At 67.7% G+C, this 54517-nt stretch carries 57 protein-coding genes, 1 tRNA gene and 1 pseudogene (2 of these 59 cut by a window edge); 31 read left to right on the forward strand and 28 right to left on the reverse strand.

Annotated features, from left to right (window positions below):
- A protein-coding gene (locus HHUB_RS06495) for a PIN domain-containing protein (RefSeq protein ID WP_059056771.1) crosses the window boundary here: on the forward strand, nt 1–206 show its 3' portion. The gene continues 178 nt to the left of window position 1, outside the view; only the last 206 of its 384 coding nucleotides appear in the window; its start codon lies beyond the left edge, outside the window; it ends in the stop codon at nt 204–206.
- A gap of 123 nt (nt 207–329) precedes the next feature.
- Here the strand turns inward: HHUB_RS06495 and HHUB_RS06500 are convergent, their stop codons facing one another.
- Nucleotides 330–1496 (reverse strand): MFS transporter, encoded by a 1167-nt coding sequence (locus HHUB_RS06500; protein WP_082687187.1) that lies wholly within the window; start codon nt 1494–1496, stop codon nt 330–332.
- A gap of 152 nt (nt 1497–1648) precedes the next feature.
- Here HHUB_RS06500 and sod point away from each other — a divergent pair, with 152 nt between their 5' ends.
- Complete coding sequence (sod, locus tag HHUB_RS06505) at nt 1649–2251, forward strand: superoxide dismutase (protein WP_059056773.1); 603 nt, start codon at nt 1649–1651, stop codon at nt 2249–2251.
- A gap of 29 nt (nt 2252–2280) precedes the next feature.
- Here the strand turns inward: sod and HHUB_RS06510 are convergent, their stop codons facing one another.
- A complete protein-coding gene (locus HHUB_RS06510) occupies nt 2281–2736 on the reverse strand; it encodes a DUF7522 family protein (protein ID WP_059056774.1) in 456 nt (151 codons plus the stop codon).
- 103 nt (nt 2737–2839) lie between these two features.
- Between HHUB_RS06510 and HHUB_RS06515 the strand changes: the two genes are divergently transcribed.
- The gene (locus HHUB_RS06515) at nt 2840–3115 is read left to right on the forward strand and encodes a DUF5827 family protein (protein WP_059056775.1); all 276 of its coding nucleotides are present in this window, start codon (nt 2840–2842) and stop codon (nt 3113–3115) included.
- Between the two features lie 45 nt (nt 3116–3160).
- Here the strand turns inward: HHUB_RS06515 and HHUB_RS06520 are convergent, their stop codons facing one another.
- Together HHUB_RS06520 and HHUB_RS06525 are read right to left on the reverse strand one after the other, a co-directional pair.
- Nucleotides 3161–3733 (reverse strand): MBL fold metallo-hydrolase, encoded by a 573-nt coding sequence (locus HHUB_RS06520; protein ID WP_059056776.1) that lies wholly within the window; start codon nt 3731–3733, stop codon nt 3161–3163.
- 60 nt (nt 3734–3793) lie between these two features.
- Nucleotides 3794–4132: a cupin domain-containing protein gene (locus HHUB_RS06525; protein WP_059056777.1), complete on the reverse strand. Its 339-nt coding sequence runs from the start codon at nt 4130–4132 to the stop codon at nt 3794–3796.
- An 88-nt stretch (nt 4133–4220) separates the two neighbouring features.
- On the opposite strand from HHUB_RS06525, the gene thyX reads away from it, so the two are divergent.
- On the forward strand, nt 4221–4964 hold the full coding sequence (gene thyX, locus HHUB_RS06530) for an FAD-dependent thymidylate synthase (RefSeq protein WP_059056778.1): 744 nt from the start codon (nt 4221–4223) through the stop codon (nt 4962–4964).
- On the opposite strand, the gene HHUB_RS06535 is transcribed toward thyX, so the two are convergent.
- Nucleotides 4961–5518 carry a fibronectin type III-like domain-contianing protein gene (locus HHUB_RS06535; protein WP_256943853.1) on the reverse strand — a complete coding sequence of 186 codons (558 nt, stop codon included), beginning with the start codon at nt 5516–5518 and terminating at the stop codon, nt 4961–4963. The two genes, thyX and HHUB_RS06535, sit on opposite strands and share 4 nt — an antisense overlap.
- A pseudogene (locus HHUB_RS17505) lies at nt 5492–5818 on the reverse strand (glycoside hydrolase family 3 protein); the annotation flags it as partial. The pseudogene HHUB_RS17505 and the gene HHUB_RS06535, both read right to left, overlap by 27 nt.
- A gap of 189 nt (nt 5819–6007) precedes the next feature.
- Here HHUB_RS17505 and HHUB_RS06540 point away from each other — a divergent pair.
- Nucleotides 6008–6082 (forward strand) — tRNA-Glu (locus HHUB_RS06540).
- A gap of 252 nt (nt 6083–6334) precedes the next feature.
- The gene (locus HHUB_RS06545; protein WP_059056780.1) at nt 6335–6997 is read left to right on the forward strand and encodes a helix-turn-helix domain-containing protein; all 663 of its coding nucleotides are present in this window, start codon (nt 6335–6337) and stop codon (nt 6995–6997) included.
- Between the two features lie 72 nt (nt 6998–7069).
- Here HHUB_RS06545 and HHUB_RS06550 read toward each other — a convergent pair whose 3' ends face one another.
- From HHUB_RS06550 to HHUB_RS06560, 3 genes are all read right to left on the reverse strand, one after another.
- Complete coding sequence (locus tag HHUB_RS06550; protein ID WP_059056781.1) at nt 7070–7561, reverse strand: redoxin domain-containing protein; 492 nt, start codon at nt 7559–7561, stop codon at nt 7070–7072.
- A gap of 151 nt (nt 7562–7712) precedes the next feature.
- Nucleotides 7713–8765 (reverse strand): two-component system sensor histidine kinase NtrB, encoded by a 1053-nt coding sequence (locus tag HHUB_RS06555; protein ID WP_059056782.1) that lies wholly within the window; start codon nt 8763–8765, stop codon nt 7713–7715.
- Nucleotides 8766–8855: 90 nt separating this feature from the next.
- Entirely contained in the window at nt 8856–9035 is a 180-nt protein-coding gene (locus HHUB_RS06560; protein ID WP_059056783.1) for a hypothetical protein, read from the reverse strand.
- Nucleotides 9036–9257: 222 nt separating this feature from the next.
- Here HHUB_RS06560 and HHUB_RS06565 point away from each other — a divergent pair, with 222 nt between their 5' ends.
- From HHUB_RS06565 to HHUB_RS06580, 4 genes are all read left to right on the forward strand, one after another.
- Nucleotides 9258–9911 (forward strand): helix-turn-helix domain-containing protein, encoded by a 654-nt coding sequence (locus HHUB_RS06565; RefSeq protein WP_059056784.1) that lies wholly within the window; start codon nt 9258–9260, stop codon nt 9909–9911.
- Between the two features lie 176 nt (nt 9912–10087).
- The gene (locus HHUB_RS06570) at nt 10088–10288 is read left to right on the forward strand and encodes a DUF7835 family putative zinc beta-ribbon protein (RefSeq protein ID WP_059056785.1); all 201 of its coding nucleotides are present in this window, start codon (nt 10088–10090) and stop codon (nt 10286–10288) included.
- Between the two features lie 269 nt (nt 10289–10557).
- Nucleotides 10558–11181, forward strand: a complete 624-nt coding sequence (locus HHUB_RS06575) for a PH domain-containing protein (RefSeq protein WP_082687189.1) — start codon at nt 10558–10560, stop codon at nt 11179–11181.
- Nucleotides 11178–11774, forward strand: coding sequence for a PH domain-containing protein (locus tag HHUB_RS06580; protein ID WP_059056786.1), 597 nt, complete (start codon nt 11178–11180; stop codon nt 11772–11774). The genes HHUB_RS06575 and HHUB_RS06580 overlap by 4 nt, the downstream gene beginning before the upstream one ends.
- A gap of 18 nt (nt 11775–11792) precedes the next feature.
- On the opposite strand, the gene HHUB_RS06585 is transcribed toward HHUB_RS06580, so the two are convergent.
- Complete coding sequence (locus tag HHUB_RS06585; RefSeq protein WP_059056787.1) at nt 11793–14300, reverse strand: PAS domain S-box protein; 2508 nt, start codon at nt 14298–14300, stop codon at nt 11793–11795.
- A 273-nt stretch (nt 14301–14573) separates the two neighbouring features.
- On the opposite strand from HHUB_RS06585, the gene HHUB_RS06590 reads away from it, so the two are divergent.
- The 4 genes from HHUB_RS06590 to HHUB_RS06605 are packed head-to-tail and all read left to right on the forward strand — an operon-like array spanning nt 14574 to nt 18880.
- Nucleotides 14574–15968, forward strand: coding sequence for an ABC transporter substrate-binding protein (locus tag HHUB_RS06590; RefSeq protein ID WP_059056788.1), 1395 nt, complete (start codon nt 14574–14576; stop codon nt 15966–15968).
- 7 nt (nt 15969–15975) lie between these two features.
- Nucleotides 15976–16869: a carbohydrate ABC transporter permease gene (locus tag HHUB_RS06595; RefSeq protein WP_059056790.1), complete on the forward strand. Its 894-nt coding sequence runs from the start codon at nt 15976–15978 to the stop codon at nt 16867–16869.
- 5 nt (nt 16870–16874) lie between these two features.
- Nucleotides 16875–17741, forward strand: a complete 867-nt coding sequence (locus HHUB_RS06600; protein ID WP_059056792.1) for a carbohydrate ABC transporter permease — start codon at nt 16875–16877, stop codon at nt 17739–17741.
- Nucleotides 17742–17746: 5 nt separating this feature from the next.
- Entirely contained in the window at nt 17747–18880 is a 1134-nt protein-coding gene (locus tag HHUB_RS06605) for an ABC transporter ATP-binding protein (RefSeq protein ID WP_059058220.1), read from the forward strand.
- Between the two features lie 280 nt (nt 18881–19160).
- On the opposite strand, the gene HHUB_RS06610 is transcribed toward HHUB_RS06605, so the two are convergent.
- On the reverse strand, nt 19161–19673 hold the full coding sequence (locus HHUB_RS06610; protein WP_059056793.1) for an HTH domain-containing protein: 513 nt from the start codon (nt 19671–19673) through the stop codon (nt 19161–19163).
- A gap of 308 nt (nt 19674–19981) precedes the next feature.
- A complete protein-coding gene (locus tag HHUB_RS06615) occupies nt 19982–20386 on the reverse strand; it encodes a helix-turn-helix domain-containing protein (RefSeq protein WP_059056794.1) in 405 nt (134 codons plus the stop codon).
- Nucleotides 20387–20702: 316 nt separating this feature from the next.
- Here HHUB_RS06615 and HHUB_RS06620 point away from each other — a divergent pair, with 316 nt between their 5' ends.
- The 4 genes from HHUB_RS06620 to HHUB_RS06635 all read left to right on the forward strand — a co-directional run bounded on the left by HHUB_RS06620 (nt 20703) and on the right by HHUB_RS06635 (nt 24938).
- Nucleotides 20703–21140: a DUF302 domain-containing protein gene (locus HHUB_RS06620; RefSeq protein ID WP_059056796.1), complete on the forward strand. Its 438-nt coding sequence runs from the start codon at nt 20703–20705 to the stop codon at nt 21138–21140.
- Nucleotides 21140–21700, forward strand: a complete 561-nt coding sequence (locus tag HHUB_RS06625; protein WP_059056797.1) for a class I SAM-dependent methyltransferase — start codon at nt 21140–21142, stop codon at nt 21698–21700. The genes HHUB_RS06620 and HHUB_RS06625 overlap by 1 nt, the downstream gene beginning before the upstream one ends.
- 637 nt (nt 21701–22337) lie before the next feature.
- On the forward strand, nt 22338–22940 hold the full coding sequence (gene rdfA / locus HHUB_RS06630; RefSeq protein WP_059056798.1) for a rod-determining factor RdfA: 603 nt from the start codon (nt 22338–22340) through the stop codon (nt 22938–22940).
- A gap of 51 nt (nt 22941–22991) precedes the next feature.
- A complete protein-coding gene (locus HHUB_RS06635) occupies nt 22992–24938 on the forward strand; it encodes an archaea-specific SMC-related protein (RefSeq protein ID WP_059056800.1) in 1947 nt (648 codons plus the stop codon).
- A gap of 456 nt (nt 24939–25394) precedes the next feature.
- Here HHUB_RS06635 and HHUB_RS06640 read toward each other — a convergent pair whose 3' ends face one another.
- On the reverse strand, nt 25395–26075 hold the full coding sequence (locus tag HHUB_RS06640) for a hypothetical protein (protein WP_059056802.1): 681 nt from the start codon (nt 26073–26075) through the stop codon (nt 25395–25397).
- Nucleotides 26076–26177: 102 nt separating this feature from the next.
- Between HHUB_RS06640 and HHUB_RS06645 the strand changes: the two genes are divergently transcribed.
- Nucleotides 26178–26927 (forward strand): pirin family protein, encoded by a 750-nt coding sequence (locus HHUB_RS06645; RefSeq protein WP_059056804.1) that lies wholly within the window; start codon nt 26178–26180, stop codon nt 26925–26927.
- 33 nt (nt 26928–26960) lie between these two features.
- Here the strand turns inward: HHUB_RS06645 and HHUB_RS06650 are convergent, their stop codons facing one another.
- Nucleotides 26961–27431 carry an FKBP-type peptidyl-prolyl cis-trans isomerase gene (locus HHUB_RS06650; RefSeq protein ID WP_082687190.1) on the reverse strand — a complete coding sequence of 157 codons (471 nt, stop codon included), beginning with the start codon at nt 27429–27431 and terminating at the stop codon, nt 26961–26963.
- A 158-nt stretch (nt 27432–27589) separates the two neighbouring features.
- Here HHUB_RS06650 and HHUB_RS06655 point away from each other — a divergent pair, with 158 nt between their 5' ends.
- Nucleotides 27590–28390, forward strand: coding sequence for a hypothetical protein (locus HHUB_RS06655; RefSeq protein ID WP_059056806.1), 801 nt, complete (start codon nt 27590–27592; stop codon nt 28388–28390).
- On the opposite strand, the gene HHUB_RS06660 is transcribed toward HHUB_RS06655, so the two are convergent.
- Nucleotides 28384–29541 carry a pyridoxal phosphate-dependent aminotransferase gene (locus HHUB_RS06660; RefSeq protein WP_059056808.1) on the reverse strand — a complete coding sequence of 386 codons (1158 nt, stop codon included), beginning with the start codon at nt 29539–29541 and terminating at the stop codon, nt 28384–28386. The two genes, HHUB_RS06655 and HHUB_RS06660, sit on opposite strands and share 7 nt — an antisense overlap.
- A 190-nt stretch (nt 29542–29731) precedes the next feature.
- On the opposite strand from HHUB_RS06660, the gene HHUB_RS06665 reads away from it, so the two are divergent.
- Entirely contained in the window at nt 29732–30748 is a 1017-nt protein-coding gene (locus HHUB_RS06665; protein WP_059056809.1) for an NADP-dependent oxidoreductase, read from the forward strand.
- Nucleotides 30749–30767: 19 nt separating this feature from the next.
- Here HHUB_RS06665 and HHUB_RS06670 read toward each other — a convergent pair whose 3' ends face one another.
- Both HHUB_RS06670 and HHUB_RS06675 read right to left on the reverse strand, forming a co-directional pair.
- On the reverse strand, nt 30768–31913 hold the full coding sequence (locus tag HHUB_RS06670; RefSeq protein WP_059056811.1) for a pyridoxal phosphate-dependent aminotransferase: 1146 nt from the start codon (nt 31911–31913) through the stop codon (nt 30768–30770).
- Nucleotides 31910–32398, reverse strand: a complete 489-nt coding sequence (locus tag HHUB_RS06675) for an Lrp/AsnC family transcriptional regulator (protein ID WP_059056813.1) — start codon at nt 32396–32398, stop codon at nt 31910–31912. Before HHUB_RS06675 ends, HHUB_RS06670 begins: the two co-directional genes overlap by 4 nt.
- Before the next feature lie 114 nt (nt 32399–32512).
- Here HHUB_RS06675 and HHUB_RS06680 point away from each other — a divergent pair, with 114 nt between their 5' ends.
- Together HHUB_RS06680 and HHUB_RS06685 are read left to right on the forward strand one after the other, a co-directional pair.
- Nucleotides 32513–34900 carry a hybrid sensor histidine kinase/response regulator gene (locus tag HHUB_RS06680; protein WP_059056814.1) on the forward strand — a complete coding sequence of 796 codons (2388 nt, stop codon included), beginning with the start codon at nt 32513–32515 and terminating at the stop codon, nt 34898–34900.
- A gap of 96 nt (nt 34901–34996) precedes the next feature.
- Nucleotides 34997–35470, forward strand: coding sequence for a redoxin domain-containing protein (locus HHUB_RS06685; protein ID WP_059056816.1), 474 nt, complete (start codon nt 34997–34999; stop codon nt 35468–35470).
- 81 nt (nt 35471–35551) lie between these two features.
- Here HHUB_RS06685 and HHUB_RS06690 read toward each other — a convergent pair whose 3' ends face one another.
- Genes HHUB_RS06690 through HHUB_RS06700 form a run of 3 tightly spaced genes read right to left on the reverse strand, consistent with a single transcriptional unit; the run spans nt 35552 to nt 39440 of the window.
- Nucleotides 35552–37957 (reverse strand): hypothetical protein, encoded by a 2406-nt coding sequence (locus tag HHUB_RS06690; protein ID WP_059056818.1) that lies wholly within the window; start codon nt 37955–37957, stop codon nt 35552–35554.
- A gap of 46 nt (nt 37958–38003) precedes the next feature.
- Nucleotides 38004–38969 (reverse strand): NADPH:quinone reductase, encoded by a 966-nt coding sequence (locus HHUB_RS06695; RefSeq protein WP_059056820.1) that lies wholly within the window; start codon nt 38967–38969, stop codon nt 38004–38006.
- Between the two features lie 57 nt (nt 38970–39026).
- A complete protein-coding gene (locus HHUB_RS06700) occupies nt 39027–39440 on the reverse strand; it encodes a DoxX family membrane protein (RefSeq protein ID WP_059056822.1) in 414 nt (137 codons plus the stop codon).
- Nucleotides 39441–39715: 275 nt separating this feature from the next.
- Between HHUB_RS06700 and HHUB_RS06705 the strand changes: the two genes are divergently transcribed.
- Together HHUB_RS06705 and HHUB_RS06710 are read left to right on the forward strand one after the other, a co-directional pair.
- Nucleotides 39716–40453 carry an SDR family oxidoreductase gene (locus HHUB_RS06705; protein ID WP_059056824.1) on the forward strand — a complete coding sequence of 246 codons (738 nt, stop codon included), beginning with the start codon at nt 39716–39718 and terminating at the stop codon, nt 40451–40453.
- A gap of 54 nt (nt 40454–40507) precedes the next feature.
- Nucleotides 40508–41569 (forward strand): zinc-dependent alcohol dehydrogenase family protein, encoded by a 1062-nt coding sequence (locus HHUB_RS06710; protein WP_059056826.1) that lies wholly within the window; start codon nt 40508–40510, stop codon nt 41567–41569.
- 75 nt (nt 41570–41644) lie between these two features.
- Here HHUB_RS06710 and HHUB_RS16595 read toward each other — a convergent pair whose 3' ends face one another.
- Complete coding sequence (locus HHUB_RS16595; protein ID WP_157533991.1) at nt 41645–41818, reverse strand: hypothetical protein; 174 nt, start codon at nt 41816–41818, stop codon at nt 41645–41647.
- 157 nt (nt 41819–41975) lie between these two features.
- Between HHUB_RS16595 and HHUB_RS06715 the strand changes: the two genes are divergently transcribed.
- Nucleotides 41976–42479, forward strand: a complete 504-nt coding sequence (locus tag HHUB_RS06715) for a hypothetical protein (RefSeq protein ID WP_059056828.1) — start codon at nt 41976–41978, stop codon at nt 42477–42479.
- A 130-nt stretch (nt 42480–42609) separates the two neighbouring features.
- Here the strand turns inward: HHUB_RS06715 and HHUB_RS06720 are convergent, their stop codons facing one another.
- Nucleotides 42610–42834, reverse strand: a complete 225-nt coding sequence (locus HHUB_RS06720; RefSeq protein ID WP_059056830.1) for a hypothetical protein — start codon at nt 42832–42834, stop codon at nt 42610–42612.
- Between the two features lie 130 nt (nt 42835–42964).
- Here HHUB_RS06720 and HHUB_RS06725 point away from each other — a divergent pair, with 130 nt between their 5' ends.
- Complete coding sequence (locus HHUB_RS06725) at nt 42965–43972, forward strand: aldo/keto reductase (RefSeq protein WP_059056831.1); 1008 nt, start codon at nt 42965–42967, stop codon at nt 43970–43972.
- 221 nt (nt 43973–44193) lie between these two features.
- A complete protein-coding gene (locus HHUB_RS06730) occupies nt 44194–44952 on the forward strand; it encodes a potassium channel family protein (protein WP_059056833.1) in 759 nt (252 codons plus the stop codon).
- On the opposite strand, the gene HHUB_RS06735 is transcribed toward HHUB_RS06730, so the two are convergent.
- From HHUB_RS06735 to HHUB_RS06750, 4 genes are all read right to left on the reverse strand, one after another.
- A complete protein-coding gene (locus HHUB_RS06735; protein ID WP_059056834.1) occupies nt 44949–45587 on the reverse strand; it encodes an NAD(P)-dependent oxidoreductase in 639 nt (212 codons plus the stop codon). The two genes, HHUB_RS06730 and HHUB_RS06735, sit on opposite strands and share 4 nt — an antisense overlap.
- A 104-nt stretch (nt 45588–45691) precedes the next feature.
- Nucleotides 45692–46039, reverse strand: a complete 348-nt coding sequence (locus tag HHUB_RS06740; RefSeq protein ID WP_059056836.1) for a hypothetical protein — start codon at nt 46037–46039, stop codon at nt 45692–45694.
- Nucleotides 46040–46080: 41 nt separating this feature from the next.
- Nucleotides 46081–46494, reverse strand: coding sequence for a hypothetical protein (locus HHUB_RS06745; RefSeq protein ID WP_059056838.1), 414 nt, complete (start codon nt 46492–46494; stop codon nt 46081–46083).
- Nucleotides 46494–47369, reverse strand: a complete 876-nt coding sequence (locus tag HHUB_RS06750; protein WP_059056840.1) for a ParA family protein — start codon at nt 47367–47369, stop codon at nt 46494–46496. Before HHUB_RS06750 ends, HHUB_RS06745 begins: the two co-directional genes overlap by 1 nt.
- Before the next feature lie 949 nt (nt 47370–48318).
- Here HHUB_RS06750 and HHUB_RS06755 point away from each other — a divergent pair.
- Both HHUB_RS06755 and HHUB_RS06760 read left to right on the forward strand, forming a co-directional pair.
- Complete coding sequence (locus HHUB_RS06755) at nt 48319–49809, forward strand: aldehyde dehydrogenase family protein (RefSeq protein ID WP_059056841.1); 1491 nt, start codon at nt 48319–48321, stop codon at nt 49807–49809.
- A gap of 48 nt (nt 49810–49857) precedes the next feature.
- Nucleotides 49858–50406, forward strand: a complete 549-nt coding sequence (locus HHUB_RS06760) for a hypothetical protein (RefSeq protein WP_059056843.1) — start codon at nt 49858–49860, stop codon at nt 50404–50406.
- Here HHUB_RS06760 and HHUB_RS06765 read toward each other — a convergent pair.
- Complete coding sequence (locus tag HHUB_RS06765) at nt 50403–53432, reverse strand: FAD-binding and (Fe-S)-binding domain-containing protein (RefSeq protein WP_059056844.1); 3030 nt, start codon at nt 53430–53432, stop codon at nt 50403–50405. The two genes, HHUB_RS06760 and HHUB_RS06765, sit on opposite strands and share 4 nt — an antisense overlap.
- Nucleotides 53433–53530: 98 nt before the next feature.
- Here HHUB_RS06765 and HHUB_RS06770 point away from each other — a divergent pair, with 98 nt between their 5' ends.
- Entirely contained in the window at nt 53531–54298 is a 768-nt protein-coding gene (locus tag HHUB_RS06770) for an IclR family transcriptional regulator (protein WP_059056846.1), read from the forward strand.
- Here the strand turns inward: HHUB_RS06770 and HHUB_RS06775 are convergent, their stop codons facing one another.
- Nucleotides 54299–54517, reverse strand: partial view of a UbiA family prenyltransferase gene (locus HHUB_RS06775; RefSeq protein WP_059056848.1) — the 3' end only. Its footprint extends 639 nt past the window's final position; 219 of the gene's 858 nt are visible here — the last part of the coding sequence; the start codon falls outside the window, past its right edge — the gene reads right to left on this strand; it ends in the stop codon at nt 54299–54301.

Raw genomic sequence — 54517 nt, forward strand, 5'->3', positions numbered from 1 at the left:
GCTTGGCGTGGCTGGACGCGCTGCCGTTGACCGAGCCGGCAGCGCGGGAGGCCGCGCTGATTGAGGCGTCACTGCTCGACGACGGTGCCTGCGTCAATCTCGGCGACACGCTGATTGCGGGCGTCTGCCGGCACCACGACGCGCGGATTGTCACGCGCGACGACCACTTCGACCGCGTCCCCGGCCTCGACGTCGAGACCTACTGACGAACCCCTGAACGAAATTCCAGTAGCCGAAGCGGAGTTGCTCGTTGCGACTGGATTGTGTCTCCTACCGATAGGCCACTGTCCGGTCGCAACCAGTCTGAGCGGGAAATCGCGCGGCGACGACTAAGCCCGCCGTGCGACCTGCGTCCAGACGACGACGGCGCCGACGGCGGTGACGGCGGCGGCGAGCGTCCACGCGATGTCGTAACTGAAGCCGTCCACGACGAATCCGAACAGCGGCGGCGCGGCGATGCCGCCGAGGTTCAGCGTGGTCTGGCCGCCGGCGGTGGCGGCGCCGACCTCGTCGTCGTCCACGATGGCGGTCATCGTGGCGTAGTAGACGCCGGGGAACCCAAGGATGAACAGGCCCAGTAGCGCGAACGCGACCGCGGACGTCCACGGCGTCTCCGCGACGGTGACGCCGAGGAAGCAGACGGCGGCGAGGACGCCCTGCGCGGTCAACACGAGCGCGGGGCCGCGTGACGGCGCGCCGCTCATCCGGTCGGAGAGCGCGCCGCCGACGAGGCGGCCGACGCTGCCCGAGACCTGCACGCCGGCGAGGACGGCGCCAGCGAAGCCCGCGGCGACCGCGACGGATTCGGTCATGTGGAGGACGACGTAGCCCGTGGTCGTGAACACCGCCGCGCCGAGGAACAGACCGGCGAGAACGAGCCCGCGGTACGCGGGGTCGTCGAGGAGGCCGCGGACGTCCGGCATCGAGAGCGTGCCGGAGCCGGTCGTCCCCTCGTAGCCGGCGGCGAACGCCGCGGCGACGACGACGGCCGCGCCGGCGACGACGAGGAAGCCGCCGCGCCAGCCGAAGCGGGTGGCAGCGACGGCGGTGACGAGGAGCGCGCCGAGACCGGAACCGGCGGTGACGCCGACTTGCTTGACGTTCATCGCGAGGTTCCGGCTGTCCCGCGGGGAGACGGCGACGATGGCGCGGTTGGTGGCGGGCATCGCGGTGGCGTACGCGAACCCGAGGACGACGAGCGCGGCGAGCAACAGCGGGAACGTCGGCGCGAACGCGACGCCGACGCAGCCGACCGCCATCCCGAGCAGTCCGACGACCATCACGGGACGCTCGCCGTAGCCGTCGACGGCGGCGCCCGTCCCGAACAGGAGGACGGTGTAGCCGAGCATGATGGCGGTGACGACGGTGCCGGTGAGCGCGCGGGAGATGCCGAAGTCCTCGCGCACGAACGCCGTCGACGCGAAGATGGCGTAGAACGCGAGGCTCGCCGTGAACTGCCACCCGGTCACGAGGCCGACGCCGCGCCACGAGCGCATACGCGTGGGTCGAAGCTCCCGACGTATGTGACTGACCATCCAAACCGCCGGCAAGCGGCGTCACTCGCCGGTTTTTCGTGTTGTGTGCTAGCATAGACGCCACAAACGTTTAACACGAACCGCTACGATGGTACTTCCCGGGAGACCGCACCATGAGTGACTACGAACTTCCACCGCTTCCGTACGACTACGACGCACTCGAACCGCACATCTCCGAGCAGGTGCTGACGTGGCATCACGACACTCACCACCAGGGCTACGTCAACGGCTGGAACAGCGCCGAGGAGACCCTCGAAGCCAACCGCGAGGAGGGTGACTTCTCCTCGTCGGCGGGCGCCATCGGCAACGTGACCCACAACGGCTCCGGGCACATCCTGCACTCCATCTTCTGGAACAACATGAGCCCGAACGGCGGCGGCGAACCCGCCGGCGCCCTCGCCGCGCGCATCGAGGAGGACTTCGGCTCCTACGAGGCGTGGAAGGGCGAGTTCGAGGCCGCCGCGTCCGCCGCGGGTGGCTGGGCGCTCCTCGTGTACGACAGCCACTCCGAGCAGCTCCGCAACGTCGTCGTCGACAAGCACGACCAGGGCGCTCTCTGGGGCTCCCATCCCATCCTCGCGCTGGACGTCTGGGAGCACTCCTACTACTACGACTACGGCCCCGACCGCGGCGACTTCGTCGACAACTTCTTCGAGGTCGTCGACTGGGACGACGTCGCGGACCGCTACGAAGAGGTCGCTGCGCGCTTCGAGTAGCGCCGCACATCCGCCGTTTTTCTTTCGCGCTACGCGTCGTCGGGAGCCACGGGTGCGAGCGCTTTTACGCCGTACTCGGCGGCGAGGTCGTGGACAGTGTCGGTGAGCGCGCCGAAGTCGTAGTTGGCGTCGTTTGCGTCCACGCCGACGACGACGCCGACCTGCGCGTCGTCCTCGGAGACGAACGTCCGGAACAGTTCCCACGTGTCAAACCCGCGGTGCGTGTACCGGAACTCCGAGTAGTGGAGGCGGTTGTACGTCTGTCGCGTGACGAAGCCGTAGCGCTCGTTGTCGAGGTGTTTCTCCACGTCGACGTCCTCGATTCGGTCGGCGACGTCCTCGCGGAGGTACAGCGACTGCTGGGTGTGTTGGTCGAGCACCCAGACGTCGCGGAGGTTGTCGCCGAGCGCGTCGCGGAGGGCGTCGACCAGCGCCGCCTTCGCGTCGTCGAGAGCCGACTGCGGCTGCGTGTCGTGCGTTGTCATGCGGACCGCTCGTCCGTGGTTGCGACAGACGCCCGGATAAGCGTTCCCCAACCCGGGGCACCGCCACCGGGGGTTTTTTCGTCGCGACGCCCGACCGTCGGGTATGCCCGTTCCCAAGGACGACTTCGAGGCGCTCCACCCGTGTGACTTCTACACGCCCGCGGAGCTCCTCGACGCCGACGAGATGTACACCGTCTACGAAATCGCGCGGCTCCTCCAGGACCTGGAGGCGGACGCGGAGCTGGACCCGAACACGGAGAACGTCCTCCTCGACTGGGCGATTCCGTGGATTATGCGCCACAGCGACGACCTCGTCGTCGCCGAACCGCGCGAGGACGACGAGCCCGGCTACTACGGCGTGAAACCCGACGACGCCTGACGCGCTTTCTCCGCACCGGTACGCCGAGTTTTGGAGGGGTAGAAACTACTGTCGGGCGGCCCGCGCCGCCAACTCCACGTTCTCGATTGCGCCGTCCGTGACGCTCGGGCCGTGGCCGGCGTGCATCACGTCGAGGTCGCCGACGACGTCGAGCACGCGCTCGATGCTTCGCACGAGCGTCGCGCGGTCGCCACCCTCCAGGTCGGTGCGGCCGAACGCGCCGTGCGCGAACACGAGGTCCGCGGCGAACAGCACGCCCGCGTCCCGCGAGTAGAACACGAGGTGGTGTGGCTCGTGGCCGGGCGTGTGCAGGGCCTCGTAGTCGTGGTCGCCGATGGTGACCGTGTCGCCGTCCGCGAGTTCGTGGTCCACGCTGTCGATGTTCGCGTCGAACCCCCAAGCGTCCACGTCAAAGGCGGCTTTCACGTCGTCGAGGTTGCCGACGTGGTCGGGGTGGGGATGCGTGAGAAGCACCGCGTCGAGGTCGTCAACGCGCTCGCGGACGGCACCAACGGCGTCGAAGTTCGCGCCGGGGTCCACGAGGACGGTGCGTTCGCCCTCCACGAGGAAGGCGTTGCTCGTGAACGCGTCGACGCCGGCGGCGAGATTCGTGACCATACTCCGGCTACGCCGTCGCGCACTTAGACGTTGCCGGGACGAGAGCGCAGGCGGAGGCGGTCAGCGCGGCGCGCCGACGAGCACGAGCTCGGAGTAGTGGTCGCGGTTGCGAATCTGTCGGGTCTCCTCGGCGTCGATGCGGAGGGCTTCGCGCTCGTCCAGGGAGACCGTCTCGCCGCCGAACTCCACGTCCACGCCGCCCTCGACGACGTAGTAGACTTCCTCCTGGCCGGAGTCGCGGTGGTCGTGTTCCATCCCCTCGGCGTTGGGCTCCATCGTGAACAGCGTGAACGCCACCTCGTCGGTGTCGAGGGGGTCTTTCATGCGGAACATCTTCGCGCGGGCGTCGTCCGGCAGCGCCGATTCGGCGTCAGCTATCGTCGCCTTCTCGTAGGGCATGGGGGAAGCTGCGACGGGCCGACACTTCTTGCTGGTGGCCGCGCGCTTCGGAGCGTTTTAGTCCGCGGCGCGAGCATCCACGTCCAGTATGCGAGTACGCCTTCTGGACGCGACCGACGACCCCGAGGAGCTCATCTGCCAGGGCGCGCGCAACGACTACATGAGCGAGTGGGTGGCCGAACAGGACTTCGAGGAAGCGATGGACGGCGTGGAGGGCGACGACGTCGAGGAGCAGAAGGCGAACTTCCTCGCGAAGCTCCTCAAGCGCGGGCACTACGGACCCTTCGAGCACCCGAGCGCGACGTTCGCCATCGAGGGGATGAGCCGGTCGTGCATGGCCCAGCTCACTCGCCACCGCCACGCGAGCTTCGACGTGCAGTCGATGCGCTACGTCGCCTTCGACGAGGTGGACCCCGCGGACGTCGAGGACGGCGAGATGGTGGTGACGCCGCCGTCCGCCACGGACCCGGACTGGGTCGGCCGCAACCAGAAGGCCGACGACTTCGACGAGGAGGACGTCGAGAAGCGCGAGGAAATCTTCCAGCGGTCGGTCCGCCAGTCCGTCGAGGACTACCAGGAGCTACTGGAGCTCGGGATGCCGCCTGAGGACGCGCGGTTCGTCCTCCCCATCGGTACCGAGGTGAACGTCGTCGTCACGCTGAACCCGCGGTCGCTGATGCACATCGCGGACATGCGCGCGGCGGCGGACGCCCAGTGGGAGATTCGCGACCTCACCGAGCAGCTACTGGACCTCGCCGCCGAGTGGTGCCCGCACACCTTCGACTACTACGAGGCGGAGATGAAACACCGGAAGAACCGGCTCGCGCCCTAGTCGTCGCCGCGGAGCCGCCCGACGACGCTCGCGGTGACCGCCGCGGCCGCCGCGACCACGCCGAACCCGGGCGCGCTCCCGGCCGACTCTGATTCCGTCTCCGTCCCGGTTTCGCTCTCGGTCTCGGTCGTCGTCCCCGCCGACTGTTGGACGGACTCTCTGAGTTCGATTCGTTCGGTCGCGTGCACGTCCCGCGAGGACGCCGCAACCGAAACCTCGTACTCGCCGTAGTCGACCGCCCACTCGTCGGCCTCCTCGTCCCAGTAGCGGAACGCCTCCCGGTCGATGTCCACGGAGACGGTCTCGGTCTCGCCGGCCGCCACGTCCACCTTCTGGAACCCTGCGAGTTCTTTCGGCGGGCGTTCGACGCTCGAATCGACTGCGCCGACGTACACTTGGACGGCTTCCGCGCCGTCCCGGTCGCCGGTGTTGGTCACGTCCACGCTCACGGTGAGGCCGTCCTCGGGGGTCGTCGCGGCCCTCGAGACGGACGCGTTCTCGTACTCGAAGTCGGTGTAGCTGAGGCCGTGGCCGAACGGGAACAGCGGCTCCACGTCGTTCGCGTCGAAGTGCCGGTAGCCCGCGAACACGCCTTCGTCGTAGTGGACGGTGCCGTCCACGCCCGGGAAGCCGCGCGCGCCGTCCGGCAGCGACGCCACCTCCTGCGGGAGGTAGTCTTCGAGGGATTCAGCGAACGTGACCGGCGTCTTCCCGGAGGGGTTTGTCTCGCCAAATAGGACGTTCGCGAGCGCGCGGCCGCCTTCCTGCCCCGGGAACCACAGTTGGAGCACGGCGGGCACGGCCGACAGCCACGGCATCGCCACCGGCGACCGAACCGTCACCGTCGGAATGGTCGGCGCGTTCCTCGAAGACTACGAGGCGACGAACGTGGTGCTGCGCGACGGCGAGTGAACGCGCCGACAGCCCGGCACCCGGTTGCGACCGCCCGAACGGAGCACCCCCGACGCGTGTGTGGGACTCTGCCAGCGCGACGCCGAGACGAAACCGTTATTTGTACCTCGCGGCTACGAAGGAGTGGACGCGCTCCGTTGGTGTAGTCCGGCCAATCATCTTGCCCTCTCACGGCAAGGACCAGGGTTCGAATCCCTGACGGAGCACTCCCTTCCTCTCGCCGGTTCCGAAGTGGTCAGCCGCGGCTTCTGATGGTCGGCGCGTTCCTCGTGAGCGTCGCGGTCAGGGCGTGTTTCGAGTGGGTGACGTGGGTAGGTAACCGAATCACCTGACCGGGGAGTCGCTTCTCGTGGTCGCACTTAGACTGGGGGTCGAATATGTTCCCACGAACCTCCTTTTGGGTCGTCCGGCTAGGCGGTGGTAGACCGCGACTCTCGCGAGCCCTCTCCACCAAACGCATGCCATACGTGAAACTCAGTATTACCATCCCGGATCTGGTCTGGATGAGCGACCTCTCACAGGCGTTCCCCGAGACGGTGTTCCGCGTCACCGCCGCCACCGTGAACGACGACGTCGGCGTCGCGCACATCGACGTTCACGGCGAAGAGAGCACGGCCGTCGTGGAGTCGTTCCGCGACTACGACGCCGTGACCGACCTCACGGTGCTGGACGACGGGCCGAAGGCGACCCGGGTCCAACTCGAAACCACGTCCCCGCTCATGCTGCGGTCGATACAGGACTCCGGCGTGCCGCTGCAACTGCCGTTCGAGGTCCAGGACGGCGAACTGCTCTTGGAGCTCACCGTCCCGTCGGGCACGATGACGGACCTGACCGAGACGCTCGGCGACTACGGCATCCCCTACACCGTCGAACGCGTCAGCCAAGACACGGACTCCGGGTCGCTTCTGACCGAGCGCCAAGCGTGGGTGCTCGACAGGGCCGTCGAGCGAGGGTACTACGACACGCCCCGCGAGACGACGCTCGCCGAACTCGCCGACGACCTCGGGATGGCGAAGTCGACGTGCAGCGAACTCCTCCACCGTGCCGAGGGACACGTCATCAAGGACTACCACACCGACACCGAGACCACCGAGACGGAGACGCCCGCGCTCTCGGACTGACGAGTCGGAGCGAGATACCGCCGCTCGTCTGGGAGTCGGGTTCGGATGCGGCGGCGCTCGCTCGTGACCTCGTCACGTGACTGGGTCCTCCACGAGTGAACGCACGCTCTGGATGAGTTCGTCGTAGTTGGGGGCGGTGTAGGCGTCTTCCGTGTGCCACTTGTAGCGGATGTCGTGTGACTCGTCGAGCGTGAGCAGCGCTCGCTTGGGGACCCCGGAGTGGTGTTCCCACTCGTCGTACGCGAGGTCGAACTGCTCGACGACGTCGCCCTCGGTGTCGCTGAGCAGCGGGAACGGCAGGTCGTACTCCTGAATGAACTGCTTGTGGGCGTAACAGGAGTCCCGCGAGATGCCGAGGACGTCGACGTTCTCGGTGAACGTGAGGTACTCGGCGTCCCGGAACTGGCAGAAGACCTCGGTGCAGACGGGGCTGAAGTCGAACGGGTAGAACACGAGGACGGCCGCGCCCTCGTTCGTGTGGTCGCTCAGCCGGTACTTCCTGATTTCCTTGCCTTCCGTACCCGGCAACGCGAAGTCGAAGGCCGACTTTCGGTCACTAATCACAGTATCATGTTGTCTTGGTACCAGTTAGCACTCGTGGCTGGTCAACAATGACACTTATCTACCACCGCGGGAGGGAAGCGACCGTCGCCCGGGATTGCGGCGGCTCCGTGCGAACGCCGGCGGCTCGCGCGACCGCCCGCCCCAGTCCCGGTCAGCAGAGGAACTCGATGCCCGTGATTTCGAATCGCGCGCCGCCCGTCTCGGCGTCAGCGGCCGTTACGTCCCAGCCGTGGGCGTTCACAATCGTGCGGACGACCGAGAGGCCGTATCCGTGGCCGTCGTCTCGCGTGGTGAACCCGTGGTCGAACACCTGCTCTTTGTGTTCGTCGGCAATCCCCGGGCCGTCGTCCTCGACGTAGAAGCCGTTGTCGAGCTGGCCGACGCGCACCGTCACGTCGGTGCCGCCGTGTTCGATGGCGTTCCGGAAGAGGTTCTCGAACAGCTCGCAGAGCCTGTCCGGGTCGCTGCTCACCGACTGAATCGGCTCGTAGTGGAGGGTCGCACTGGGGGTGGTAGACAGCGTCTGCCACGCCATGTCGACGACGTCACCGATGTCGGTCGGGTCCGGGTCGGTGACGACGTCTCCCTGTCGCGCCACCCGGAGCAGGTCTTCGACGAGTCGCTCCATCCGGTCGGTCGTCTCCTCGATGGTTTCGAGGTGTTTCTCGTCGCCGGTCTCCTCGTATCGCTGGAGATACCCGTCGATGATGCTCAGCGGGTTCCTGAGGTCGTGCGCGAGGATGTCGGTGAACTCCTTGAGGCGGTCGTTCTGCCGCTCTAGCATTCGCTCGTACTCTTTGGTGGTCGTGGTGTCCTGGCTGATGGCAGCGTAGCCGTCGAACGTCTCGTTCCACAGCGGCGACAGCGTCAGCGTCCCCCAGAAGACCGAGTCGTCCGCGCGCCGATGCCAGTGTTCGACTTCGACGGTGTCAGTGGCCGGCCGCTCGAAGAAGTCCGCCGGGAGCGAGTTCGAGTCACCGCTCTCCTTGTCGGCGAACAGCGTGCGCACGTGGCGGCCGAGCGCCGTCTCCGTGTCGTATCCGTAGAGCGCTTCGGCGGGCGCAGACCACGTGGTAATCTCTCCGTCGGCGTCGAGCATGAAAATCGCGTGCGTGGCCGCGCCTTCGATGAGGTGGCGAGCGACCGTGTCGCTCGGTTCGGACCCATCGGCCCTGGGGGCGTGCGGACCGGGTGAATCCGTCATACGGACATATTGCCCCCCGCCGGAGAACGGTTTCGGGTTGGCGTGCCATGGGGTTCAAACCGGTTCGCGTCCCGTCACTTCAGTCGCGCGCTACTCGGCGAGTTCGACGACCACGACTTCCACGTCCGGGCCGGGGTCGTCGCTGCGGTACTCCCACGCTCCTCGTGGGTCGATGTCGTTCCGGCGCGCGGCGAGAAGTACTCGGCCGAGTGCCGCCTCGAAGTCGGCCGTGTTCGATAGCCCGTCGTCGGGAGTGAAGTCGGTTGTCATGAGTGGTGGACACGCGCCGACTGCGAGGTGCTGGCGTGGGGTTCGGGGGTCGCAGTGGTGTGTCTCGGTATCGTCTGGTACGCCCTCGCACGGGAAAACACCACCGAAACCCATGGTACACCATGCCCAAAATATCCGGCGGGCTCGGCCACCTCGGTCGTTGACTCAGTTCCGGGTGAACGGGCGTCTTTACGCGACTGCGGGCGAATGGGGAGGTATCTAATGAGCGTCATCGTCGAGTTGGTCGTTCCGTCTGACGCGTTCGAGCTGGGGCAGATTCTCCGGGTCGAGGAGCCGACGCAGGTCACGGTGGAGACGATGGTGCCGCTGGGCGGGAGACCGACGCCGTTCGTTCGAGTCCGAAACGACGCGCGTGGGAGCTTCGAGCGGTCCGTCCGCGAGCACGCCTCGGTCAACGAGGTGCAGCTCGTCAACATCCACGACGACGAATCGCTGTACGCGCTGAACTGGGAGCCCTCGGAGTCGTCGCTCCTAGCGATGGTTCTCGAACTGGACGCAGTGCTGCTCGGCGCGACCGGGACCGCGGACACGTGGGGGCTCGAAATCAGGTTCCCGTCACACGACGCGCTCTCGGAGTTCCAGCAGTACTACGTTGGAGCGAACATCGACGTGTCAGTCGAACGCATCTACAATCCCACGAAGCCGGACGCCGGCCCCTGGTACGGGCTGACCGCGACCCAGCGCGAGACGCTCATGCGCGCCGTGGAAGCGGGCTACTACTCGCTGCCGCGCCAGCTGTCCACCCAAGACCTCGCGGACACCTTCGACGTCTCCGACCAGGCGGTCACCGAGCGGCTCCGGCGGGGCATCGAAACCCTGGTAATGAACACGCTGTTGGTCGACGAGCAATCCTGAGCCCCGAGCCTACTGTGGGTGGTGGATAGGCTGCTTGGTGTACGAGGGTGTAATAAATTGTCGTCTCGGAACAATGTACGTAGTGTGCGTGGTCCGGGCGATTAGCGAGCACGAGAGAGCGTCCCAGCGCCCACCGCGAAGCGAGTACCACGACCACCGTACCGGAGCCCACTACCATGGCCAAACCAACCCCCGCGGACGACGCCATCCGAGAACAGTGTACGACCTGTGAGAAGACCCGTCCACACGACGTCACCATCGAACTACTGACCGAGAGCGGGAAAGACACGAACCGGAAGTTCTTCAGGGAGCCCTACCACATCGCCGAATGCCGCAACTGCGGGACGACGACGAAACTCCGGCTCAACAACGCCTGAGGCCGGTCCGCCGCCACGCGCGCCCCCACGGACGACCCGATTCGTAGTTTCTCGCCCGAAGCGACGTCCGATTCGACCCCCAGAGGACGTAGCCGTGCGCATGTCGACCGCTGTCGGCGGTCGCCAGATAGCGATTCTCGCGGCGGGCATCGCGGTGATTCTCGGCGGCCTGCTCGGCCCCGCCGGCGGCCTCTAGGGACTGCCCGCACCGCGATTCAGTGCGTGCGTGACGGGCGAACCTTCTTGCCAGCGGCCCGGGAAGGACGAGTATGTCCCAGCCCTCCCAGTCGGACGCCGCCGAGATGGACTGGCTGACCCTCGACGACGGCGAGGAAGTCGTCTGGTCGGGGAAGCCCCACAAGAGTAGCCTCGTCCCTGCACTCATCGTCGGCGTCCCGCTGTCGATTATCCTCGTCGGACTGCTCATCATCGGGTCGGCGTACCTCTACCGCGAGAACACGCGGTACGTCGTCACGACAGACGCGCTCTACCGGAAGTCCGGCGTGCTGTCCCGGGACGTCCAGCGCATCGACTTCGGGAAAGTCCAGAACACGTCGTACAGTCAGGGCTTCTTCGGCACGCGGTTCGGGTACGGCAACGTCGACGTCTCCACCGCGGGCGGCTCCGGGGTCGAGATGCAGTTCCAGTCCGTCCCCGACCCCCGGCACGTGCAGGAGACCATCAACAAGCGCGTGAAGGCGACTCGGGGCGACGCGGGTTCGGAGTCCGAGGAGACGAAGGCGGACGTACTCGACGAGATTCTCGACGAGCTCCGCGGCATCCGAGCGACGCTGGAAACCCGAGAGCGCGCCGACACGACTGGTGACGCCGGTAAGTCCCCGGACGAAACGCTGTTCGAGGAGGACTCGAACACTGGTCCGCTCGACGAATGAACGGGGAGCGAGCGACCGAGCCCGTCGATGCGGCGATTCCAATCGGCGAGTCCGAGACCGTCGTCTGGACCGGGCGACCGCGCGTCACCGTCGTGCTGCCGGCGGTCGTCGTCGGTCTCACGCTGGTCGTCGCCGGGCTCGCCGGCGCCATCCTGAGCGACTCGTGGCTGCCCGCCGCGCTGGTGCCGGTCGGCGTGGCCGTCCCGGGGTGGCGGTACCTCCGGAACCGGCGCACGCAGTACGTGATTACTGACGACGCCCTCTACAAGAAGACGGGCGTGTTCTCGCGGGCCGTGGCACAGGCCACGCTGCGCACCGTGCAGAACAGCGCGTTCTCCCAGTCGCTGACCGGGTCAGTGTTCGGCTACGGCTCCGTCGAGTTCGAAATCGCCGGCGGCGGCCGGTTCACGTACCGGCGAATCGGCGACCCCCGGGAGGTCCGCGCGCTCGTGGACGAAGCCGCCGGCGACACCGACGCCGTCTCCGGCACCGGGCGCGTCGAGCAATCGGTTCCGGGCAGCATCGAACAGTGGCGGGCCGTCCGCGAGGAAGTCCGCGCGCTCGGCCGACTCGTTGACCGGCGCGCGGAGTGAATCGGTCGCGCGGGATAGCTACGCGTCGGACTCGACGCCGGTGACTTCGAACCGCGCGCCGCCGTCGCCTTCGGTCGCCTCGACCCGCCAGCCGTGCGCCTCCGCGACCTGCTCGACGATGCTCAACCCGAATCCCGTCCCGTCCGGGTCCTCGGAGTAGCCGGCTTCGAAGACGTCCACGTCGTCACCAGTGGGAATCCCCGCGCCGTCGTCCTCGACGTAGAAGCCGTCCGCGAGGTCGCCGACGGTGACAGTGACGTCGCTCCCGCCGTGTTCGGTGGCGTTCGCGAGGAGGTTCTCCACGAGCTGCTGGAGGCGACTGCGGTCCGCGAGGATTCGCCGCGTGGTCTCGACGCGGAGCGTGGCGTCGGCGGTCGCGACGTGGCGCCACGCCTCCTCGATTAGGTCGCCGAGCTCGACCGGTTCCCAGTCGCGGACCGCCTCGCCCTTGCGCGCCAGCGTCAGCAGGTCCTCGATGAGGCCGTCCATCCGCGCGAGCGACTCGGCGGCCTGTTCGAGGTTCTCGCTGTCCCGGTCGGCGCGCACGAGCTTCACGCGGCCCTTCGCGACGGCCAGCGGGTTGCGGAGGTCGTGGCTGACCACGGACGCGAACTGTTCGAGGCGCTGTTCGCGGTGTTTCCGGTCCGTGATGTCCCGTGCGATGCTCAGCGCCGCCGCCTCGCCGCGGTACGAGACGACGCTGGAGTTGATTTCGACGGGAATCTCGCGGCCGTCGCTGGTCTCGTGGACGGTCTCGAACACCTGCGTCTCGTCCTCGGGCAGCCGCTCGATGAGTTCCAACACCTCGCTCTCGCCGTGGCTGGCGTCGATGTCGGCCGGACTCATCGACAGCAGTTCGTCCCGCGAGTACCCCGTCTTCTCCACGGCGGCGTCGTTGGCGGCGACGAACTGGCCGTCCGTGTCCATCACCCACGCCATGTCGTTCATCCCGTTGAACAGCGTCTCGTAGTCCTGTCGCGCCTGCTCTAGCTCTCGCTCGCGGGTCTGCTGTACGGTCACGTCCTGGACGGCGCCGCGAACCGACACCACCTCGCCGTCCTCGACGACGGGCCGGCCCTGACTGCGCACCCACCGGAGTTCACCGTCCGGCCGCCGGAGCCGGACGGTCACGTCGAAGCTCTCGCCGTCTTCGAGCGCGCGGTGCAGCGCGTCCTCGACGATTTCACGGTCGTCCTCGTGGTAGACGTCGAGGGACTCGTCCAGCGACGGCGCTCGTTCGCAGTCGACGCCGAGGAGGTCGTAGAGGTGGTCTGTCCAGTACATCTCCATCGTCTCCGTGTCGAGCTCCCAGCCGCCGACGCCCGCGATTTCCTTCGCCTGCCCGAGGAGATCGTGGGCGCGTTCGAGCTCCGCTTCGCGGGCGTGCTTCCCGGAGATGTCGCGGCCGATGCTGGCGAACCCGAGGTCGTCGCCCTCGTCGTCGACGAGCCGCGTGAGGACGAACTCGTAGGGGACGCGCTCGCCGTCGGCCGCGAGGACGTCCACCTGTACCGTCGCCGTGCCCGTCTCCAGCACCGCGTCGAGGGCGTCGGACACCTCGGCTCGCTGGTCTTCGGGGACGAACGCGGTCGGCTTCGCTCCCGTGACGTCGTCGGCCGCGGAGCCGGTCACGTCGAGGACTTGCTCGTTCCAGCGATGGAGCCGGAACTCCGTGTCGAAGACGAGGAAGATGTCGTCGAGCGCGTCGAGGGTCTGCTCGACGAACGCTCGCTCCTCGCGGAGTTCGCGCTCGTGGGCCTTCCGGTCGGTGATGTCGCGGACGAACCCGACGATGCGGTCGACGTTCCCGTCGGCGTCGAGCACCGGCTTGCTGTCCGCGCGCACCCAGCGCTGTTGGCCGTCCGGGCGAATCACGCGGTACTCGACATCCCCGACGGTGCCCGCGGAGACCTGATTCATCGCCTGCTGCACGTCGTCCCGGTCCTCGGGATGTACGTGTTCCATGAACGCGGTCGCGTCGGCTTCCAGTTCGTCCGTGGGCAGCCCCCAGATGTCTTCGAACGCGGAGTTGACGAACAGGAGTTCGCTCCAGTCCGCGGAGAACATGTAGAGGATGTCGTCGGTCTTCTCCGCGAGCTGGGTGAGCTTCTGCTCGGTCTCGTCGACCCGTCGCCGGGCGCGCGTCTGCTCGACGGCGTTGACGATGCGGTTCGCGAGCACGGCGTACTGGCTGGTGCCGCCTTCCTTCTGGAGGTAGTCGGTGACGCCGGCGGAGATGGCGTCGCTGGCGACTTCCTCGGAGCCCTTCCCGGTGAAGAGGATAAAGGGGAGGTCGGGGTACTGTTCGCGGACGGCTTCGAGGAACTCGATGCCGTTCTTCCCCGGCATGTCGTGGTCGGAGACCACGCAGTCAACCTGATTGTCGCGGAGGTACGACATCGCCTCCTCGGGGTTCGTGGTCGTGTGGACGGTGAAGCGGTCGTCTCGACGAGTGAGGAATTCGCTGGCCATCTCCGCGAACCCCGGCTCGTCGTCGACGTGGAGAATCTCCATCCCGGCGGCCATTGGTCACTGTCAATCTCGCGGACACGTAAAATTATTCATCATTCGCCCGGAGTGGCCTCGCACACCGCCGACAGCCGCGAGCAGTCCGGCGACGCGTCACTAGCCTGTTCGCTGAGGCCCACAATTCCCGGCGCGTGTCCCCTCGCTGGCGGTGGACTAGGGGCGGGAACGTCGCCCCGGGTTTGGTGAGCAATATAGCACTACCGAATAGTTGCAATCGATACGTGTCCCTCATATAAGCATTCTTCCGGTGGTACAGTCCTGCACTACCTGATGCAACACCCCAAGCGGGTAACAGGTGACGGCGTGTCGCGTCGACGATTCATCGCGGGCACGGGCGCGGCCGGACTCGGCGCGCTCGCGGGCTGCAACGGCCTCAACGCCATCACCAGCGGCGGGTCGAACAGCTCAAGCGGCGACCTCACGCTGGACTTCTGGCACATCTTCGGCGACGAACTCGGCGCCACACTCGAGGAGATGGCCGCGGAGTTCTCCGACCAGACCGACGGCGTAACCATCAACGCCGTCAACAACGGCGGCTACCGCGACAACCTCAATCAGGCGCTCCAGGCCTCGCGCGCCGGCGACCCGCCGGGCATCGTCCAGATTTTCGAAATCGGGACGCGGCTCGCGCTCGACAGCGACGCGTTCACGCCAATCGGCGACCTGCTCCCCGAGGACGAAATCGACTTCGACGACTTCCTGCCGTCGGTGCTCAACTACTACCGCATCGATGGCACGCTGAACTCGATGCCGTTCAACTCCTCGAACACCATCATGCTCTACAACAAGACCGCGTTCGAGGAGGCCGGCCTGAACCCCGAGTCGCCGCCGCGGAGCCTCGCCGAAGTCCGGTCGGCCGCCGAGACCATCGTCGACCAGACGGACATGGAGCAGGGCATCACGTGGCCGAACCACACGTGGATGCAGGTCGAACAGCAGTTCGCGAAACAGGACCAGGTGCTGGTGAACAACGAGAACGGGCGCGCCGGCCGCCCGACGGAGACGAACTTCAACACCGAGGCGGGGCGGAACGTCTACGAGTGGTGGAAGGGGATGGCCGACGCCGGCCTCTACCTCAACCCCGGCATCGAGGCGTGGGGGGAAGCCCGGCAGGCGTTCCTCACCGGGAAAGTCCCGATGCTGTGGGACTCCACGTCGAACATGGTGTCGATGCGGACCGGCGCCGAGGAGAACGGCTTCGAACTCGGGTCGGCGTACCTCCCGACGCCGAACGGGGACAACACCGGCGTCGTCATCGGCGGCGGGTCGCTGTGGGTACCCGACGCCCTCTCCGACGCCAAGAAGGAGGCCGCCGGCGAGTTCGTCGCGTACCTCACGCAGACCGAACAGCAGGCGCGCTGGCACCGCAACAGCGGCTACTTCCCGGTCCGACAGAGCGCAATCGACCAGCTCACCGAGAACGGCTGGTTCGACGAGAACCCGAACTTCCGCACGGCCTTCGACCAGCTACAGGACACCGAGGACACGCCCGCGACACGGGGCGCCGTCATGGGCGTCTTCCCCGAAGCGCGCACCATCAACGAGGAGCTCTCGGTGAGCATCGTCAACGGCGAAGTGAGCGTCGAAGAGGGGCTCTCCCGGATGGACACGCAAGTGCAGGAGGCCCTGAACAGCTACAGCGGCTCCTACGACGGGAGCGAGTGACGACGCCATGTCGACGCAACCAAAGCCGTTCGACTCGACGCGGCAAGCGGCGCTGTTGTTGCTCCCGACAGTCGTCGTGCTCGTCGCGTTCCTCTACTACCCCGGGCTGGAGACGTTCAGGCTGAGCCTCTACAGGACGCTGTTCCTCGGCCAGCAGACCACGTGGGTCGGGCTCGGGAACTTCGCGGAGCTGGCGACCTCTGCGGCCTACCGGCACAGCTTCCTCGTCTCGATTCTGTTCGCCGCCGTCGTCGTCGCCGGCACGCTGGCGGTGTCGCTGGCGGTCAGTTACATGGTGTTCACCGTCGAGGTCGGCTCCTCGACGTACCTGATTGCGGCCATCTGGCCGTACGCGCTCCCGCCGGCGGTCGCCGCCATCCTGCTGAACTTCATCCTCCACCCGAACCTCGGCATCTTCACGCACTACCTGGAGGTGTTCACGCCGTTCACGCTCGACTGGTTCAACAGCGGGCCGCAGGCGTTCGCGGTCGTCGCGGTCGTGGCAATCTGGAAGCAACTGGGGTACAACATCATCTTCCTCGTCGCCGCACTCAACAACGTCCCCGAGACGCTCACCGAGAACGCGAAACTCGACGGCGTCGGCCACCTCCGGCTCCTCCGGAAGGTCTACCTCCCGCTGGTCGCCCCGACGATGGTGTTCCTCGTCGTGATGAACACCATCTACTCGTTCTTCTCGACGTTCCCGCTAGTCGATTTGATGACCAGCGGCGGCCCCGGCGACGCCACGAACCTCCTGATATTCAAGCTCTACCGCGACGCCTTCGAGTTCAGTAGTCTCGGACTCGCGTCCGCCGAATCCGTGGTGCTGTTCGTGCTGGTGGCCGTGCTGATGTACGTCCAGATTCGCGTGACCGAGGGCTACGCCCACTACGGAGCCTGATACCCATGGCGACCGAGACAGACCAACCGACGGCGCGCTCGGCGCGGTTCACAGACCGGCTCCCCGACCACGTGCCGATGCACCTCGGGCTCGTCGCCGCAATCGCGCTGATGGCGTCGCCGCTCGTGCTCGCGGTCGTGATGAGCACGCAGACCACGACGGAGGTCTACCAAGTGACGAACGTCGGCATCGGCAGTCAGGGCCTCAGCAACTATCAGGCCGCGCTCACGGAGTACAACTTCACCACGTACATGGTCAACTCCCTCGTGATGAGCGTCGTCATCGTCGTCGCGAAGGTCGCGCTCTCGTTGCTCGCGGCGCTCGCGCTCGTCTACTACGAGCTCCCCTACGAGCGCGCCATCTTCATGTTCATCCTCCTCACGCTGCTGTTGCCGGTGCCGGTCCGCATCGTCCCCCTGTTCCAGCTGATGGCGGACCTCGGGTGGACGAACACGCTGCTGGCGTTGACCGGACCGTACGTCGCCAGCGCCACCGCGGTCTTCCTCTTCCGCCAGCACTTCATGTCGATTCCCGACTCGCTGATCGAGACCGCGCGCGTCGACGGCGTCGGCCCGCTGCGGTTCCTGTTCGGCGTGCTCGTCCCGATGTCCCGGGGCATGATTGCCGGCGTCTGCGTCATCACGTTCATCTACGCGTGGAACCAGTTCCTCTGGCCGCTGGTCGCAGTCACCAACAAGAGCAGTCAAGTCGTCCAGGTCGGCATCCGCTACATCCAGGGGTCTGCGCAGGCCGGCCTCACGCAGTGGGGTCTGATTATGGCCGCCGCTGTCCTCGCGTTGCTCCCGCCGCTGTTCGTGTTGCTCGCGCTGCACCGCCCGCTCCTCGAAACGTTCGCCATTCAACAGAAGTGACCGAGATGAGCACCATCACACTCCAAGACCTCGAAAAGCAGTACGACGACGTCAGCGCCGTCGAAGGAATCGACCTCGAAGTCGAGGACGGGGAGTTCCTCGTCGTCGTCGGCCCCTCTGGCTGTGGGAAGTCCACCACGCTCAGAATGATTGCGGGCTTAGAGGACGTCACCGCCGGGACCATCACCATCAGCGGCGAGGACGTGACCGCCCGGCCGCCGAAGGACCGCGACATCGCGATGGTCTTCCAGAACTACGCGCTGTACCCGCACATGACGGCCGCCGAGAACATGAAGTTCGGGATGCGGTCGGTCAGCGAGTACTCCGACGCGGAAATCGACGAGCGCGTGGCCGACGCCGCGGACACGCTCGACATCGCGGACCTCCTCGACCGACGGCCGGAGGCGCTGTCCGGCGGCGAACGCCAGCGCGTCGCCATCGGGCGGGCGCTCGTTCGGGAGCCCTCGGTGTTCCTGCTGGACGAGCCGCTGAGCAATCTCGACGCGAAGCTCCGCGTGCAGATGCGCGCGGAGCTGTTGAAGCTCCACCGCGAGCTGGACGCGACGACGGTGTACGTCACCCACGACCAGACCGAAGCGATGACGCTGGGCGACCGCGTCGCCGTGCTGAACGACGGCCGCCTCCAGCAGGTCGCGTCGCCACAGCGGCTGTACGACTTCCCCGAGAACCGGTTCGTCGCCGGGTTCATCGGCGAACCCGCGATGAACGTCGTCCCCGTGGAAGTCCGGGAACGCGGCGGCGACGTCGTCGCCGACCAGGGCGGGTTCGTCCAGCCGCTCCCGAACGGGAACGCCGCCGCCGAACTCGTCGGCCAGCAAGCCGCGTTCGGCGTCCGCCCGGAGGACGTCTCGCTGGCCACGAACCTGCCGGCCGGCGCCGCGACGTTCCGAGCGACCGTGACCGTCCGGGAGCCGCTGGGCGAACTGCTGTTGTTGCACTGCGAGGTCGGCGGCGCCGAACTCCAGGTGAAAGTCGAACCGCGCAGCGACATCTACTCCGGGGACACCGTCGAACTCGGGTTCGACGACCAGCGGCTCCACCTCTTCGACGACACCGGCGACGCGGTGTACCACTCCGCCACCCAGCCCGACCCGCGGCAGACGGTCTCACCGGAGTGAGCCAAGGACTCTTCGACGGTCGAAGCAGGTCACTGGGTGGGACAGTGAACGTGCGCCGGCCAGAGGAGGGCGAACGGACGTGCAGGTGGATGTCAGAGGCCGCCTGCGGGAGCCGACGCACTCGGAGGGAGCCACCCCACGGAGATAATCGGTGGGGCGGAGTTGCAGACCCTGCGACAAGCGGATAATGTTGCTGGATGGGGGACGGTGCGTCGGTCACCCGACGGAACCGGCTGTCGTCGCACTGCGAGCGTGGTCGCGGCGCGGAGTCGCGAACGCCTTACGAGGTCAGTGGCGCTTCGAGTCGGCCGACATCGAGTTCCAGTTCATTCGCCTCGTGGTCGATAGCCTCGATTTCGCCGCCGACGACGAGAGCGGTCTTCGGCGTCGGGCCGACCAGAATCGGGTCGCCGGTGCCGAACTCGTCGATGGAGTCGGCGAACGCCACGCGGGCGCGGCACTGCTCGGGGTGGTTCACGGCCGTGAAGTCGATTTCGGTGACGGTGACGTCGGTGCGGGCGTAGTCGTGGGCGAGCGTCAGGTCCGCCGTGCCGTCGCGCGACTGGTCGTCGAGCGCGCGGTAGGCCTCGGCGGTCGGCTTGTACCCGCCCTTCGGGCCGGTGATGCCCTCGACCAGGTCGAGCGCGCTCAGGCCCTGCAGGTCGCTCCTGACCGTTCCCGGGTGACAGCCGACGGCGTCGGCGATGTCGTCGCCGGAGATTGGCGATTCCTCGCTCTGGTAGTGGCTGACGATGCATTCGAGGACGTCCGTTTGCCGGTCGGTCAACTCCATCCCAATCGTATCGGACCGAGGCGCGGCGGGGAGATATGCGTTTGGTCCGACCCGGCTCGCGCGCCGACCCACAGTCGCCGCCGGTGCCACCGGCCGGCGACTCCCCCGTCGTGCTCGTCACCGGCTAAACAGACGAGTGCCGGGACCGCACACGCCCGCGAAGCAGCCAGTGTTGTATTAATCTCACACTACCTGTCGGTGGGCAGCCGGTCGCCGGAGCGGAACCACGGTCGTCAGTCAGCGTTCCCCCACCGGAGAAAACCGCGAGAACGCCCGTGGACTCCGCGGGACAGGTGCTTTCGCGCGGGTTAGCTCTCCGCGGACTGCGGGGCGCCGTCGGCCTGCTCGTACTTGGTTTCGAACTCCTGGATGAGTTGCCCCATCTTCGCGTACCAGTCGTTGAGCATCCGCTGCATGTCGTCGGTGATTTGGGCGGGGTCGTTCGGCGAGTAGACGTGGTAGTAGCCGCCCTGCTCGTAGTTGACCTGCTCTTTCTCGATGAATCCGGTCTGGAGGAGCCGCTGAACGGCTCGATAGGCCGTCGAGCGTTCGCGGTCGACGACGTCCGCGAGCTCGTCGACGGTCATCGGCTCGTCCGCCTCGACCAGCGCCTGGAAGCACTCCTTGTCCAGTTCCTTGAGGCCGTGGAAACACTCCAGCAGCCCCTCGCACTCCATGTCCCGACGGAGCTGCTCGGACATCGAATCTGGCATTAGTATCACGCGGACGTAGTGACCGTGCAGGGATAAGATTTTTGTATAGATTGCACAATCTCGCGCTATCAGGGCCCGAGCTCCGGGAACTCGTGGGCGGAGTGTCCCGGAGACCCGCCGCCGCCCGGCACCCGGCCGATCTTGGAACAGATACACGAGGCGTAATGGGACTCCGCGCGCCGCTGGCCGCCGCCGAGTGACTGGGCGGCCTACTCGCGGCAACCAATCACCGCTCCATCGTAGCAAGACTTGCTGTGCTTCGCCCGCGTCCAGTCGAAGAAGTTTTGTCCTCTACGCCCAATACCCTACACGAACAATGATCCCTATCGACCCCGCAGACATCGACCCCGAGGACTACGGCGAGGCCCAGACGACGCTGGAGATGGACCACGAGGCGGCAGTCGAACACGTCCGCGAGGTGTTCGCGGACGCGGGCTTCGGCGTCCCCGTGGAGTTCTCCCCCTCGGAGATGCTCAACGAGAAAATCGACGCGGACCGCGACCCCTACTACGTGCTCGGCGCGTGCAACCCCGAGTTCGCGGACCGCGCGCTCGACGCGACCGACAACCGCCTCGGCGCGCTGATGCCGTGCAACGTCGTCGTCTGGGAGGAGGAGCCCGGCCGACAGCGCGTCTACCACGTCTCCATCATGCGCATCGCGCGGCTGCTTGGCCTCGACGCCGACGAGGACGCCATGGCGGACATCGTCGCCGAGACCGGCGAACTCGTCGACGAGGCCTTCGAGAACCTCTGATGGGCCACCACACGTTCGACGCGTCGCGCGCCGACAAGCTCGAAGACGCCGCGCGCCGATACCGGTTCCTCTCCGCGGAGGAACTACTGGGCGCGCTCGCACTCGACCCCACCGACGCCGTCGTTGACCTCGGCAGCGGAACCGGCTTCTACACCGACGACGTCGCGCCACACGCCGGACAGGTGTACGCGGTGGACGTTCAGGAAGCGATGCACGACTACTACCGACAGAAGGGCGTCCCCGACAAGGTCGAACTCGTGACCGGCGGCGTAGATGACCTCCCGTTCGAGACCGGCAGCCTCGACGCGGCGTTCGCTACGATGACCTACCACGAGTTCGCGAGCGCCGCGGCGCTCGCGGAAGTCGCGCGAGTGCTGGACGACGCCGCGACGCTGGTCGTCGCCGACTGGGCGGCCAGCGGGAGCGGCGATGTCGGCCCGCCGGTCGCGGAGCGATACACTGCCGACGACGCGGCGGACGCGCTCCGCGACAGCGGCTTCGACGTCGAAACGCGGGCCGTGCGACCGGAGACCTTCGTCGTGGTCGCGACCCCGGGCTGAGGGCGGAGTTCCGCCGTGGTCGCTCCGTTCTACGAGCGATTAGTTCGACGGTCACGCGACGCGACCCCACCCAACGCTCCTCGCCGTGAAGAAATATACGAAAGCATAGATGACTAGCGTTCAGTCAGATACTAATTGTGAAAATCGGAAGCGGTTCGGTGGGTGGGACCGCACGTTCGAGCGGCGGGGTCTTCGAGAGCCGCGCCTCTCGCGCGGTAGGAGTGAATCAGTCGATTAGCCCCTCGTGTTCCGGTTTCGTGTACTTTGTCACTCGCCGAGTCGCTGTCACCGGTTCTCCGCAGAGCCGAATCCACGATGGGAAAGTCTGCGAGAGAACGAGCATCTGAATGCCCCAATTTCCGGCACAGCAACGATTTTCTCGGGTATTACGTGCTGTAGTGGTCGCGTGTCCACGGCCTCGGTCGTCAAAGTCCGACGACAGACCGCGACCGTCACCGAACGAGGTTTGAACGGGAAACTACCAGTATTCTTTGTATTCTCTGTATTCGATAGGACTGGTAATCATACCGTGAGTCGGGACGCCTCGTCGCGGTTCGGCGTCCGACTGTAAGGGACCAGCTCACTCGCAGAGTATTACACCGATACAGTTGTAACGATGGAGCGAGTGGGTTGACGCATGAGTGAGTCGTCGCGGCCCAACAGCAAGGTCGCACGCGTCATCGAGCAGTACGACCTCGGCGGCATGGGCGAACAACTGGAAGTCGCGTGGACGGGCGAGCACGGCGAGCGGACGAGCCTCCGCGACCTCGCCGACGAGTTCAACCGCGCGGTACTGGACGCGGCCATCCGGCGCTCGGACGGCGCCGTCCCGGAGACGGACGTGCAGAGCGCCTACCAGACGCTAACCGGCGACGACGTCTCCAGCGCCGACCGGATGCGCAAGCAGCGCGAACTCGAATCCATGGGCGTGGACGTCGACGCCGTCCAGTCGGACTTCGTCACCCACCAGGCGATTCACACGTACCTCACGGAGTACCGGGAGGCCGAGCTCCCCGACCAGTCCAGCGATCCCGACCAGAAGGCCGAGATGCTCGAACGCCTCCGCGGCCGGACCGCCGCGGTCACCGAGTCGACCGTCGCAGCGCAGGTGTCAAGCGGCGAACTCAGCAAGCGCGACTACGACGTCATCGTGGACGTCCGAGTCATCTGCGGGGACTGCGGCACCGACTACGCCGCCGGCGAACTCGTCCGGCAGGGCGGCTGCGACTGCACCGTGTGACCCGAGACGGGAGACAACACTTAAGCCGCGCTCGCGTCTGATACACACTCAATGGGATCAGAGCAGTCTCTCGAGCGCGACGTCCACGTCCGCGCTCGGAACGTCGGCGGCATCGACGAGGCGGAAGTGTCGCTTCCCCCGGGCGTGACCGTGCTGACCGGGCGGAACGCGACCAACCGAACGTCGTTCCTGCAGTCGATTATGGCCGGGCTCGGCAGCGAGCGCGCCACCCTGAAAGGCGACACCGACGAGGGCGAAGTCGAACTCCGCGTGGACGGCGAGACGTACACGCGAACACTCACGCGCAACGGCGACACCGTCGTCTACGGCGGCGACCCCTACCTCGACGACCCCGCGGTCGCCGACCAGTTCGCGTTCCTCCTGGAGAACACGGAAGTCCGACGCGCCGTGGCGCGCGGCGACGACCTCCGGGAGATCATCATGGACCCGGTGGACACCGACGAGATCGAAGCGCAGATTCGGGACCTCGAGAACGAGAAGCGCGACCTCGACGACCAGATAGAGGAGCTGGAGCGAATCGAGGACGAACTTCCGGAGCTGGAAGCCGAGAAGCGCGACCTCGAAGCCGACATCGAGGACGCCCGCGAGGAGCTCGCCGATGTCGAGGACGAAATCGAGTCGCGTGACGTCAGCCTCGAACAGAGCCGCTCGCAGAAGGAAGCCATCGAGGAGGCCTTCGAGGCCCTGCGGGACGCCCGCGCCGACCTCGAAGACGTCGAGTTCGAACTGGAGACCGAACGGCAGACCCTCGAGGACCTCCGCGAGGAGCGCGACCGACTCGAATCAGAGCTGGCGGACGCCGACGAGCACGACGAGAACCCCGACCAGCTCGCCGGCCGCATCGACGAACTGCGCGAGCGCAAGCGCGCGCTCGACGACACCATCAGCCAGCTCGGCAGCGTCATCAGCTTCAACGAGGAGATGCTCGACGGCGAGGGGCTGGACCTCGACGAGTTCGGGGACGACTCGAACGCCGACCCGACCGAGCAGCTGCTGGACGAGACCGAGGACGTGGTCTGCTGGACGTGCGGGTCGGAGGTCGAACGCGACCGCATCGAGGGCACCGTCGACCACCTCCGCGAGCTGCGCGCGGAGAAGCTCGACGAGCGCAGCGACCTCGACGACCAGATAGAGGAGCTGTCGGCGACGCGCTCGGAGATTCAGCGCCAGCAGCGCGAGCGCGAGCGCACCCAGCGACGCCTCTCGGAGGTCGAGAGCGAAATCGAAGCCACGGAGGGACGCATCGAGTCGCTGGAGGAGTCGCTGGCGGACCAGCAGGAGGAAGTAAAGCGGCTGGAGGCCGAGACCGAGGACGCCGGCACGGGCGGCGACTACGACGAGGTGCTGGAGCTCCACCGGGAGTCCAACGAGATCGAACTGCGCATCGAGCGCCTCGAGAGCGACCTCGCGGACGTCGAGGCCGAAATCGAGGACCACGAGGAGACGCTCCGGGAGCGCGACGACCTCTCGGAGCGCCGCGAGGAAATCGACGACGAGCTCACCGACCTCCGCACGAAAGTCGACCGCATCGAGGCGGAGGCCGTCGAGGAGTTCAACGACCACATGGAGTCCGTGCTCGCGGTGCTGGAGTACGACAACATCGAGCGCATCTGGGTGGAGCGCCGCGAGCGCGAGGTCCGCGAGGGCCGCCGCAAGGTCGAGAAGACGACCTTCGACCTCCACGTCATCCGCGCGACCGACGACGGCACCTCCTACCGCGACACTATCGACCACCTCTCGGAGAGCGAGCGCGAGGTGACCGGCCTCGTGTTCGCGCTGGCGGGCTACCTCGTCCACGAGGTCTACGAGGACGTCCCGTTCATGGTGCTGGACTCGCTAGAGGCCATCGACTCCGACCGCATCGCGCGCGTCGTCGACTACTTCAGCGACTACGCTGACTACCTCGTCGTCGCCCTCCTCCCGGAGGACGCGCAGGCGCTCTCCGAGGAGTACACGTACGTCGAGCAGATCGACTGACCGCCGCGCCGCCGTGCCGCCACGTCCCCCGGTCGGCGTTCGTTCGGCCGCCCCACGAACCGAAGTTCACGAAGTTGGTACGTTTCCGTTTGTGATTAGTTTCGAATCAATTCTAGGAGCTGCTGCGTACGTCTTCGTCGCCGACGAGTGAACGCCGGAATGGCAGAGAGTCGAGAGGAAACGAAATTCGGCTATCACGCGTCTAATCGCTTCTCGTATCGTTTCACCGCTCTTTCGAAAGCCATTCCAGAGCTGGAGCGGAACACCGGATGCCCACATCCGCGGAAGTCGAGCGTGAGCGTCCGAGGCGCGGTTTAATGAACATTCAATCACGGGACGACGAACTCGCAGCGAGTCCGCGAACGCACCGGCGTCAGAATCGAAAACGGCCTGTCGAGGACGGAATCATCGAAGTAGTGTACTGTTTTCGAATCCGAGTGGTCGCGCTCACGCAGGTCAGTCGTCGGGTCGCGCGAACAACCCCAGCGCCATCACCGCGGACGCCGCGACGACGGCGACGGTCGACCAGAGGAGGAGTTGCCGCGTCGCGCCCGGGGCGGTGGCCGCGAGGTCGACGAACACGCGGACGTCGAGCGCGACGACGAGGAGTGCGCCGACGACGTCGAAGACGAGGTCGTAGGCGGTGTCCTTCCAGCCGTAGTACACCAGCACGGGTTCGACGTCGTAGCGCTCGCCGACGGCGCGCGCGACGAGTTCGCCGAGTTCCCAGCAGACGCCCGCGAGGACCGTGTAACCCACGGCGGCGACGGCGACAACTGTCTGCGACGTGGATTCGCCCGCGACGACGAGCAGACCAGCGTACGCGAGCGCGGTCAACAGCGACGCCGAGAGCGCGTGCGTCAGGTGGTCCCACCACCACACCGAGTCGTAGGGGCCGAGCATCCCGATAGAGTGTAGCAGGCCCGCGACCGCCGTCCAGAACGCCAGCTCCGGCGCGACGAACCCGCTCCCGGCGAACTCGAACCCGGCTGCAGCGGCGACGGCGACGCCGGCGACGGCCAGCGAGACGACGGCGTTGACTGCCGCCGCGACGTTCCCGCGGTGGACGGCGAGCGCGAGCACGAGCGCGATGGCGGCGAGCAACGCGGTCAGGAGTGCAATCGCGGCGCTGTTCATCGGCGTGGGGAAGATACCGGCACCGGGCTATGATTCCTTCGGCTCGCGCCCGGCGCGGCGGCGCCGCGCGTATATGTGGCTGGAGCACCTACGGGACGTATCTTGCACTCGGACTCCACCGGCCTCCACAAGGCGCCCCGCACGAACGTCTCCCAGAACCAGGGGAAGTTCCGCATCCACCTCAACTTCCCCGGGCGGAACCTCCCGGACCACGACGACCACGGCTACGGGCCGCTGGCGACCGTCGTGGAGTCGTTCATGGACCCGGATACGCTGATTTCGATGCACCAGCACCGCAACGAGGAGATAATCTCGTGGGTGCCCGCGGGCGTGATGCGCCACGACGACGGCGAGGGCAACAAGCTCGTCACCGACCCCGACCACCTGATGGTGATGGGCGCCGGTGACGGCTTCTGGCACGAGGAGCGCACGCTCGCCGACGACCCGCCGCTGCGCATGCTCCAGATATTCGTGCGGCCCCACAGCCTCGACCTCCCGGCGACCATCCAGCACGAGCCGATTCCCGACCCCGTCGCCGGCGAGTGGCGCCACCTCTTCGGCCCGGAGGCGTCGGACGCGCCCCTCACGGTTCGCAACGAGGTGGACTTCTACGATGTCCGCCTCGACGCGGGGAGTCGCGTCGCCATCCCATCGAAGGCGGGCCGGGACGTCTACTTCTACGTCTTCGACGGCGAAGTCACCGCGGACGGCACGCGCTTCGACGCGACGGAGAGCGGCCTGCTCGTCGGCGGCGACGCGGTGACGGTCACGGCAGAAACAGACGCGGTGCTCGTCGCGTTCCTCGTGGACCCCGACGCCCCCGTCACGCGGCAGGGAACCGTCGGTCGCTGAGCAAAGCCACCGCGACACCGGCGCGTCCGGCGTTCAGTTGACGTCGACGATTTCGACGTCGAACGCCAGCGTCTCGCCGGCGAGCTCGTGGTTGAAGTCCACGCGAATCTCCTCGTCGCCGGCGTGGACGACCTCGCCGAGCTGGCCGTTCTGGGCTTCCAGGTACTCGCCCTCCTCGGGCGTCTGCCCGCCGAGCATCTCGCGGAGTTCGGCGGTCTCAAACGACTGCACTTCCTCCTCGCTCCACTCGCCGTAGCCCTTCTCGGGCGGCACTTCGATGGTCGTCGACTCGCCCGCTTCGAGGCCGAGCAGCCCCTCCTCCATTCCCTCGATGACCTGCTGTGCGCCGATGTCCACCGTCAGCGGGCCGTACTCGCGCTCGCCCTCGGCCTCGGTGAGGCCCGCGTCCTCGGCGACCGCTTCCCGGGACGTGTCGAAGACGGTCCCGTCGTCGGTTCGGCCGGTGTACTCCAGTGTCACAGAATCGCCGGTAGCGATTGTCATACACGAACGAGTGCCGACGCCCGGAAAACACCTTGCATCGGCGCACGACTCCCCGCACCGGGCACTTGGAGAGCGGCACGCGAGCGTCGGCTCCTTCCCGAACGCTTTTGCCGGACTGCTCGGTACGCTCACACACGAGACAGACGCCCGCTAACACGATGACCGAACTCTCGCCCTCCGAACGCCGGACCGAACTCAACCGCCGCCTCGACGCGACGCTGGCGTCGGCCGACGCCGGCGGCCTGTCGCTGGCGCGCTCGACCGTGCTGGAGTGCCCCGACCGCTGGTTCGGCCAGCTCGTCGCGCTCTCCTACGACGCGGCCGCCGATGCGCCCGACGCCGACGCCGCGCTCCCCGCGGCGACCGCCGTCGAACTGCTCCGCGGGTACTGCCGGCTCCGGTACGACCTCCTGACCGACCGCGACGACCACGCGGCCGCGACGGACCGCGACACCACCGCGGTGCTGCTCGCGGGCGACTACCTCAACTCCGCGGCGTACGCGGCGTTCAGCCGGGTCGAGGACGGCCCGCCGCGGGACGGCTTCGACGCGCTCACCGCCGCGCTCCAGACGATTGTCGAGGGGTTCGACGCCGCGTACGCGCGCTCGGCCGCCGAGAGCGAGTCCCTGCTCGACGACACCGTCGGCGCGCTCGGCGAGGGCGCCGCCGTCGTCGGCGCGACCATCGCGGGCATCGACGACCCGGGCCGCGAGCCGTTCGCGGACCTCGGCCGCGGATTCAGCGCCGCGCGCCACGTCCAGCGGGTCCTCGACTCGGCTGGTCCGGACTCGCTGCTGCCGCTGGACGTCGAGGAGCGAGACCTCCGCCGGTACGGCGCGAAGCGCCTGCGGGAAGCGGAAGCCGGCCTCGACCGGCTGGCGGGGAGCGCGGACGCGGCGTCGCTGCGGTCGTTCCTCGCGGAGCGCGCACCCGACGCCATTCGCTCGGAGCCTCAGTAGGTGTCCGCGACGAACGCCTCGAAGCGGTCCAGCCCCGCTTCGAGGTTGTCGAGGCTGTTCGCGAACGACAGCCGGAGGTTCCCTGCGCCGCCCGGCCCGAACCCGCTGCCGGGCGTGAGCACGACGCCGTAGTCGTCGCAGAGCTCTTTCGCGATTTCGAAGTCGTCACCGAGCTCGGAGACGTCGATGAACGCGTAGAACGCGCCGTCGGGCGTCGGCGCCGTGACGCCCTCGATGTCCGCGATGCGGTCGGCGACGTAGTTGCGGCGTTCGAGGAACGCGTCGTACATCGCCTCGATTGGTTCTTGGTCGCCCGTGAGCGCTCGCGTGGCGGCGGCCTGCGCGACGCTGGACGGGCAGGCAGTCGTCGCCTCGTGAATCTTCGTCGTCTCCGAAATCAAGTGTTCCGGGCCGGCGAGCCAGCCGACCCGCCACCCCGTCATCGCGTACTGCTTGGAGACGGAGTCCACGACGAGGACGTTGTCCGTCTCCGCGTCCGCGGCGAGGCTGCGCGTCGGCCCGTCGTAGGTCAGTCCCATGTAAACCTCGTCGGAGACGACCCACGCGTCGTGCTCGGCGGCGGCTTCGACGACGTCGAGGGCGGCGTCCCGGTCGAACACCTGCCCGGTCGGGTTCGCGGGCGAGTTCAACACGACCGCCGACGTCTCCGCGGAGAGCGCCTCGCGGACGGCCTCGACGTCGAGCGCGTAGCCGGCGTCGGCGTCCAGCGGGACGTTCACGGGCGTGGCGTCCGCGAGCTTCGCCTGCGCCTCGTAGTTCGGGTAGACGGGCGACGGGATGAGGACCTCCTCGCCGGCCTCGGCGGTCGCCAGCAGCGCGAGGTGCAGCGCCTCCATCCCGCCGACTGTCGCCATAATCTCGGAGTCGGGGTCGAAGCTCGCGCCGCGCTCGCGCTCGAACTTCCCGGCGACGGCCTCCCGGAGTTCCAGCGTGCCCGCGTTGGGCGTGTAGTGCGTGTCCCCGCCGCGGGCCGCGTCCACGGCGGCCTCGACGACGTGCTCGGGCGTGTCGAAGTCCGGTTCGCCAACCTCTAGTCGGACGAGGTCGCCGTCGTGTCGCTCGGCTCTGTCGAACATCATGCGGATACGTGAGCGCTCAACGCCGCGCACCCGGTCGGTAACCTCGGGCATAGCCCCACCGACACCACCCGACTGCTTACGGCTAGTGGTTGCGGCGACCTGTGACTGCCGCTATCCCTATGACGGCAGACAGGATGAACTGCGTCATCTCTGTGTGCGGCGACACTCTCGAACAAATCGCTGCAGCGGAAGGCCCTGCTGGAAGCGTAACCGTCGTCCGTTCCCGGCGAGACTACGAGATATGCGCAACTCCAACCGCGAGTGGGTGTTCGCCGAGCGCCCCGACGGCGAGCCGGACATGGACAGCTTCGAACTCCGCGAGGGCGACGTGCCGAGCCCGAAACACGGCGAACTGCTCGTTCGCGTGCGCTACCTCTCCGTGGACCCCTACATGCGGGGCCGGATGCGCGACGCCGAGTCGTACGCCGAGCCGTGGACGGTCGGCGAGCCGATGGAGGGCGCGGTGGTCGGCGAGGTCGTCGAGAGCGAGAGCGACGCCTTCGACGCCGGCGACCTCGTGACCGGCAACGGCACGTGGGCGGACTACACCGTGCTGGACGCCGGCGAGGTCGCGCCCGTGGACCCCTCGATTGCCGACCCCGAGGCGTACCTCGGTGTTCTCGGGATGCCCGGCCGGACCGCGTACTTCGGCCTGCTGGACGTCGGCGAGCCCAAGCCCGGCGACACGGTCGTCGTCTCCGGCGCGGCGGGTGCGGTCGGCTCCGTCGTCGGCCAGATTGCGAAGCTCAACGGCTGCCGCGTCGTCGGCTTCGCGGGCACCGACGAGAAGGTCGCGTGGCTCACCGACGACCTCGGCTTCGACGCCGCAATCAACTACAAGGACGTCGACGACTATCGGAGCGCGCTCGACGACGCCGCGCCCAGCGGCGTGGACGTCTACTTCGACAACGTCGGCGGCCCCATCACGGACGCCGTGTTCACGAAGCTGAACCTCGACGCGCGCGTCGCCGTCTGCGGCCAAATCGCCCACTACAACGACGAGGGCGTGCCGACCGGCCCGCGGAAGCTCCCGCAGCTCATCGCGCCCCGGGCGAAGGTGCAGGGGCTGCTCGTCGGCGACTACGCCACGCGGTTCGGCGAGGCCAGCGAGCAGCTCGGCGAGTGGGTCGCGACCGGCGAGCTCGTCCACCGCGAGACCGTCGTGGACGGCCTCGAAGACGCGCCGGACGCGTTCCTCGGGCTGTTCTCCGGCAACAACATCGGCAAGCAGGTCGTCGCCGTCGCCGACGCCGAGTAGCGCACGACGCCAGCGGGCGTCAGTCGATGAATTCCTCGATGCGGGCGAGCGCCTCCTTGAGGTCGCCCAGCCCCGTCGCGTACGTGACCCGCAGGTGGCCCTCGCCGCCGGCGCCGAAGACGCCGCCCGGAACGACCGCGACGCCCTGTTCCTCGATGAGCGCTTCGGCGAACGCCTCGCTGTCGTCCCACGGGCACTCCGGGAAGACGTAGAACGCGCCCGACGCGGGGAAGCAGTCGATGCCCATCTCCTCGAAGCGCGAGAGCACGAAGTTCCGGCGGCGGTCGTACTGCGCGCGCATCTCCGCGACGTCGTCCCCGCAGTTGCGAAGCGCCTCGATGGCGGCGTGCTGGGCGGTCGTCGGCGCTGACAGCATCGTGTACTGGTGGATGCGGTTCATCGACTCGATGGCTTCCGGCGGCGCGAGCGCGTACCCCAGCCGCAGCCCAGTCATCGCGTACGCCTTCGAGAAGCCGTTGAACACGACCGTTCGCTCCCGCATCCCCGGCAGCGTCGCGATGGAGGTGTGGTCGTGCTCGTAGGACAGCGCGGCGTAGATTTCGTCCGAGAACACCCGGAGGTCGTGTTCGCGCACGAACTCGGCGATTGGCTCCAGTTCCTTGCGAGTCATCGTCGCGCCGGTCGGATTGTTCGGGTAGCACAGCACCAGCGTGTCCGCGTCGGCGGCGCCGGAGGCCTCCAGCACCTCGCGCGTGAGCTTGAACTCGTCCTCGCGGCGCGTCGGCACCTCGACGACGTCGGCGCCCGCGAGCCGTGCCGCCGGCACGTAGGAGAGGTACGACGGCTGCGCGACCGCGACTGCGTCGCCGGGGTCGTGGAACGCGCGGAACGCGAGGTCCACGGCCTCGCTGGCGCCCGCCGTGACCAGGACCTCCTCGTCGGCGTCGTAGTCGAGGTCGTAGCTGTCCGCGACGTGCGCGGTGATTTCCTCGCGGAGCTCGCGCAGCCCGCGGTTCGGCGTGTACGACGTCTGCCCGCGCTCCAGCGACGAGATGGCGGCGTCGCGGGCCGCCCACGGCGGCGCGAAGTCGGGCTCGCCGACGCCCAGCGAGATGATGTCGTCTTGCTCCTCGGCGAGCTCGAAGTACCGCCGGATGCCCGACGGCGGGACGGTTTCGAGGCGCTCGGACTCCTCGAAGCTCATGGCGAGACCGAGAGCCGGTCGTCGTCGTCGCCGTCCTCGAACTCCACGCCGCCCTCCTTGTACGTCTCCATGATGTAGTGGGTGACAGTCTGGGTAATCTCGGGGACGGGCGCGACCTGCTCGCTGATGAAGTTCGACACCTCGCTCATCGAGTCGCCCTCGACATCCATCGCGAAGTCGTAGTCGCCGCTGACCAGCCGCAGCCCCTCCACTTCGGGGAACTTCGCGAGGCGCTCGGCGATGTCGTCGTAGCCGGTCTCGCGGTCGAGCGTGACGTTCAACTCCACGGACGCCCGCACGCGCTCGGGGTCGATTTGATTGCGGTCCACGATGGCGCGGTAGCCCCGCACCACGCCGTCGCTCTCTAGCTCCCGAATCGTCGCTTCGACCTCCTCGACGTCGAGGCCGGTCTGTCGGGCGAGGTCTTCGTTGGAGTAGCGGGCGTTCTCTCGCAACAACGGGAGTAGCTTCTCGCGACTGCTCATGCGTACCCTCCACGGCATCAGGACAAAAGGATTTCTCACCCACGGCAGATACTGACACGGGGCCGGGGGCCGCCACCACAATGGCTATCCTGATTGGCCGACGAACGCATAGTAATGGACGGTGCGATTCGCGTCCTCCACGTCGACGACGAACCGGGGTTCGCCGAGATGACCGGCGAGTTCCTCGAACGGGCCGACGGCCAGTTCGTCGTCGAAACGGCCGCGCGGACGGCCGCGGCGCTGGACGCGCTCGCGGCACGCGACTACGACTGCGTGGTCTCCGACTACGACCTGCCCGAGCAGAACGGCATCGAGTTCCTCGAAGCCGTCCGCGAAGACTACCCCGACCTCCCCTTTATCCTCTTCACCGGGAAGGGCTCCGAGGAGGTCGCCAGCGACGCCATCTCCGCGGGCGTCACCGACTACCTCCAGAAGCAGTCGGGCACCGACCACTACGAGCTGCTCGCGAACCGCATCGCCAACGCCGTCGGGCAGCGGGAGACCGAGCGCGACGCCGAGGACACCGAACAGCAGCTCGCGGAGCTGGCCGCCCACACCCACGACGTCCTCTGGACGTTCTCCGCGGACTGGGAGGAGCTTCTGTTCGTCAACGACGCCTACGAGGACATCTGGGGGCGGTCCGTGGAGTCCCTCGAAGACGACCCGCGGAGCTTCCTCGACGGGGTCCACCCCGAGGACCGCGAGCGCGTCGAGGCGGCGATGGACGAGCTGGCCGCGGGCGAACACCTCGACGTCGAGTACCGCGTCAACGAGGCCGAGGACTACGGCCGCTGGGTGTGGGCGCGCGGCGAGCCGGTCGCGGACGACGACGGCAACGTCGTCCGCGTCACCGGGTTCTCGCGGGACGTCACCGAGCGGAAGGCCCGCGAGCGCGAACTCCACGACAGGGAGCGGCAGTACCGCGCTATCTTCGAGGACCCGAACATCCTGGTGGGGCTGCTGGACACCGACGGCACGGTCCGGGACATCAACCAGACCGCCTTCGAGTACGTCAACAGCGACGTCGAGAGCGTGACCGGCGAGCCGTTCTGGGAGACGCCGTGGTTCGCGCACTCGGCGGACGCGCGGGCGTCGGTCGCCGAGTGGGTCGAGCGCGCCGCCGACGGCGAGTACGTCGAGTTCCAGCTCGACCTCGTGGACGGCGACGGGGAGCCGTACGCCGTCGAGGGCGTGTTCCGGCCGGTCACGGACGACGACGGCGACGTCGTCTCCATCGTCGTCTCCGACCGCGAGGTCACCGACCGGAAGCGCCGCGAGCGGCGCCTCCGGGCGCTGAGCGAGACGACGCGGAGTCTGCTGGCCGCCGACAGCCGCGAGGCGGTCGCGGAGACGGCCGTGGCGGCCACGCGCGACATCCTCGGGCTGAACGCGAACGCGATTCACCTCTACGACAGCGAGCAGAACGCGCTCGTGCCCGCGGCGATTTCCGACGCCGCGCGGGACATCATCGACGAGCCGCCGACGTTCCGGCCCGGCAGCAGCATCGCGTGGCGGGTCTTCGAGGACGGCGAGCCGCTGGCGCTGGACGACGTGCACAGCGACGCCGACGTCTACCGCCCGGACTCGCCCGTGCGGAGCGAAATTTTCCTGCCGCTGGGCGACCACGGGATTCTCCTCGTGGGGTCGCCGTCGCCGTCGGCGTTCGACGAACACGACATCGCGCTCGGGGAGGTGTTCGCCGAGAACGTCGTCACCGCGCTCGAACAGGTCGAGCGGACCGCGGAGCTGCGCGTCCGCGAGCGCGAGCTCTCCGCGCAGAACGAGCGCCTCTCGGAGTTCGCCAGCGTCGTCAGCCACGACCTCCGCAATCCCCTGAACGTCGCCGAGGGCCGGCTGGAGTTGGCGCGCGAGACCGGCGACGACCGCCACTTCGAGGAGGTCACGGCGGCCCACGAGCGGATGCAGGCGCTCATCGACGACCTGCTTGCGCTCACGCGGGAGGGAAGCGGCGTCGGCGACGTCACGACAATCGGGCTCCGGTCGCTCGTCGAGGACTGCTGGGCGACCGTGGACACCGGGAACGCGACGCTGGCTGGCGACGCCGCGGCGTCGATTCGGGGCGACGAGAGCCGCGTCCGCCAGCTGTTCGAGAACCTGTTTCGTAATGCTGTGGAACACGGTTCCATAGACCCCCAGAGCGCTTCGCGTTCTGAGGATGCTGTGGAACACAGCGCCGCGAACCCCCGCTCGGCCGCTCGCGAGGACGGCGGCGACGTCACCGTCACCGTCGGTCTGCTCGACGACGGCTCGGGGTTCTACGTGGAAGACGACGGCCCCGGCGTCCCCGAGGGCGACCGCGAGAAGGTCTTCGAGTACGGCTACTCGACGGTGGACGACGGCACGGGGTTCGGCCTGAACATCGTCCAACAGGTCGCCGAGGCGCACGGCTGGACGGTGCGCGTCACCGACGGCGAGGCCGGCGGCGCGCGATTCGAGGTGACGGGCGTCGAAGTCGTCGAGCCGCAGTCCACGCAAGAATAGGTACCTATTCTTTCGTAGGTGCCTATCTGAGTCGTTTCGGCGAACTCGGCTGTGTTCGAACCTACCTTAATGTGGCCGCACGACGTACGACCTGTCATGGTATCTACCGGAGATTCCGCACCGCGGTTCGAGGCGACGCTCGGGACCAGCGACCACGAGGACTTCGCCCTCGACGACTACCTCGGCGACGGGCCGGTCGTGTTGGCGTTCTTCCCCGGCGCGTTCACGCCGCCGTGCACGAACGAGATGGTCGCGTTCCAGGACCGCCTCGACGACTTCGAGGACGCCGGTGCGACTCTCCTCGGCGTGAGCGCGGACTCGCCGTTCTCGCAGGGCGCGTTCCGCGAGGAGCACGGCATCGAGTTCGACCTCGTCAGCGACATGGCCGGCGACGCTATCCGCGCCTACGACCTCGAAATCGACATCGAGGACCTCGGACTCTACGGCATCGCCAACCGCGCGGTGTTCGTGCTCGACGACGACGGCGAAATCACGTACGCGTGGGTCGCCGACGACCCTACCAACGAGCCCGACTACGACGAAGTGCTGGACGCCGTGAAGTCGGCCTGACCGGCGCAGACACTCCCCGTTTTTCGCTGCGACGGCGCCGCAAAGAAGAACGAGCGTAGCCGAAGGTACGACCGGCGCGGGCTACGAGCCCTGCGACGGCGCGGTCTCGTTCGTCACTTCGACCGTAATCGTCCGCTCGTCCGGTATCGCGTACGGGGTGCCGTCCCCGTCGACAACCCAGTCGAGCCCGAACGTGACCGTCTGGGTCGCGTTACCCTCGACGTCGACCATGCGCTCGTCGGCGCTCACCGAGAGGTCGCCGACGGCGACGGTTCCTTCGCTGGTGTTGCCCTCGAAGCCGGCGGCGCTGGCGGTCGCCTCGCGGTCGGACCACATCCCGTGGCCCTCGCCGCGGCTGGCGTGGATATTGACGTCGGCTTCGAGACTGATGGCGGGCTGGCCGCCGCGCCGGGCGCTCATCGACATCGCGCCGACGCCGTCGTCGAGCCCCGACACCGTGACGTTCGTGGCGGACTCGTTGCCCACCGACACGTTCAGCGAGTCGGTTTCGAGCGTGACGTTCAGCGGCTCGTCGGTGGACTTCCCGACGACGAGCCGCGTCGTCGCGGTCGCGCCGCCGTCGCGGGTGTCGGCGCCCGCGACGCGAACGCGGTAGAGGCCGGCGTCGAGCGCGTCAGCCGAGAACGCGACCTGCTCGTTCCAGCGGGCGTGGCGGCCGTCCATCGTCGCCTCGTGCGCCGATCCGAGGTCCACGCGCGCGACCGGGCGGCCGTCCACGCGTTCGACGCCGGCGAACCCGGGCGTGTCCGCGAACGCGTCGCGGAGCGCGTCGGCGCCGGCCGCGTCGCCGTGGAAGCGATCCACGCTGACGTGCACCGAGAAGTTAGAGCGCTGCGAGGACAGCGAGACAGTGGCGTTCGCGTCCCTGGTCGTCGCGTCCACGTACGTCGAGTTCATCTCGGCGTCGAGGTCGTGGCGCGTCACCTCGAAGGCGGCGGTCTCGTTGCCCGTCGCGGGCACTAGCGTCCCGTTCTCGACGGCGAGCGCGTCGCCGGCCGGCGTTTCGAGGACGTACTCGCCGAGCGGGAGCGTCGCGGACTCGACGACCGCCTCGCCGTCCGCTTCGAGGGCGACGCGGCGCTCGACGTGCCGCTGGAAGTCGTCGTGTTTGCCGGGCACCGCGACGACGTCGAGCGCGTCGGCGCTCGCGTTCGGGTACTCGAAGCCGAGCGCCTGTCCGCGGTAGACCGACTCGTTGGACGTCGGCGCGGCCTCCGCGTCGAGCGTCGTCCCGGCGGTGGCGTCGGGGAGCTCCACCGACCAGACGTTCGTCGAGGCGTTCCGCCCGCGGTAGTTCATCGTCGCGGCGGTCGCCCCGTCACCGTCGCCGACTGCGGCGAGGACGCGGGACGTGTTCGTCCGGTTCGCCTGGAACTGCTCGGTGCCGTTGGCCGCGACGCCGACGAACCGTGTCGTGGTGTTGTCGGCCCACTCCGTGCGGTCGGACCCGACGAGCACCACGCCATCGTCGGTGTTGAGGACGTCCCTGACGCGCGTCTCGCCGGCCGTCGGGTAGACGCGGTTCCACTCGGGGACACCGTCCGGGCCGACGCGCGCGACCCACGGCGTGAACTGGGTGCCGATGAACCCGGGCTGGAACGTCCCGGCCACCAGCAGGTCGCCGTCGTCGGTGGGCTTCACGCCGGCGACGCGGCCGCCCGCGGCGTCGCTGTACGTCTCGTTCAGCACAAGCGCGCCGGTCTCGTTCGCGCGCGCCACCCACGGCGAGTCGAACGAGCCGGTGCCCGCGAGGACGAAGCCGTCGTCGGTCGTCCGCAGCGCGGTCGGCCTCGCCTCGACGCCGTAGGCGCGTTCGAGCGTCACGTTGCCGGCGTCGTCGTAGCGCGCGAGCCGCACCTCGCGGTCCGGGTGGGGGTACGCGACGGCCACGCCGTCGTCGGCCTGCGCGAGCGCGAGTCCGCGCGCGACGTAGCCGGTGGCGTTCAGCGAGTCAGCCCACTGGCGCTCGCCGTCGGGGCCGAGCCGGACGAGCGAAACGCTGACGTTCCACTGCGAGGCGTTCTCGGGCTGGCGTCGATCGGTCCGAACGACGTACGCGCCGCCGTCGCCGCTTGGCGCGATGGCCGCGATGCCCGTCCGGTTCGCGGACGCGTACTCGCGGGTCCAGTCGGTCGTGTCGTTCGCGCCGACGCGGAGCACCGTCGCGTTCGACGCGCGCAGGCCGATCGCCCCCGCTACGAGCGTGCCGCCGTCATCGCTTTCCGCGAGCGCGCTGACGGTGAAGCGGTCCGCCGTGTGGTTCTCGACGACGTCGCCCACGCTGGGCGCGTCGTCCGTGCTGTTCGACTGGTTCGGAGTGCTCGTCGTGCTGTCGACGGTGCCACCGGGCTGACCGGTGGTCGCCGTCGGGGTCTGCTCGCCGCCGGTGAACGGGCCGCCGGCACAGCCGGCGGTCAGGAGGACCACGGCGACGAGCACGCACGCGAGGACCAATCGTCGGTGCATGCACCGACAGCGTCGTCGCCGACCCCGTAATAGGTTTCGTTCGAGGTCAGGGCGTGACCGCGAGCTTCCCGAGGTAGCTCTCGGTGAGCACGTCGCGGTGGGCGGCGGCGGCCTCCTCGAGATCGTACGTCGCCGCGAGTTCGATTGAGAGCTCGTCGGTCGCCATCAGGTGGGCGACGCCGCGCAGCGGCACGCGCAGGTCCGGCGTGTTGAACATGCTCATGAACTGGTAGGTGACGTCCTTCGAGCGCGCGGCGCCGTCGTCGGTGAAGCCCGGGTCTGGGCTGTTCTCACCGATGCCGACGACGCGGGCGTTCTGTGCGGCGACGTTCGCGTCGAACTGGAGGTAGTCGTCAAGGCGGTGGTCGAGGACGACGTCGACGCCGCCGTCGGACACCGACAGGACCGCGTCTTCGAGGTCGTGGCGCGTGTAGTCGAGGACGGCGTCGGCGCCGAGCGCGGCGACGCCGTCATGGTACTCGGGCCGCGCGGTCGTGAGCACGCGCGCGCTCACTGCGTCCGCAATCTGGACGGCGGCGTGGCCGACGCCCCCGGAGCCGCCGTGGACGAGCGCGTACTCCGCGGGGTCAAGGGCCGCGTGGTCGACGAGCGCGCGCCACGCCGTGACCGCCGCGACGCCTGCCGCGCCGGCTTCCACGAGATCGGCATCGTCCGGCAGTGCGACCGTGCGGTCCGTCGGAACCGTGGCGTACTCGGCGTACGCGCCCTGGTGCGCGCCGTTCCCGATGCCCGTGCCGTAGACGCGGTCGCCGACCGCGAAGGTATCGACGCCCTCGCCGACCTCGACGACGGTGCCCGCGTAGTCCACGCCGGGCGTGAACGGGAGGCCGACCGGCTCGTAGGACCCCTCGCGGAAGTACGTGTCCACGGGGTTGACGCCCGCGGCGGCGACTTCCAAGAGGAGTTCGCCCACGCCGGGGGACGGTCGGTCAACGTCTTCGACGTGCATGACTTCGGGTTCGCCGTGTTTCTGTAAGCGGACTGCTCGCATACTTCGTGGTCACGGCGGACGCGGGGATAACAGTACGGCCTCCGGCGGGCCGCAGTCCTAGAAGAAGCTGACGCCGATGCTGAGCGGCCAACCGCCGCTGGCGACCGCGGCGACGACGAGCGACCCGCCCGCCAGCGAGACGTTCTTCAGGAAGCTGTTCACCTCGTCCTGTCGCTGGTCGTCAGGCACCGCCCAGAAGTCGTGCATGATGACCGCGGAGACGAGGAGGAACGCCGCGAGCGCGATTGCGGCGACGACCGGGAAGACGCCGACGATGACGCCGAGGCCGCCGAGGATGAGGAGCGCGCCCGACGCGAGCACCGAGAACTTCGGCGCGGGGAGGCCCTTGTACTCGGCGTAGCCGGCCATCTGTTCGGTCTGCGTGAAGTGGTTGAGTCCGGTGAACGCGAGGACGCCCCCGAAGAGGACGCGCCCGACGACGAGCAACACGGCGTCGAGTGCGAGCGCCATCAGGCGCTCACCTCAGTGAGTGCTGTCGTGCTGACAGTGGGTGTTCGGTTCGTCATAGCGGTGGTACGGCGGGGCGACGGATAGGTCCGTTGACCAGCCGGTAAACGACGCACTGAAACGTTCCGAGAAAACGCGGGACAGGGTACGGGCTCGGCGGGCGCGGACGAGTTCGCGTGAGACCGTTTGCTGGGGTTTCTTCCGGCAGTCTGTCGGCGAATCAAGCGGCGGCCACCGGTTCCCGGACGTTTAACGGTGTGTCGGCCTTTTGATACGGTATGCTCGACGACAACGTCGCACTCGTCACGGGAGCGTCCTCCGGCATCGGCGCCGAAACGGCCGTCCAGCTCGCCGAGGAAGGCGCGGACGTCGCGGTTGCCGCGCGTCGCGAGGAGCGCCTCGAAGACGTGGCGTCCCGAATCGAAGCGACGGGCAGCGAAGCGCTCGTCGTGCCGACCGACGTCAGCGAATCCGAGGAAGTCGAAGCGATGATTTCCGAGACCGTCGAGGAACTCGGCGGGCTCGACGTCCTCGTGAACAACGCGGGCGTCATGCTGCTGGAGAGCGTCGCCGACGCCGACCCCGAGAACTGGCGGACGATGGTGGAAGTGAACCTGCTCGGAGTGATGAACGCGACGAAGGCGGCGCTCCCGCACCTCCGCGACGGCGGGCACGTCGTCAACGTCTCGTCGGTCGCCGGCCGCGTCGCCGGCGCGACATCCAGCGGGTACAACGCCACGAAGTTCGGCGTCAACGCGTTCACAGAGGCGTTCCGGCAGGAGGAGACCGAGAACGGCGTGCGGACGACCCTCGTCGAACCGGGGTTCGTCGCCACCGAACTCGCAGAGCACATCCCCGACGAGGAGATTCGGGAGCGCTCCGAGCAGATGACCGAGCAGATGGACGTCCTCCAGCCCGAGGACATCGCGCGCTCCATCGTGTTCGCGGCGTCCCAGCCCGAGCACGTCAGCGTCAACGAACTCCTCGTCCGGCCGACCGACCAGCAGGCGCCGTAACGACTCCGGCCCGCGACGGCGACTGTTAAGTTCCAGCCGCCGCGTACGTCACGTATGCGCGCAGCAGTTCTACGCGAGTACGGGGAGCCGATGGCCGTCGAGGAGGTGCCGGACCCCGAGCCGGCGCCCCACGGCGTCGTCGTCTCGGTGGAAGCGTGTGGCATCTGTCGCAGTGACTGGCACGCGTGGAAGGGCCACGGCGAGTGGGCCGACGACCGCGTGGACCGCGGACAGATTCTCGGCCACGAGCCAGCCGGCACCGTCGTCGAAGTCGGGGGCGACGTGGACAGCGTCGCCGTCGGCGACCGCGTCGCCGTCCCGTTCAACCTCGGGGAGGGCGCGTGCCCGCAGTGCCGGCGCGGCCACGGGAACGTCTGCGAGGACGGCTACGCGCTCGGCTTCGAGCAGGACGCGCAGGGCGCGTTCGCCGAGCGCGTCCGCGTCCCGCACGCGGACTTCAACGCCACCGTCGTCCCCGACGGCGTGCCGATGGAGGCGGTGGCCGCGCTGGGCTGTCGGTACGCGACGGCGTTCCACGCGCTCGCGCACCGCGCGGACGTCGCGGGCGGCGACTGGGTGGCCGTCCACGGCTGCGGCGGCCTCGGCCTCGCCGGCGTCCAGATTGCGGACGCGCTCGGCGCGGGCGTCGTCGCTGTGGACGTGCGCGAGGACCCGCTCGAACTGGCCGAGCGCGTCGGCGCGGACGAAACATTGCGCTCGGACCAAGTCGACTCCGTGCCCGAGACCATCGCGGACGTGACCGACGGCGGCGCGCACGTCTCGATGGACGCGCTCGGCCGCGCCGAGACCTGCCGGAACAGCGTGGACTGCCTCCGCACGCGCGGCACGCACGTCCAAGTCGGCTTGACGACCGACGCCGAGAAGGGCGAGGTGTCGCTGCCCGTGGACGAAATCACGCGCTGGGACGTCTCCGTGCTCGGCTCCCGCGGGATGCCGCCGTCGCGGTACGACGAACTCCTGCGGATGATTTCCTCGGGGAGCCTGCGGCCCAGCGAACTCGTCACCGAGCGAGTGGCTCTCGAAACCGTCTCCGAGCGGCTGGCCGCGATGACCGACTACGAGACCAGCGGCATCGAACTCGTCACCGAGTTCTAACAGTAGTTGCTAGCGCAGTTCCTCCATTCAGGACGGATGCTGGAACTGGATCGACTCAATCGGAAGTGGGGTTGCTCACTGACCGGCAGTGTACACGTGCACCCACAGATACGCGACTCCAACCACGGCATAGAGAACGCCCAAAGCCGCGGGTGTCCACTCGCTTTGCAGGGCGTAGACTCCCGTCTGGAGGGCTCCGACACCAACCATCGCGAGCCCGACGAGAGTATTGAGCCGTCGCCGCTCCATGCGTGTCGAGTGGCCGTCGTCTCGGTAAGTGCTTTCTCTCTACTGACCGACTGTTGCAACACTCACTCCGAATACAAAACCGTAGTTTCAACTACTGTTAAGCTCCTCACGAGAGTGAGACTCGGAAACACGAGTGGGGTCACTCCGAGGTAGAGCCATGGAACTCGAAACCACTGCACAACTCGGTGAGCACATTATCGACGAAGACGGCGGCAAACTGTCCGTTACGGACGATGCAATCAGCTACGACGGCTCTGAGCAGCTAACCATCCCGCGCGAGGACATCACGAACGTGTCCCGGAACACGCTCACCGGGTTCGCCGTGATGACCTCCGTACTGGCACTCACCTCGATATGTATGACCGCTCTCGGGGTCTACGTCTACTTCACCGGGTGGTCCGGATTCAGCCCGATAGCCGGTCGTGCACCGCTCCACTTCGGCTCCTCGGCCGGAGTGGAACCCGGGTTCAACCCGGTGAGCGGTGGTGGGATTCTCTCCGGTGTCCTCTCTGGGCTGGGAACTATCGTGTTCGCCCGTGCAGAACACGGAACCGTGGAAATCCTGCACGTCGAGACCGCAGAAGAGACCTACCGGTTCACCGAGCGGGGCGTCGCCGGAGACTACGACAGTATCGCTGACCACCTTCGCAGCACCGAGTAGCACGACCCCTTCGCGACGATTCTACCACCACCTGTCTGTTTCGCAGGCGTGACGGGGCAATGCGACACCTCACGTATCTCATCCCACTTCACCTCATCTACTGAATAAGGAACCGTACTGACGACTGCTGCTACACGAAGCGTTCGAGCAGGAAGTACGTGGCCGCGACCCCGACGCCGAAGAGAACTCCCTCAGTGAGTGTCACCGTCGAAGTCCCGCCCGTGGCGACCACGCCGAACAGGAGCCGGCCAGCGGTGAGGAACGCGGCGAACAGCAGATACCAGACGAACGGGTGCGACTGGAGCCACGCGTCCGCTCGCGACGCGCTCGCTCGGACCGACGGCGCACTGACCATACCGACGCGTTCGTCGCGAGCAACATAGTTCATTTCCCGTCGATTGTAGGTGTCGCGCCCGACGACGAACCGAGCGCGCTTGCCGCTTGGCGCACGCTTTTTCGGCCGGTGGACGTAGCCACTAGCGACTATGAGTGACTCCGACGATGGACTCGGGTTCGTGCAGTTCGGCGACACGGGCCTGCAGACCAGCGAGCTGCAGTTCGGGACGTGGCGATTCGGCAAAGAAACTGAGGAAGGCGACATCGAAATCGGGGAGAAGCGCGCGAAGAAGCTGCTTGACGCGTACGCCGACGCGGGCGGCCGCTACATCGACACTGCGGACGTCTACGGCGGCGGGAAGAGCGAGGAGTGGATCGGCGACTGGCTCGCCGACCGCGACCGCGAGCGCTACACCATCGCCTCGAAGGTCTACTGGCAGATTCGGGACGGCGACCCGAACAGCCGCGGGAACAACCGGAAGAACGTCCGCGACCGCGTGGACGCCATCCTCGACCGCCTCGGCACCGACTACATCGACGTCCTCTACATCCACCGCTGGGACGACCAGACGCCCACGCGGGAGCTGATGCGGACGCTGAACGGCCTCGTCGAGGAGGGGAAGGTCCACTACATCGGCGCGTCGACGCTGCGCCCGAACGCGTGGAAGGTCGCGCGGGCGAACGAACTCGCGCGCAGCGAGGGCTGGGAGCCGTTCACAGTCGTCCAGCCGCGGTACAACCTCGTGGACCGCGAAATCGAGGGCGACTACCTGGAAATGGCCCGCAGCGAGGGGCTGGCGGTCTGCCCGTGGAGCCCGCTCGGACAGGGCTTCCTCACCGGGAAGTACGACCGCGAGGACGGCCTCACCGGCGAGTCGAAGGCCAGCGAGTCCTCGCGCTGGGAGGAGAGCTACCTCACCGAGGAGAACTTCGACCTCCACGACGTCCTCGACGAGGTCGCCGACGAAGTGGACGCCTCGCCCGCGCAGGTCGCGCTCACGTGGCTGACCCACCGCGACGGCGTCACCGCGCCCATCGTCGGCGCGCGCACCGTCGACCAGCTGGAGGAGAACCTCGCGGCCGCCGACATCGACCTCTCCGACGAGCAGGTCGAACGGCTCACCGAGGCCAAAGAAGGGCCGTACGCCGGCCTGTAACGCCGTAGCTCGCCCCGCCCGCCGAACTGTTTTTCGCGCCGCCGCCGAGCCGTCAGATATGTTTGGTTATTCATGGCGTAGCAAAGGCTATTGCGCACGCATATGTATCCCGATTTGCGAAATTGAGCTCGGTAAAGGACAACTATGGAGAGAAATACTAAACGTACGTCCATTCGTATAGCCGGGCTCTCGCCGGGCGTGAACAGCGGGGGCGGTCGCCGGTGAAGCGCTCGCTGGACACGCCGCTGCGCGCGGTCGTCCGCCGGCAACTCCTCCGCCAGCTACTGCGGCCGGTCGCGGCGTTCGCCGCGGCCGTCGCAATCGGCGTCGCCGGATTCGTCTCCATGGGCGGCGTCGGCGTCGTCGACGCGCTGTTCTGGCTGCTGGACCCCACGAGCATCGAACTCCACTTCGAGGCCCACGAGGGGCCGGAAACGCTCGTGAAGGCGTACGCGGTCGTGGTGCTCTCCGGGCTCGTCGTCGCCGGCCTCTGGATCGGCGAGACGGTGTTCTCGGCGGCGTTCGGCGGGCAGATCCAGACGGAACTCAAACACATGCAAATCGAGCAAGCAGTCGCGGACCTCCGCGGCCACGTCATCATCTGCGGGTACGGCACGTTCGGGAAAACCATCGCGCGGGCGCTCAAGCCGACCGACCGAGACGTCGTCGTCATCGAGTCCCAGGACGCCGAGTTCCAGCGGGCGCTCGACGACGACCTGCTCGCGATTCAGGGAAACGCCCGCCGCGAGGAGACGCTGCGGGACGCCGGCGTCGAGCGCGCCGGCGTCGTCGTCGGCGCCATCGACGACTCGAACGCGAACATCCAAATCGCGATGAACGCCAGCCAAATCGCGCCCAGCGTCCGGCTTGTCGTGCGCGTCGGCGACGAGACCTACGAGCAGCTCGCGCGCCGCGCCGGCGCCGACCGCGTCATCATCCCGGAGGTCGCCAGCGCCGAACAGGTCACGTCGATGCTCTAGTAGCCGGTGCCGAGGTAGGTGTGGACGTGGTCGCCGGATTCGAGTTCGTCGGCGAACGCCACCGCGAAGTCCTCCATCGAAATGTAGCTGTCACCCTCTTCGTCGGCGACGAGTTCGCCCTCCGCGGTCCGGTACTCGCCGGTGCGCTCGCCGGGCTCGATGAGCGCCGCGGGTGCGACGTACGTCCAGTCGAGGTCGTCGGCGTCCTCGAACACCTCGTAGGCCTCGATGGCCGCGCGCGCCACGGGCTCCCAGTCCTCGGGGAAGTCCTCGGTCTCGATGAGGCGCGTGTCGGGGCCGACGTGGAGCCCGCCCGCGCCGCCCGTCCACACCAGCCGGTCGACGTCCGCGTCCCGCATCCCCTCGACGACGGCTTCCGCCATCTCCACGAGCACGGTGACGTCCTCGTCCTCGCTGGGACCGAGGGCGGACGCGACCGCGTCGTGGCCCTCCGCGAGGTCCGCGACGTCCACCGCGTTGGTGGCGTCGCCGGCGACCGCTTGGAAGTCGGGGTCGTCGATGCCCTCGACATCGCCGCTGCGGGAGACGCCCGTGACCGCGTGCCCGCGGTCGAGGAGTTCGTTCGCGATTCGGTGCCCGATACGGCCGCTCGCGCCGAGTAGAAGCACGTCCATGTCAGTCTCGACGTTAGTCGGTCAGCGGCATATGGTTTTGCGAAGGGGCACTCCCCGGCGGAACCCCCGGACAGTCGGCGAGTTCGACCGCGAACCGGCGCGGGCTACCGGACGGCTTCGACGGCGGCCTCCATCGCCGCGTCCTCGTCGCCGAGGTCGGCGTACGCGGTCACGTAGTGGGTCGCGAACGCCAGCGCGCGCTCGAACGCCTCGTCTTGGTCGTCGAACGTCGCTATCGGTTCCTCGCGGTCGAACTCGTCGCGGTTCCCGCGAATCGCGGCCGCGCGGTACTCCTCGGGGTCGTGCGGCGACGACGTGGAGACGGGAAGGACGTGCGCGCCGACGTCGTGGTCCTCGCGCACGAACAGCGTCGGGTTCGTCGCGCGGTACTTCTCGGTGATGTAGTCGGGGTTCTCTACCTCGTGCCACTCCGACGGCAGGGACGGCGCCATACGTCCGCTACCGAGCCACCCGGCTTGTGCTTTCTGGCGGCTCAGTCCTCGCGGCGCGCTTCCTGCACGGCCTCGGCGATTTCGTCGGGGTGGTCCGCGGCGACCCGGAGGACGGCGTCGTGGAGTTCCCGCTTCTCCTCGTTGCGGACGCCCGCCTCCCGGAGCGTGCGCACGACGTCCAAGTCGAGCGCGTCTTCGAGCGCCGCCCACGCTTCCGGGCGCGCGTACAGCGGCGCCTGCTTGACGTCGTCGTACTCGAAGGCCGGCTCGTCGCTCGTCTCACTGCCCGACGAATCGGCCGCGCCGTCAACCGCCGGGTCACTGGCCGCATCGTCCGCGTCCGTCGATCGGGTGGCGTCCGGCTCGGTCTCCGGGGGTTCGACGTCACCGCCGCTGGATTCGTCGTCGCGGTCGGCCCGGGACTGCTCGGCAGCTTCGAGGTCGTCGAAGCCCATTACCGGACCACCTCCCCGCGCTCGACGATTTGCGCGAGCTCGTCGTAGGCCGCGAGCTGGTCGCACTCGGCGTCGTAGTCGCGCAGCGGCACGCCCTCCTGGTGGGCGTCGTCGATGGACGCGCGATACCGGATGCCCGGCAGGTCGCCGTCGTAGTCCCCGGCGTCGATGGCCGCCCAGTCTGACTCCGAGAGGTACGCGAAGTTCGGGACGAGGTGGTCGATGGCGTCCCGCGTCGTGATTTCGCGGAGGAGCTTGCGGTCTCGCGTGGACTGGTCGATGCGCTTGCGGAGGTCCGAGGGGACGACCGCGAGGATGTCCAACTCGAAGTACTCGCGAGCCTCCTCGACGAGCCGGTCGAGCGTGTTCGACAGCCCCGTCTCGTAGCCGTTCTCGGGTCGCAGCGGGATGATGAGGTTGCCGGTGGCGTACATCGCGTTGTCGTTGAGCTTCCCGCGGTTCGCCGGGCAGTCGATGACGACGTAGTCGTACTCCTCGCCGAGCAGCGGGTCCACGAGGTCCTTCTTCAGTCGTGTCGTCCCCATCGTCGCCTCCTTGAGCGCGGACTGCACGCTCTCCAAGTCCTCGTGTGCGGGGAAGAGGTCCAGACCTTCTGCGACGTTGACGACGTACTCGCGCGGGTCTTCACCTTCGAGCAGGACGGCTTCCGCGTGGTTGCCGCCGTCCCCGTCGGTGCTGTTGTACCTGTCCTCGAACCCGAGATTGAGCGTCATGTGTCCGTTGTCGTCGAGGTCGACGACGAGCGCGCGCTCGTTGCGGTGCGCGAGCTCGCGCGCGAGGTTGAGCGCGGTAGTCGTCTTCGCGAATCCACCCTTCAGGATACCGACACTGACGGCGCGTGGTTCCGTTTGCATTGTGTACCTCGTCAGAGATAGGCACCTATTGTAGACGAGGCGCCTACGCTGAATCAGGTGGGGATTCCGTGCCATCCGCCATAAAACAACGGGAATAGGTAGACGAGGTAGGTTCGTCAGGTAAAATAGATACACAACCTAAGATAGTTGCGATAGGTAGCTTAGGTTGTTGAGCTACCTCTGCTAGAATCCCCTGGGTTGCGCCAGCGCACAGATTCGGTCGCGACTCGGGACGAGGGTCGTAACTCGGTCGCGGCAGAGTGAGACCAGACGGTAGGAGCCAGCGATAGCGTTCGTCGAGCGCACCGAACAACGGTCCGTGCACAGTCAACGCGAACCCGAGGGTGAAACGGTCTACGGACCGCTCGCAGGACATTCGCCGACTCGCCCCGAAACTGGGGTTGTATATTGCGAAATACAGTTTAACAGTGTAGGAATTGGTGCGGCGAACCCGCCACGACCGGACCGTCACACGGGTAATACACCGCGGAGAGTTCACGAAGAAGAGCTGACCCCGATGGCGGAGTGAGATAGTTCCAGGAAGTAAGTGTTCTCCCACACCCGCAGACGACTCGGTGCGGACGAGTTCACCACGGTCGCTGGTACCGCGGTAGAGAGAAGGCCCCGCACGCGGGTGCACGCGCGAGCAGCCAATCACTGACTCCGACCGTGGACACTCAAACTGACTCCGACGCGGAGACAGCTGCCGTGTTCGTTCGTGACTCGGCGTCGTGGTTCCGCCACCCACCCTAACTGATTGTGAATCGAAACCGCAGACGGTCCGACAGGCACCGGTAGCGTTCGGAGACCGAGTGTCACAGCCGAGTGCTGCTCGCTCGCACGCCCGTTGAGCAACTCATAAATCTTATTCTGCGATATTGAAATTGTTTGCGCGCCGGGAGTGTACTCGCGCGTACCTTTATCTGAGCCGGCGCACAAACATCAGACGATGTCACTCGAACTCTCTATCGAGGCGGATTGGAGCGCGCAGTACATCGACGGCGAGTGGGTACCCGCAGAGAGCGGGGAGACCATCGCCGTCGAGGACCCATCGACGCGCGAGGTCGTCGCGGAGGTGCCGGAGGGAACGGAAGCGGACGTGAACCGAGCGTACGAGGCCGCTGCTGAGGCCCAGACGGAGTGGGCGCAGGCGCCGCCGGCGCGACGACAGGAAGTACTGCAGAACGTCTTCCACCTCCTCGAAGAACACGAGGACGAAATCGTGGGTCTGCTCGGACGGGAGGCGGGCGGCTCCGCAATCATGGGCGGGACGTCGGTCCACCTCGCGAGCGACCAGACGAGCGAGGCGGCGACGCTGCCGCGGCGGATGAAGGGCGAGCACGCCGACTCGAACATCCCCAGCAAGGAGAACATCGTCGAACGACAGCCGAAAGGCGTCGTCACCGTCATCTCACCGTGGAACTTCCCCCTGAATCTCTCGATGCGCGCGGTCGCGCCCGCCATCGCCGCTGGGAACAGCGTCGTCCTCAAGCCCGCCACGAACACGCCCATCGTGGGCGGTCTCCTCATCGCGAAGCTCTTCGAGGAAGCCGGGCTTCCCGAAGGCGTGCTGAACGTGGTGACGGGGCGGGGTTCGGAAATCGGTGACCGCGTCGCCAGCCACCCCGAGAGCGACGTGGTCGCGTTCACCGGCTCGACGCCCGTCGGCCGCCACGTCGCGGGGCTCGCCGGCGAGAACCTCGCGGTACCCGCGATGGAACTCGGCGGCAACAACGCCCACATCGTGACCGCGGACGCGGACCTCGACCAAGCCGTCGACGCGGCAGCGTTCGGCTCGTTCGTCCATCAGGGCCAGGTCTGTATCTCCATCAACCGCCACCTCGTTCACGAGGACGTCTACGACGAGTACGTCCGGAAACTCACCGAGCGCGCGGAGTCGCTGCCCGTCGGCAGCGCGCACGACCCCGAGACGGTCGTCGGGCCCATCATCGACGAGTCCCAGCGCGACGAGATGCTCGAGTACGTCGAGGAGACTATCGACGCGGGCGCGACGCTGGAGACCGGCGGTGAGACCGCCGACGTGGAGGGCGTCGAGGACTCGCTGGTCGTCAAGCCCACTGTCCTCTCGGGCGTGACAAACGACATGTCTGCGGCGTGCTTCGAGCACTTCGGTCCCATCGCGCCCGTCATCCCGTTCTCGGACGTGGACGAAGCGGTCGAACTGGCCAACGACACCGAGTACGGCCTCTCCGGGAGCGTGCACGCGGGCGACCTCGGTACTGGTCGGGAGATCGCCAATCGGATGGATACCGGGATGGTCCACGTCAACGACCAGCCCATCAACGACGAGGCTCACGTCCCGTTCAGCGGGACGAACGCCTCCGGCGTCGGCGGCTACAACACCACGGACTTCCTCGAGGAGGTCACCGAGCAGAAGTGGATCAGCGTCCAGCACGAGCCCCGCGAGTACCCGTTCTGAGGGTCGCCAACCAGTAGGAATTTCACGGGCGGCCTCGGACTCACGGGCATGCCAGCGAACGGTGACGGGTCGGTCTCCCCCCGAAACATCGTCATTCTGAAGGTGCGCGTCGCCAATCCGACCGCGTCGACGCGCGAACTCAGCCGCATTCTCGCCGACGAGTACGGCATCGAGCTCTCGCACAACCGCATCAGCGAGATTCTCCGCGAGATGGCCGAAGACGGCCTCTACCGGGAGACGGTCATCCCCGACCAGAGCATCTTCAACCACTACCTGTTCCGCGTGGCGTTCCACTACCCGAACTTCGCCGAGCAGTGGGAGGATTGCTACTGGGCGCTCCGGGACGACCCCCACGTGTTGATGTTCTTCAACGCGGACTCCGAATACCACTGGCAGTTCATCACGCAGTTCCGGGACAACGACCGGATGCAGCGCTGGATCCACGAGTTCTTCAAGGAGTTCGGCGAGTTCATCTCGGGGTTCCACAACACCGTCCTCCACCAGGTCCACAAGTTCCAGACGGACGCGGCGGTGTTCGACGAGATGCTCCGCGAGACCGAGGAAGGCCGCCAGTACCTCGCCGAGAGCGAGGACTAGAGGGCGGCGGCGAGCAGTTCCACCGGCGTCGGCGGGCTCTCGCGGTCCTCGGGGACGAGGTCCGCGGCGTCGCGAGCATCCTCGTCGAGCATGTCGCCGAGTTGCGTCCGACAGGACGCGCCGGGCGCGACCGCGAGGTCGCCGTCGCTGTCGTCGAGCTGGTCGACGAGGATGTCGCCGATGGCTTCGCTCATGGCGTGGTGCTCGGCCTCGTAGCCGAACGTCCCGGCCATCCCGCAACACGTCGAGTCAACGGGGTCGGTGGCGTAGCCCGCGCGCCGGAGCACGCCGACAGCGTGGTGGTCTTTCTTCGTGGCTTTCTGGTGGCAGTGGCCGTGGTAGGACAGCGACGCGTCGGGCGCGCTCCACTCGATTTCGTCGTCCAGCCGGAAGACGTCGAGGTACTCGCAGACGCCGTACGTGTTCGCCGCGAGCGCTTCGACGGCGTCGCCCGACAGGAGGTCCAGATAGTCGGACTGGAACATCACGGCGTCCGACGGTTCGACGAGCACGACGTCCCAGCCGTCGGCGACCCGCGGTTCGAGGGCCGCGACGTTCTTCCGAGCGGTCTCGCGGGACTTGTCGAGGAAGCCCTTCGAGTGGGCGGGCCGGCCGCTGTCGGTGCGCTCGGCGAGGTCCACGTGGACGCCCGCGGCCTCCAGCACGCGCACAGCGGCTTTCCCGATTTCGGGGTGCGCGTAGTTCGTGTAGGTGTCCGGGAACAGCACGGCCTTCCGGTCGGCATCGCTTGCGGGGACGGTCGTGCCGCCGCGCGCGTCGAACCAGTCCTTGAGGGTTTCGCGCTCGAACGTCGGGAGCGTGCGCTCGCTTGCGATGCCGACGGTCTTCTCCATCACCGTGCGAGCGCCCGGCACCTTCGAGACGAGGTTCGAGACGGGCGCGGTCGCGCTGCCGAGCGCGGCGAGCGCGTCCACGTTCGCGAACAGCTTGTCGCGGACGCTGGCGCCCTCGCGCTGGTGGCGCTCGTGGGAGACCTCGGCCTTCATCTTCGCCATGTCCACCTCGCTGGGGCAGTCTTTCGCACAGCCCTTGCAGCCCACGCAGAGGTCCAATACTTCCTCGGCGAACTCGTCGCCGGTCGGATCGTCCGGGAGGTCGCCGCTCATCGCCTGCCGGAGCATGTTCGCGCGGCCCCGCGTGGACGTGATTTCCTCGTCGGCGGCGCGGTAGGTCGGACACATCACGCCGCCCGCGGTGTCCTGTTCGGTGCGGCAGCCGCCGCAGCCGTGGCAGAGTTCGACCATCCCCCGGAGGCCGTTCTCGTTGTCCCAGTTCAGCTCCGCGTCGAAGCCGGCGTCGAAGTCGTAGTCGGGGCCGAACCGGAGGTTCTCGGTCATCGAGACGTCCCCGCAGACCTGCCCGGGGTTCAGCAGCCAGTCCGGGTCGAAGGCGGTCTTGAGGTCGCGGAACGCGCCCCAGAGCTGGTCGCCGTACAGTTTCCGGTTCCACTGGGTCCGCGCGCGGCCGTCGCCGTGCTCCCCGGAGACGCTCCCGCCGAACTCCACGACCATGTCGGTGACGCGGTCGGCGATGTCCTCCATCGCCGCCAGGTCGGGCTCGGACTTGGTGTTCACCAAGGGACGGACGTGCAGGACGCCCGGGCCGGCGTGCGCGTAGAAGGACGCGAACGTGTCGTTGTCTTCGAGAATCTGCTGGAAGCGCGTGACGAACTCCGGGAGGTGCTCGGGGGGAATCGCGCAGTCCTCGATGAACGAAATGTGTTTCGCGTCGCTGGTGCGCCCCAGCAGAATCGGGAGCCCGGACTTGCGGAGCTTCCAGTAGGTCGCGCGCTCTTCCTCGTCGTGGGCTTCGAGGGCGTCGAACGCGAATCGGTCGTCGCCGGTTTCGACGCGGTCCTCGACGAGTCCTGCGGTCTTCTCGCGGCCGTCATCGTCGTCCGCGGCGTAGAACTCCACGAGGAGCGCGGCCCGCGTCCCCTCCGGGAGCAGCGCCACGACGTCCTCGAACTCCGCGGTGTCGCTGGCGAGGTCGATGAGCGTGTCGTCGATGAGTTCGACCGCCGCGGGGTCGTGTTCGAGGACGTGCGTGACGTCGGAGACGGCGTCCACGACGCTGTCGTACGTGAGCAGGGCGACGGACTTCGTCTCCGGGACCGTTTCGAGGGAGACGGTGGCTTCCGTGATGACCGCGAGCGTGCCCTCGCTGCCCGCGAGCAGGCGCGCGAGGTTCACGGTGCCGTCGCTGGCTTCGTCGACGAGCCGGTCGAGGTTGTAACCGGAGACGTTGCGCTTCATGTCCGGGAAGCGCGCTTCGACCTCGTCGGCGTGGTCGTCGAGGACGGCGACGACGCCCGCGTAGATTCGCGGCAGGAGGTCGTCGGCGTCCGCGTCGGCGCGCTCGCGGAGCTCCTCGACCCCGATTTCGCCGAGCGTCGCCGTCGAGCCGTCCGCGAGTACGACTTCGCAGGACTCGACGTAGGCGTCGGTCTTCCCGTACTTCAGGGAGTGGGCGCCCGTGGAGTTGTTGCCGATAGCGCCGCCGATTGCGCTCCGGTCGCCCGCCGCGGGGTCGGGCGCGAACTTCAGGTCGTGAGGCGCGAGCCGCTGGTTCAGGTCTTCGAGGACGGCGCCGGCTTGCACGCGAGCTTCCTGACTCCCGGGGTCGATGTCTACGATGCCGTCCATGTACCGCGTGAAGTCGAGGACGATGGCCTCGTTGACCGTCTGCCCGGCGAGGCTCGTGCCGCCGCCGCGGGGCAGGACGGGAATCTCGCGGGTCGCGCAGTAGTCGACGACCACCGCGACGTCCGCGGTGTCGGTGGGGAAGACGACGCCCACGGGCGTCACCTCGTAGGCGGATGCGTCGGTGGCGTACAGCTGGCGCGTGTACGAGTCGAAGCGCACGTCGCCGTCCACGCGGGCTTCGAGGTCGTCCACGAGCCCGGGTCGCTCGACGTCGCCGCTGACGTAGTCGTACTCCGACCGGTCGTCGGCCGCGGGAGGCGTCGCGTCGCGCCCCGGGACGCCGTGTTCGTTGGATGCCATCTGTTTGCACGCACCTACGCGGGACGACCTCCTTGTGTTTTCGGATGCGTGGTGTGGCGTCGTGAAACAGTTTAGTGGCTCCGCGCGAACGGAGACGTATGCCAAACGGGCCCACGACGCGAACGGGGGTGAAGTCCGACGAGACGCTGTTCGCGGTGTTAGCGGCGGTGCGAGAGTCAGATGGGGCGGGCGTCACGGAGCTCGCCGACCGCCTCGATGTCGCGAAGAGCACCGTCCACAACCACCTCGCGACGATGCGCGAGCACGGGTTCGTCGTGAAGCGCGACGGGAAGTACCACCTCGGGCTGGAGCTGTTCAACTACGGGCAGGCGGTGCGCAACGACCGCGAGGTCTACCGGGCGGCCCGTCCGGTCGTCGACGACCTCGTGGCGGCGACCGGCGAGATGGTGTGGCTGTTCACGCCCGAGGACGGCCGCGTGATGTACCTCTACGGCGGCGCCGGGGAGACCGGCATCGACGTGGACACGATTCTGGGGTCGTGGGACTACATGCACTGCACGTCCGGCGGGAAGGCGATTCTCGCGCACTACTCCGAGGAGGAAGTCGACGACGTGGTGGAGCGCCACGGGCTGCCCGCGCGCACCCCGAACACGGTCACGGACCGCGAGGAACTGGACGCGGAGCTGGAGGCGGTCCGCGAGCGGGGGTACGCGCTGAACCTCGGGGAGGACCTCGAAGGCATCCACGCGCTGGCGGTACCGCTGCGCTACGAGGACGCCCTCGTGGGGTCGCTGGCGGTCGCGGGGCCGGCCCACCGCGTCAGCCGCGAGCGCTGCGAGACGGAACTGCTCGACCAGTTGCGCGCGTCCACGAACGACATCGAACTCAACCTCGCGTACTCGTAGTCAGCCCGCCAGTCCCGCGGTTTCTGCGGCCACACAGCCCGCGCTCGCGCACTGCGCCGCGAGCAGCGCCGCCGTGAACGGGTACGCCAGCGCCATCTGCGCGCGGACCGACCATCGGGGCGCGACGGCGACCGCGAGCGCGGCGTCGGCGAGCGCGACCACACCGGCGACCAGCGCGAGCGGCGGGAGGACGGCCGCCGCGACGAACCCGACGACGAG

It is taken from the genome of Halobacterium hubeiense, from assembly GCF_001488575.1.
Taxonomy (GTDB): domain Archaea; phylum Halobacteriota; class Halobacteria; order Halobacteriales; family Halobacteriaceae; genus Halobacterium; species Halobacterium hubeiense.

What these genes read in the sequence shown, in the direction of transcription:
- HHUB_RS06590 (WP_059056788.1), top strand. Translation starts at nt 14,574, where the DNA reads ATGCAACACCCCAAGCGGGTAACAGGTGACGGCGTGTCGCGTCGACGA.
- HHUB_RS06680 (WP_059056814.1), top strand. Translation starts at nt 32,513, where the DNA reads ATGGACGGTGCGATTCGCGTCCTCCACGTCGACGACGAACCGGGGTTC.
- HHUB_RS06585 (WP_059056787.1), bottom strand. Translation starts at nt 14,300, where the DNA reads ATGGCCGCCGGGATGGAGATTCTCCACGTCGACGACGAGCCGGGGTTC.
- HHUB_RS06605 (WP_059058220.1), top strand. Translation starts at nt 17,747, where the DNA reads ATGAGCACCATCACACTCCAAGACCTCGAAAAGCAGTACGACGACGTC.
- HHUB_RS06715 (WP_059056828.1), top strand. Translation starts at nt 41,976, where the DNA reads ATGGAACTCGAAACCACTGCACAACTCGGTGAGCACATTATCGACGAA.
- HHUB_RS06685 (WP_059056816.1), top strand. Translation starts at nt 34,997, where the DNA reads ATGGTATCTACCGGAGATTCCGCACCGCGGTTCGAGGCGACGCTCGGG.
- HHUB_RS06765 (WP_059056844.1), bottom strand. Translation starts at nt 53,432, where the DNA reads ATGGCATCCAACGAACACGGCGTCCCGGGGCGCGACGCGACGCCTCCC.
- HHUB_RS06575 (WP_082687189.1), top strand. Translation starts at nt 10,558, where the DNA reads ATGTCCCAGCCCTCCCAGTCGGACGCCGCCGAGATGGACTGGCTGACC.
- HHUB_RS06525 (WP_059056777.1), bottom strand. Translation starts at nt 4,132, where the DNA reads ATGCCCTACGAGAAGGCGACGATAGCTGACGCCGAATCGGCGCTGCCG.
- HHUB_RS06650 (WP_082687190.1), bottom strand. Translation starts at nt 27,431, where the DNA reads ATGACAATCGCTACCGGCGATTCTGTGACACTGGAGTACACCGGCCGA.
- HHUB_RS06725 (WP_059056831.1), top strand. Translation starts at nt 42,965, where the DNA reads ATGAGTGACTCCGACGATGGACTCGGGTTCGTGCAGTTCGGCGACACG.
- HHUB_RS06635 (WP_059056800.1), top strand. Translation starts at nt 22,992, where the DNA reads ATGGGATCAGAGCAGTCTCTCGAGCGCGACGTCCACGTCCGCGCTCGG.
- HHUB_RS06625 (WP_059056797.1), top strand. Translation starts at nt 21,140, where the DNA reads ATGGGCCACCACACGTTCGACGCGTCGCGCGCCGACAAGCTCGAAGAC.
- HHUB_RS06770 (WP_059056846.1), top strand. Translation starts at nt 53,531, where the DNA reads ATGCCAAACGGGCCCACGACGCGAACGGGGGTGAAGTCCGACGAGACG.
- HHUB_RS06500 (WP_082687187.1), bottom strand. Translation starts at nt 1,496, where the DNA reads ATGCGCTCGTGGCGCGGCGTCGGCCTCGTGACCGGGTGGCAGTTCACG.
- HHUB_RS06600 (WP_059056792.1), top strand. Translation starts at nt 16,875, where the DNA reads ATGGCGACCGAGACAGACCAACCGACGGCGCGCTCGGCGCGGTTCACA.
- HHUB_RS06595 (WP_059056790.1), top strand. Translation starts at nt 15,976, where the DNA reads ATGTCGACGCAACCAAAGCCGTTCGACTCGACGCGGCAAGCGGCGCTG.
- HHUB_RS06655 (WP_059056806.1), top strand. Translation starts at nt 27,590, where the DNA reads ATGACCGAACTCTCGCCCTCCGAACGCCGGACCGAACTCAACCGCCGC.
- HHUB_RS06665 (WP_059056809.1), top strand. Translation starts at nt 29,732, where the DNA reads ATGCGCAACTCCAACCGCGAGTGGGTGTTCGCCGAGCGCCCCGACGGC.
- HHUB_RS06745 (WP_059056838.1), bottom strand. Translation starts at nt 46,494, where the DNA reads ATGGGCTTCGACGACCTCGAAGCTGCCGAGCAGTCCCGGGCCGACCGC.
- HHUB_RS06720 (WP_059056830.1), bottom strand. Translation starts at nt 42,834, where the DNA reads ATGGTCAGTGCGCCGTCGGTCCGAGCGAGCGCGTCGCGAGCGGACGCG.
- HHUB_RS06545 (WP_059056780.1), top strand. Translation starts at nt 6,335, where the DNA reads ATGCCATACGTGAAACTCAGTATTACCATCCCGGATCTGGTCTGGATG.
- HHUB_RS06615 (WP_059056794.1), bottom strand. Translation starts at nt 20,386, where the DNA reads ATGCCAGATTCGATGTCCGAGCAGCTCCGTCGGGACATGGAGTGCGAG.
- HHUB_RS06620 (WP_059056796.1), top strand. Translation starts at nt 20,703, where the DNA reads ATGATCCCTATCGACCCCGCAGACATCGACCCCGAGGACTACGGCGAG.
- HHUB_RS06520 (WP_059056776.1), bottom strand. Translation starts at nt 3,733, where the DNA reads ATGGTCACGAATCTCGCCGCCGGCGTCGACGCGTTCACGAGCAACGCC.
- HHUB_RS06705 (WP_059056824.1), top strand. Translation starts at nt 39,716, where the DNA reads ATGCTCGACGACAACGTCGCACTCGTCACGGGAGCGTCCTCCGGCATC.
- HHUB_RS06560 (WP_059056783.1), bottom strand. Translation starts at nt 9,035, where the DNA reads ATGACAACCGACTTCACTCCCGACGACGGGCTATCGAACACGGCCGAC.
- HHUB_RS06690 (WP_059056818.1), bottom strand. Translation starts at nt 37,957, where the DNA reads ATGCACCGACGATTGGTCCTCGCGTGCGTGCTCGTCGCCGTGGTCCTC.
- HHUB_RS06675 (WP_059056813.1), bottom strand. Translation starts at nt 32,398, where the DNA reads ATGAGCAGTCGCGAGAAGCTACTCCCGTTGTTGCGAGAGAACGCCCGC.
- HHUB_RS06735 (WP_059056834.1), bottom strand. Translation starts at nt 45,587, where the DNA reads ATGGACGTGCTTCTACTCGGCGCGAGCGGCCGTATCGGGCACCGAATC.
- thyX (WP_059056778.1), top strand. Translation starts at nt 4,221, where the DNA reads ATGCGAGTACGCCTTCTGGACGCGACCGACGACCCCGAGGAGCTCATC.
- HHUB_RS06695 (WP_059056820.1), bottom strand. Translation starts at nt 38,969, where the DNA reads ATGCGAGCAGTCCGCTTACAGAAACACGGCGAACCCGAAGTCATGCAC.
- HHUB_RS06555 (WP_059056782.1), bottom strand. Translation starts at nt 8,765, where the DNA reads ATGACGGATTCACCCGGTCCGCACGCCCCCAGGGCCGATGGGTCCGAA.
- sod (WP_059056773.1), top strand. Translation starts at nt 1,649, where the DNA reads ATGAGTGACTACGAACTTCCACCGCTTCCGTACGACTACGACGCACTC.
- HHUB_RS06610 (WP_059056793.1), bottom strand. Translation starts at nt 19,673, where the DNA reads ATGGAGTTGACCGACCGGCAAACGGACGTCCTCGAATGCATCGTCAGC.
- HHUB_RS06760 (WP_059056843.1), top strand. Translation starts at nt 49,858, where the DNA reads ATGCCAGCGAACGGTGACGGGTCGGTCTCCCCCCGAAACATCGTCATT.
- HHUB_RS06750 (WP_059056840.1), bottom strand. Translation starts at nt 47,369, where the DNA reads ATGCAAACGGAACCACGCGCCGTCAGTGTCGGTATCCTGAAGGGTGGA.
- HHUB_RS16595 (WP_157533991.1), bottom strand. Translation starts at nt 41,818, where the DNA reads ATGGAGCGGCGACGGCTCAATACTCTCGTCGGGCTCGCGATGGTTGGT.
- HHUB_RS06640 (WP_059056802.1), bottom strand. Translation starts at nt 26,075, where the DNA reads ATGAACAGCGCCGCGATTGCACTCCTGACCGCGTTGCTCGCCGCCATC.
- HHUB_RS06700 (WP_059056822.1), bottom strand. Translation starts at nt 39,440, where the DNA reads ATGGCGCTCGCACTCGACGCCGTGTTGCTCGTCGTCGGGCGCGTCCTC.
- HHUB_RS06755 (WP_059056841.1), top strand. Translation starts at nt 48,319, where the DNA reads ATGTCACTCGAACTCTCTATCGAGGCGGATTGGAGCGCGCAGTACATC.
- HHUB_RS06570 (WP_059056785.1), top strand. Translation starts at nt 10,088, where the DNA reads ATGGCCAAACCAACCCCCGCGGACGACGCCATCCGAGAACAGTGTACG.
- HHUB_RS06660 (WP_059056808.1), bottom strand. Translation starts at nt 29,541, where the DNA reads ATGCCCGAGGTTACCGACCGGGTGCGCGGCGTTGAGCGCTCACGTATC.
- HHUB_RS06580 (WP_059056786.1), top strand. Translation starts at nt 11,178, where the DNA reads ATGAACGGGGAGCGAGCGACCGAGCCCGTCGATGCGGCGATTCCAATC.
- HHUB_RS06710 (WP_059056826.1), top strand. Translation starts at nt 40,508, where the DNA reads ATGCGCGCAGCAGTTCTACGCGAGTACGGGGAGCCGATGGCCGTCGAG.
- rdfA (WP_059056798.1), top strand. Translation starts at nt 22,338, where the DNA reads ATGAGTGAGTCGTCGCGGCCCAACAGCAAGGTCGCACGCGTCATCGAG.
- HHUB_RS06740 (WP_059056836.1), bottom strand. Translation starts at nt 46,039, where the DNA reads ATGGCGCCGTCCCTGCCGTCGGAGTGGCACGAGGTAGAGAACCCCGAC.
- HHUB_RS06565 (WP_059056784.1), top strand. Translation starts at nt 9,258, where the DNA reads ATGAGCGTCATCGTCGAGTTGGTCGTTCCGTCTGACGCGTTCGAGCTG.
- HHUB_RS06515 (WP_059056775.1), top strand. Translation starts at nt 2,840, where the DNA reads ATGCCCGTTCCCAAGGACGACTTCGAGGCGCTCCACCCGTGTGACTTC.
- HHUB_RS06510 (WP_059056774.1), bottom strand. Translation starts at nt 2,736, where the DNA reads ATGACAACGCACGACACGCAGCCGCAGTCGGCTCTCGACGACGCGAAG.
- HHUB_RS06670 (WP_059056811.1), bottom strand. Translation starts at nt 31,913, where the DNA reads ATGAGCTTCGAGGAGTCCGAGCGCCTCGAAACCGTCCCGCCGTCGGGC.